Source organism: Roseibium sp. MMSF_3544 (assembly GCF_030732845.1).
Lineage (GTDB): Bacteria > Pseudomonadota > Alphaproteobacteria > Rhizobiales > Stappiaceae > Roseibium.
On record NZ_JASHKA010000038.1, the window covers coordinates 1 to 43,201 of the forward strand.

Sequence of the window (43,201 nt, forward strand, 5' to 3'; positions counted from 1 at the left end):
CCTGCGCTTTCGCTCCTTGCCGCTGGTCAAAACGATCCAAACCAAATTGACTTCATTTATGAGTCCGTACCCTAGAGATCGCCGTCTTTCAGAGCTTCGCGGGCTGCGTCATAGTGATCTTCACGCATGTGACTGCGGACCATGGCGATCGCGGCCATCAGCACGGTTGCGTCGTCACCAAAGCCGACGCCGATCAGGAAATCGGGGATCGTATCGATCGGCAGCACGAAATAGGCAAGCGCGGCAAGCACGGTTGCCCGAACCTTGGTGGGTGTTGCCGGATCGAGCGCACAGTAATACCCAGCGACCACATCCTCCATGAACGGGATCTGCCGGGCAGCCTTTTTCGCCGTCGCCAGCAGCTTCTGGCGTACGGTTTTCGTCTGCTCTTCTTCCGGACCGAGGTATTCGGGTTCGAAACCCAGGTCTTCAAATGAAAAAGAGGAGGTCATCGCTGAGGTCTCCCACGTGTTGCCCAACTTTACATGTGGTGAATTTGCCCACGACTTCAACCATAACGCAAATTGGCGGCAACCGAAGCGGGAAAGGTTACTCGTTTGGAGCCGAACACCAGTTTGGTCGTTGCACCGAGCGACGGCAGGGTTTGAACGTTGTGTTTGGCACCCTAATGACGCATAGGTCCGGCAACAGGTGTCAGAGCTCAGAAAGAGAGTGAAGCCATGTAGCTTTTGGGTGTTCGATCCTGACAGAATGGTCGAGCACTGCTTTTCCTCTAACGCTTTGATTTTGTGCTGTTATTTGATCCGATCGCGAAAACACCAGGCCTGACTTGGGCACTCTAGCCAGGTTCAATTGCGGACCGGTGAGTGACGCCGAGCTGGGTGATCAACAACGCTGCCCCCATCAGCGCGAACCCTTTCAAAAAATGCGCCTGCTGCGAGGCCCAAAGGGTGGGGTCGTTTTGAGTAAGTAATTCATAACCGTGCACAACAAAAGTCACCGGAAGCAGAAAAGCGACCAGAAGCCACCCCCCCAGGCGTGGATGCCAATTGAAAAGGATCATTGCCGCCCCGGCCAATTCCACAGCACCTGAGACATAAATCAGGAAAACCGGGTAGGGGACCATCTCGGGCATCAACGCAACGTAGTAGGGGACGTTGGTAAAATGCGTCACGCCTGACAGGAAGAAGAGCGAGGTAAACAGCAAACGTGCTGCAAGTGTTAAGCCCCAATGGTTCGGTAGACGGTTTTCGGCAAACATGGGAAACGCCTTGATTGAGGATCATGCCAAGGCCGCTCACCTGGAAGGAGCGACTTCGTTTTGAGATGCTGTTGCGACGGCAGTCAGGATGAGGCTCGCCACGGCTTCTGGATGGGATAACATGGCAACATGGCTTGAGGCGACTGACGTTACCTTTGCCTCCATGCGCTTTGCGAAATACCCCTGTAGACGCGGTGGAATGATCTGATCGTCTTCAGCAAGCAGATAATATGTCGGTTGCACCGACCAGGACGCGATGGTGGGGGCTTCGGAGTTGATCTTGTACTGGATCGGGCCTTGGGTCGCGGCGATCAGAGCGGTTTCCTCAGGCGCAAGATCGGGGGCGAAATAGGTTGCAATCCCTTCAGCGCTCAGCCTGACATAGCCACCTGAGTCGGGTGTTGCCTCTGCCTGCCAGGGAGCGGGAGGCTTGCCTTTCAGCAAGTTGGTCATGGCTTCACCGGCATCCAGGGCCAAGCCCGCGACATAAACCAGGGCCTTGACGTTCTCATGTGTCCCGGCCTCGGTGATGACATTGCCGCCATAAGAATGACCGACAAGCACAACCGGGCCGTCCTGCATCTCAACGAGCCGCGTGACGACTGCCGCGTCGCCTTGCAGCGACGATAAAGGAAGCTGCGCAGCACTGACGGAGACACCAGCCTCATGCAGGAGAGGGATCACCTTGTGCCATGCAGAGCCATCGGAGAACGCACCATGGACAAGAACGACGGAGGCCTCCTCCGCTGTGGCGCTCATCGGAAGCGCCAACGCGATAGCGGCCATTCCGGCACGGAACGTGTTTAGAAATCTGGACATCACGGAATATCTCCTCGGCGGTTTAGCGTTGCCAAGGAGGTACAAGACGAGTCAGGGTTTGCCGATGATGCGGACAACGGAAGACTTAGCAGAAACGCCAAATTTCGAGACCGATGCGTTTTCGGAGGTCCTCAACATTGTCCATGTCCGCGGAGAAACAGCCCGGTTGGTCACGTCGCAGTCCCAGCGCAAATTCTCCGTCCCAAGGGGCAAACCTTGCGTTTACATTGTCGAACGGGGGATGCTTGAAATCACCGTCGACGCGGAACCTCCGCTGCTGCTGCACGAAAAACAGATCGCCCTGATGCTGCAGGGTACGGCCCATCAGGCGGTTTTCAGCTCTTCTCGGCGGAATGCGACGCGAACGCAAATGAACCAAGCCGATGCGGACGAGCGAGAAATTGAGGCAATCAATTGCTTCTGGGGCAGCTTTGCCGTCGATGGGGATCTGGCCACGCGAATTCTGCAATCCCTGCCCAAGGTGATTGTTCTCGACAGCCCTGCCGACAATCCCATCGAATGGGTCGACACGGTGTGCCAATTGGTGCTGAGAGAGCTTGGCGCAACCCGTCCTGGTGCAAGCCTTATGGTATCACGCCTGCTGGACCTGTTGTTGGTCATCATCCTGCGTCGCTGGGCGCAATCCGAGGACAGTCTTCCCGGCTGGCTCGCAGCCGCCAAGGACGAGCGAATTGCCCGCACCCTCTCCGCAATTCATGCCGATTCTTCACGCACTTTGACCAATGGCGAACTCGCTGATCTCGCCGGGATGTCCGTATCGAGCTACACCACCCGATTCAAGCAGGTGATGGGTCAATCGCCGGGGTCCTATCTGCGAGCCTGGCGGCTGGATCAAGCAGCCGAAGCTCTCTTGCACTCCAGCACGTCGATCGATGCGATCGCATACCGCGTGGGCTATGCCTCCAAGGAAGCCTTCAGCCGGGCATTCCAGGCGAAGTTCCATACCAGCCCTTCGGCCTGGAGAGCCTCCCGCGCAAGCTGAAAACCGGTCAGGGCACGCACCGTAGCGCCCATGATTTCAACGAGCAGGCATTCTCCTTCTTCTTTTTTTGTCCGGAAGGAGAAAGCCGTCTATTCAGGCCTTTGCGCGCGCACGCGGGATGACCGCGCGGCAACTCACTGGTTGCCGCGGGTTTCGAGCAGTCTGCGGGCAATCACCTGGGCCTGGATTTCCGCTGCGCCTTCAAAGATGTTCAGGATGCGGGCGTCGCACAACACGCGTGACACCGGGTATTCCAGCGCGAAGCCGTTACCGCCATGGATCTGCAGCGCATTGTCGGCTGCGGCCCAGGCAACACGTGCGCCCAGCAGCTTGGCCATGCCGGCTTCCAGATCGCAGCGCTTGCCGGAATCCTTCTGCCAGGACGAGAAGTATGTGAGCTGACGGGCGATCATGAGTTCGGCTGTCATCAGGGCCAGCTTGTCAGAAACGCGCGGGAAACTGATCAAAGGCTTGCCGAATTGAATGCGTTCTTCCGCATATCGCAAGCCAAGGTCAAGCGCGGATTGGGCGACGCCGAGTGCCCGGGCAGCGGTTTGAATCCGCGCGCCTTCGAAGGTCTGCATCAATTGCTTGAAGCCTTCGCCCTCGACCTGGCCCAGGAGGTTCTCGGCCTTGACCTCAAATCCGTCAAAAGCGATTTCGTATTCCTTCATGCCCCGGTAACCGAGCACTTCGATCTCGCCGCCGGTCATGCCGTCCGCGGGGAACGGGTCCTCGTCGGTGCCACGCGGCTTTTCGGCGATGAACATGGACAGGCCCTTGTAACCGGGCTCATCCGGATTGGTGCGCGCCAGCAGCGTCATGATGTCCGCGCGAACCGGGTGCGTGATCCAGGTCTTGTTGCCGGAGATCTTCCAGGTGTCGCCGTCCTTGACCGCCCGCGTCTTGAGCGAGGCGAGGTCTGAGCCGGTGTTCGGTTCGGTGAAGACAGCTGTCGGCAGGATCTCGCCAGACGCGATTTTCGGCAGCCAGTGCTGTTTCTGATCGTCGGTGCCGCCGCACAGGATCAGCTCGGCGGCGATTTCAGACCTGGTACCCAGCGAGCCCACACCGATATAGGCACGGGAGAGCTCCTCGGAGACCACGCACATGGCTTCCTTGCCAAGGCCGAGCCCCCCGTATTCTTCCGGAATGGTCAGGCCGAACACGCCGAGTTCGGACATCTGATTGACGACCTCGAGCGGAATATAGTCGTTTTTCAGGTGCCACTCATGGGCGTCGGGAACAACAGTGTCCTCCGCAAAGCGCCGCATTTCGTTGCGGATCTGCTCCATGGTCTCGTCAAGACCCGGGTCGCCGAACGTCGAATGACCGGCCTGGTCGCGGATAAGCGCTGCGATTTCGCTGCGAATGGCTGGCGTGTTGCCGGTTTCGATGAGGTCGTCGATTTCCGGAATGCGGAAGCCGGCTGCCTCCTCCGTGCTGATGCCAAGATCGGAGAGGCGCACGAATTCGCCCTGGTTCATCGGGATGCCGCCGAAAATCTGCGCGAGAAACTCCGCAAAACCAAGCTGGACAATCCTGTCCTCCAGCGTGCCGTACCGGCCTTCTGCGCTCAAACGCGCCGCATACGCGTCGAGCTGCCGCAGGGATTCGACATAGGTTGCAAGCCAAGCAAGGCCGTGCGCAGCGCGTTGTTCTTGCTCCATAAGGCGCGCCGAAACGCGGCCATCTTCGGTTACCTGCGCCCGCACGCGTTGCGCTGCAAGATCAAGCAGGCGGTCGAGTGTATCGACGGCCGAGGCGGTTCGTTCAGTCAGGCTCTCTGGCGTTTCTGCCGCCGTCAGGGCTGCAGTTGACATAGGCGATCTCCGTTTTCATTTGTTGCGCCGATGCGCTTTTTGTTGAAGCTATGTTGCGTCGCACACACTCATTTGTCGAGCCGGAAATTCTTCTTCTTTCGAAGGGGGCAGTTTTCCCGCGTCCACACTTGACTGTCAGGGGCGGCAAAGGCCAGATCAGGACATGAGTGTGCGGCAGACTTTCGTGGCGATTTTTTCAGTCCTTAAGGACGCGATTGGGCATTTTGCCCGCGATGACGGCTTTGCCATGGCGAGCCATGTCGCGCTGTCCGGACTGCTGGCCATTTTCCCGCTCCTGATCTTCATCGCGTCGCTTGCGGCGTTTTTCGGCATGACGGGTGCCGCCGACACGGCGTCCGATCTGGTGTTCGATGCCTGGCCGGAAGCGGTCGCAGCTCCGGTCGTGCGTGAAATCCACAACGTGCTGACGGTGCGGCGTGGAGATCTTCTGACCTTTGGCGCGATCGCGGCCTTCTGGTTTGCTTCCAATGGCGTTGAAGCACTTCGCACAGCATTGAACAGGGCCTACCGGCAGCAGGAACACCGGTCCATCGTGTTTTTGCGCCTGCAATCCCTCGGGCTTGTGCTTTTGGGCGCCGCCGTGCTGCTGGCGTACACATTCCTCGTGGTGCTTGCGCCCCTGGCCCTGGCGGCGCTGGAGGCTCATGTTCCAAAAGTCGAGTCGTTCCTGCTGTCCATCAACGTTGCACGCTATTCGCTGGCAGGGTCGCTGTTGATTATCGGGCTGTTCGTGACGCACTGGCTGTTGCCGGCCGGAAAGAGACGGTTTCGGGATTTGTGGCCTGGCGTCCTGGCAACTCTTGTCATGTGGATCATCGCGGGCAGCGCGTTTGGGGCCTATCTGGCAAGTTTTGCCAACTACGTCTCCACATATGGCGGTCTCGCCGGCATCATGACCGCATTGATTTTTCTATATATATGCGCGCTGGTGTTCATTCTTGGCGGTGAACTCAACGCGGCCATTTCCCGGCAGCGCAGGTTAAGGGACCGCATGAAGAAGCGCGCTGCGGCAGTGCCGGCGGCCTAGCTTGAGGTTTTCCTCAGAAAGCCACATTTCATGCGGAAATGCTGAGTGGCCGATCAGGAGCGTTGCGCCGACCGCCTGATGATCAGAACCGCACCGATGATCAGCGCCATTCCGGCAATCTGGATGAGCGACAGCGTTTCGTCGAAGAGGAAATAACTTTCGACCGCAGTTGCCACGGGAACCAGGTAAAAGAGGCTCGCGACCTGCGAGACCGCGCCTTCCCGGATGAGCAGCATCAGCAGCAGGATTGCTCCGACCGACAGAACCAGCACCAACCAGCCCATTGCGAAAATCAACTCGCCGGACCACGTGATCTGCCAGCTTTCGGATAGCGTCAGCGGCGCCGTGATCATCAGTGCACCGACATACTGCCAGATGGTCGCGGCCAGAAGATCCGTATCGGGTACAAACCGCTTTTGATAGACCGTTCCCAGGCTGATGGCGGCAACGGCAATGAACGCGGCGAGGATCGTCACCGTGGTTATGCCAGTGCCACTGATGTCAAATTTGGGTCCGAGGACGAGAACCAGTCCGACCGCGCCGACCGCCATACTGAGCCAGTGTTTTCCTGAAACCGTTTCTTTCAGCAGCATGAGTGCGATCAGAGCTGTCAGAACCGGCTGTAACCCGACGATGATGGAGGAAGCGCCTGCCGGCATGCCCTGTTTGATCGCCCAGAAGATGCCGCCCAGGTAAATGCCGTGCACCAGCATCCCGGTGACGAGACAGTGGAAGACCGCCATCGGTGTGACCGGCCAGGACTTTGCCAGGATCAGCGCCAGACCCAGAAGAATGGGAACGACGATCAGGAACCGGACGGTGAGAAACACCATCGGGTCGATATAGGGTGCGCCTAGTTTTGAGCCGATGAACCCGGTCGACCATAACAGGACGAAGATGACCGGTGCGGCTTTGGTCAGGAGATTCAAGGCGGCCTCAGCGAGAAAGACAACCGGCGCGGGACTGCGCCGGTTAAAACTTGGCAAGATACACGGTTGTTAACCGTAAATTGGCATTTTTAGCCAAATTTGAGTCGTCAAATAAAGCATTAAGGGACATACGCCGGTGGCATTCGTATCGCAATCACCTTTTCAGATCCTGTCGAAATTGTCTGTAAAGGTCCGGGTTCTTGCATTGAGCCTGTTTACCGTTGTCGGGTTGCTTGCGATCGGAGGCGTTTTCTTCTGGAGCCAGAACGAGTTGAACTCCGCCTTTTCGCGCATGAGCGAGAGTTCGCTGCTGGCGGAGGAAGTGGCAAATCTGTCCGAAACGGCCGCAAAGCTGCAGGTCATCGAGAAGCAATATCTGAGCGCTCCGTCCTCGGAAAATTATCAGCTTTTCGACACGCTGCTTGAGAGCGCCAAGTCCCAGTTGGCTGTGATCGAAGAAAACCCGTCCGCTGAGACTTACCAGACCGAACTTGCAGATGTCAGGGACACACTTGAAGGCGCGCACGGATCATTCGAGATGCTCGACGCCGTCCAGCAAAAGATCGGGTACGACAGCTCGCAAGGGTATCTGTCTGTTCTCAACGAGAAGACGGCGGCTGTGAAGAATCGCCTGCAGGAGGAAATGAAATTCGGCGGCGGTCCGGATTTCGAAAAGCTTGCGCGCGCTATCCTTGCCGTTCAGCTGGCAGAAAAAGAATACACCTTGAGCAACACGGCAGAAGCCATCGAGGTGTTCGACACGCAGTTTGCAGCCTTCGAGAAGCTTCTGAAAAAAGTCTACATCTCCGATACGATCAAGACGGAGCTGGCGGACAACATGACCGTCTACAAGGCGACGTTTGACGAGTACAAGGTCGCCACAGCGGACAAGGCCGACAGTGTCGTGATCCTGGAAAGCCTGTTTGAACTGGTGCCGCCGCATATTGCGTCGCTCAACGCAGCAGCCGGGAAAATTCAGGCAGAAGCCGCGAACCAGCTGGAAACCGCCAGAACCATCGCTCTGTTTGCGATTGGCGGCACAATCCTGGCGCTTTTGCTGCTGTTGCCCGCGTTGGCCTTTGTTATCGGCCAGTCCATTTCCAGCCCGCTCGGAAGGCTTCAGGCGGCCATGGAAGCGCTCGCCGGTGGTCAGACGGACATTGATCTTCCCGAACTGGCCGGAAACAGCGAACTGGCATCCATGAGCCGGACGGTCCGGGTCTTCCAGGAAAATGCGATCGAGCGGGCAGAGCTCGCGTCCGCCAAGGATCACGAAAACCTTCAGCGTGAGGAACGCGTTACCCGCCTGGACGGACTGATCGCCCGTTTCGAAGGAACTGTTACGGAGGCGCTCGACAGTCTCGATCGGTCAAACGGCGAACTTGGGCAGACCTCGCAATCGATGGAACAGGCCGCAGACGACGTTGCCAATCAGTCCGACGAGGCGGCCGGCGCGGTGCGCAACGCCGCTGAGAACGTCACATCTGCCGCCCATTCGGCAGAAGAACTGGCCGCGTCTATTTCCGAGATTGCCGATCAGGCCAACAAGTCGACCGAGGTGGCCCAGCAGGCCGTCAAGAGCGCGTCTTCGACGGTGGAAACGATGCAGGAACTCTCGGGAGCAGCCGATCGCATCGGAGAGGTCATGGGACTTATCCGGGACATCGCCAATCAGACGAACCTCCTGGCGCTCAATGCCACCATCGAGGCGGCACGGGCCGGAGAAGCCGGAAAGGGCTTCGCGGTCGTAGCAGCCGAAGTGAAACAACTCGCGGATCAGACCTCAAGGGCGACGGAAGACATCGCAATACAGATCGAAGCGATCCAGGGATCATCCGGCCAGGCGGTTCACGCGATCGAAGACGTCAACAAGATCATCACCGACATGGAAGGCCTTGCGTCGGCCGTCGCCGCCGCCGTGCAGCAGCAGGATGTCGCCGTTCAGGCGATCTCTGAAAACGTGTCGAATGCGTCTGTGCGCTCCGAAGAAGGTGTGTCGCGTATGGAAGCTGTCGGATCGGCTGCCGAACTGGCACGGGCCAACGGCACCGAGGTGGAACAGCTTGCTGAATCGCTTAACAGGCAGGGCACCTTGATCCGGCAGGAAGTCGCGGAATTCCTACAAGGTGTCCGGGAAGCCTGATCCTGAAATTCAATGAGACGCTGCGGCGAATTCGTCGCAGCGTTTTCCCCCTTCTGGCGGACCGCCAATCTTCGTGCTAGTGACGCATTACCACGCATGAAGAAGGCGGAACGGAATGCAGGAAGAAATCGTTATCGTCGGCGCCGGGCAAGCCGGTGCCCAGCTTGCTCATTCGCTTCGGCAGGGTGGATTTGAAGGTCCGCTTCGCCTCATCGGCGATGAAGCGCATCCTCCCTACCAGCGTCCGCCGCTTTCGAAAAAATACCTGGCCGGCGAGGTCGGGGCAGAAGGTCTGTGGCTGCGCCCGCCTGCCTTTTTCGAGACCAACAACATCGACCACATTCCAAACACGAAGGCGGTTTCGATCGATCGCGCCGCGCGGCGCATTCACCTGGAAAACGGAGACACTCTCTCTTATGGCAAGCTGGTTCTTGCGACAGGCACCAACGCGCGGACGCTGCCGCTGAATGGGGCAGACAAGAAGGGTGTCGTGACCTTGCGGTCGATTGCCGATGTCGATGCGATCCGCGATGGTCTCAAGGACAGCAACAGCATCGCGATTATCGGTGCGGGCTACATAGGCCTCGAAGTTGCTGCTGTCGCAAAAGCACTGGGCAAATCAGTCAGCGTGATCGAGGCGCAAGACCGTCCGATGAAGCGTGTCGTCAGCGAAGCCGTCTCCAGTTACTTTGCCAAGCTGCACCTGGACAAGGGCATCGATCTGCGCCTTGAGACCGGCATTGAGTCCATTGAGGGTGAGGATAGTGTGACCGGTGTCAGACTCGCCAATGGTGACGTTGTTCCGGCTGAACTGGTTCTCAAAGCGGTCGGTGCAGAACCCAACGATCATCTTGCTGCCGAGTCCGGTCTTGAAGTCGACAATGGCGTGCTTGTGGACGGCTCCGGCCAGACCAGCGACGAACATATCTATGCAGTCGGCGACTGCACGCGCTTTTATTCCAACCGCTATCAGCGGTCCGTGCGCATGGAAAGCGTTCAAAATGCGATCGACCAGGCGAAAGCCGCCGCTCAGGCGCTGCTGGGCGAAGACGTCGACTATGATCCGTTGCCCTGGTTCTGGTCTGATCAGTATGACATCAAACTGCAGATAGCCGGCTTGTCCGAAGGCTATGACGACACCGTTGTTGTCGGCTCGCCCGACGACCACAAGTTCTATGTCGCCTACTTGAAGGACGGCAAACTGATTGCAGTCGACAGCATCAATTTCCCGCGCTCACACATGCTGGCGCGCCGGGTCATCGGAGAAGAATGGCGCGTGGGATTGCTGCCCGAGGCGTGAGTTGGACGGCGATTGTGATCCAGGAAAACCGATTGACACTCCATCGATATTTCCTTCCTTCACGAGTTCAGTTCAATCGTTAAGAGAAACAACACGACCCGTCATTGCCGGACTTGATCCGGCAACCCACGCCGTTCGTTTTCGTCTAGCACGTAACTCCGATGTGGATGAGGTCACGGCATGGGTTCCATGGTCGAGCCATGGGACGACAGGAGCAAGACTGCCAATTGCACTTCTCGTGAGGACACTGGACTAGGGTACGGACTCATAAATGAAGTCAATTTGGTTTGGATCGTTTTGACCAGCGGCAAGGAGCGAAAGCGCAGGAAATGTGGTTCATTTTCAAGCCTTTCGCGACGAAGCAGATGGTCAAAACGGCCAAATCCGAAGGACGGCAAAATGGCTTCACCTCGCAGCGTCAACGCGCTTGACCGGGCATAAAGCCCGCTCTTCACACGCTTCCTCGCGTGATTTCGCCATTTATGCCGCCAGATCGGCTTCATTTATGGGTCCGTACCCTAGAGCGCTGCCAATCCCGTCACAAGGGATCCGATTCCGAGCCTTACCCGCGCTTAATACAGCCGATGAGACAGGTAATTGCCGCTCAGCGTTCCCCGGCATTCTGCAGGATGAGCCGGGTGACTTCGTTCGGGATTTCCAGATGCGGCATGTGCCCGACACGTTCAAAAATGTGGGTTGCCACGATGCCCGGCAGTTTGTGCGCCTGACGGGTTGGCAGGACGCGATCCTGTGTTCCCCAGATCACCTTGATCGGCATGTTCAGGGCCGCGAGTTCGTCGCGAGGCAGCGTCTTTTGCACGCTGCCATCGACGATCTCTTCCACAATCGCTTCCAGCGTTGCAGTCGCGCCGGGTTTGGCTCTGCTTTCGGCGACGCTTCTTGCCAGATATTTCGGAAGCCTGAATTCCCAGCCGAAAAACTGTTCGAGCAGGACTTCCATTCCCTCCGCGTCGGTCGTGGTCGCATACCTGCGCAGCAGGCGGTGATTGATCTCCGGTCCGAACCCGCCCGGCGCGAGAAGTGTCAGGCTGGCGATCCGGTCGGGATCTCTCAGCGCAACCAGCGCGGCAACGGCACCTCCCATGGAATGTCCGACCAGGTTCACTTTCGAAAGGTCCAGCGCGTCAAGTGATTGCGAGACGGCCTTCGCAGCGATGCCGGCGTTGCCGATGCGGGGCCAATCGAGCGCTTCACCGTGTCCGGGAAGGTCAAATGCCAGCGAACGTTTTTTCGCCGACAAGGCAGTTTGCGTGTTTTGCCACGTTTGCCGGTCGCCGCCGAAGCCGTGCAACAGAATAACGGGTGTCTCGTCCGTCCCCGACGTCGTCTGGTCGTTGAAGGGAAGGTGCGTTTGGGCGGCTGGGCGGAGATCGGTCATGGTCTCTTTTGAATTGCGTGACGTTTGAAATGGAGATGGTCGGTTGTCATGCTGAAGGGGTATCGGCCTTGAAACAGTTTAACCGTCGAGAGCAAACAAGGGTTGGGGGTCGGTGAAACCGCTGAGTTCGAAGGAGCCGACCAAACGGGCACGCGAACCGCAATAGCGGGCAACGTCTTCGGTTACAAGCACATCCGATCCGGCTGTTTTGGTCAGGCTTTCCACACGGGCCGCTGCGTGAACCGTCTGCCCGATCACCGAGAAGGTCAACCTGTGGGCAACGCCAATATTGCCGAACATGACCGACCCCACCGAGAGGGCAACACCGGCCTTCATGGGAAGCATGGTTGCGGGGTCGTCATTGATGGCGGCAAGCCGCCGGCGGGTTTCGTCCGCCGCTTCAACGGCCAGTTCCACCGCGCGCTCAAGCCCCAACGTGTCGGTTGGAAAGACGCCCAGAACGGCGTCACCAATGAAGTCGAGAACCTCGCCCTCGTTGTCGAGGATGGACCCGGCAGTCGCCTCAAAAAACGTATTCAGCCAGGTCAGGTAGGCGTCCGGCCCCAATTGTTCGGCTATGGCCGTCGACTGGCGCATGTCGCTGAAATAGATCACCGCGTCTATGGTCTCCCCGTCACCGTGGCGGATCTGACCGTTCAAGACCTTGTTGCCTGCATTCTTTCCGAGGTAAGTCTCGGCGATCGTCCGGCTGATCTGGCTTTCGATGGTGGCACGCGCAGCAAGAGCGAGCCGCTTCTGGATATATTCGATCGCGGAGAGAGCCTCATCGGAAAACCCGGTTGCGTGACAGGTTGCCCAGCTCACGATGATGCCGGTGGTCGGATAATCCTCGTTCGTTGCCGGAAGTTTAAAACCGGTCGGAAGCACGAGATAGTCCGTGTAGCCTGCTTTGCTAAGGCTCGCGAGCAGCGGGAATTCCTGCGGGGCGTTGGCGTTTGTCAGGCGGCGGCGGAACCTTGGTTCCTTATTGACCAGGACCGAGCGCACGGGACTGTTCAGCCATTCCTCGGTTTCCTCGTCCGCGTGGGCGATGAGATCGTGCTGCAGTTCGCTGCCGCTTTCCCAGATGACGACCTCGGCTTCGATCAACGGATGCAGTGTCGTCCAGGCCATCATGGCCCGGTCGACGGGAATGTCGCATTTTCGCAGCCGTTCGCACATTTCAGCGAACATGGTTGCCATATCAGGCGACCCAAGTGCTTGGCCAATCAGCCAATCTTCGATGTCATCGATTTTCGCCATACTGATCATGAGGACAAGTTAGTGTCCTTTTGGTCCGGTTTCCAGACGCGCGGCATGCTCGACAACTCCCGGGCCAAAAAGCTTAGTTCGCCGGCACTTCCGCAACTTCGCCCGGAGGAATTATCAGCCAGTTGACGACCACCTCGGGAATGTCGGCGCTGGAGCGATAACGGAAGGATTTGCTGCCGTCACGGACAGCATCAGGATAGAATACGAGGAGCTCATTGAGCGGGATGTCCCGATCACCGCGCCAGACGATCATCACCCCTTTTTGCTGAACATCTTCCAGGTCGATCCAGGGGCTCAAGGTCTGGCTGTGCAGATAGAACATTGATGGCCGGCCGGGCGCATGAAGCGTGACGTTCGCTGCCGACCACATGTCGCCGGCGACATAGGCTAGGTCGGTTCCGGTCTGCGATTTCCAGATGTCCGCCAACTCGATGGCAACGTCCTTTGCCGGGTAGTGGATGCGCGTCTGCTTCTCTTTCCAGAAAGGCTCCAGGACCGCCTGGCCAAAAATGACAACAAGAAAGATTGCCTGGATCGCGATTGCTCCGACGATCGCGCGCCTCGGAAACGGCCACAGTCCGGGCAACGCGAAAAAACGGACGGCCACAATGCCGGAGAGCACGAACATCGGCGTGCCCCACATGTGTTCAAACTCGTTCCCCGTTATCGCTGAGGCGAGCACGATGACCGCAAGCGGAACAAAGGCAAACCACAGCAGAAAGCGGTCGCCCGGCGCGGCGAGCCTTGTCTGGCTCTGCTGCCGTTCGGCTGAATACCGTTTCAGCCCGGACCAGCCAAGTCCGGCGAGAACGATCAGAAACAGTCCGGCATGATTGCCAACCTGGGCAAAGAAGAAATTCAGCGGATTGAACAGATGATCAAAAAAGGAAACCGCCGGTTTGCTGCGGCTTGCAGCATATTGCAAGGTCAGGAAGTCGGTCTCCAGAAGCCAGAGTATGTGGGGTACGAGCAAGGCGGCGCAGACCAGTGTGCATAGCCACGGACCGGGCGACAAGATCAGGCGCCGGCTATCGGCAAAGACAAGCGTGTAAAGCCCGATCGTTCCGACAAGGAGAAAGACAAAGTACTTGGTGTAAAGCCCGAAAGCGGTGAGAGCGCCAAGCAGTACCCAATCCAGCAGGGTCGGTTTTTGCTGGATCTTCAAAAACAGCAGGATCATGCCGCTCCAGACGGGTATCTGCAATGTATTCGGATTGAATTCCGGCATCGGTAGCGTGAAGTAAAACGTCACGCTGGTGAGCACGATTGACCAAAAGGCCTGCCATTTGCTGAGCGCGAGGCGCCGGGCGATTTTCCAGACGAAGAGATATCCGAAGGCGGCCGACAGGGCGCTCAGCCAGTAGCCGCCGACATAGTAACCTCCTGTGAGCCGGTGGCTCAGTTCCAGCAGCCAGGCTTGCATCGGCGGGTGCTTGGTATAACCGAGTTGCAATTCTCTGCCCCATGCAAAGCCTTCAACCACATCGAGCGGTGGCCCTGGAAATGTCAGCGTGGGCACGAGGCCGTAAAGCAGGCACAGGCCAGCAGCATAGAAAAGGGCGGCGCGTGATGCGGTCATTGGGTCACTTGGAACGTTTGCTCGGAAGGTGTCGGTCACGGGTTCGCGGCACGGTGGGAGAAAGCCCAAAGCCTTGCACCCATGAAGGAGAATGCGGGAACCACCGCAATTGCAAGCCAGAGACCATAGATCTCGGGCCAGGGAGCGAATTGAAGCCAGAGCGCCAGGATGGTTGAATTCAGGGCAAACCCGCTTACGGAAATCACCAGGAAGCGGGCCATGCTTTTGAACATGGTACCTTCACGCCGCAAATGATTGAAGCTCCAGAAATAATGCCCGCTGAAGGAAACGGTGAAGGCGGCCAGGAACCCGCATACGTTCGACGGAACGACAGACAGGATGCCGGCCTCGAACAGCACGGATGCAACAACGGCATGCGTCAACGTTGCAAGGATTCCGATGATCGCAAACTTTCCAACGGCAGCGCTTTCCGTCTTGAGTTTTTCGCGGTTCACTTTAGCCGGCATTGGCGTCCTTGTCGGTTTTTGCGGTCTCTTCCGGCGTGCCCTCGATCACGTCCTGCACGATGTAGACCGGGCGCTGTTTGGCTTCGTTGAACAGGCGCGCAATATATTCGCCAATCATGCCGATGGACAGGAGCTGGGCGCCGGAAAAAAACAAAAGGGCAACCATCAAGGAGGCATAACCCGGCCAGTCGACGCCGTAGAATATCGTGCGGAGTGTCAGAAAGAACGCATAGGCAAATGCTGCGAGGGATATGAGCGCACCACCGTAAAACCAGACGCGCAGCGGCAGAGTTGTAAATCCGGTCAACCCGTCCAGCGCGAAGTTCCAGAGTTTCCAGTAGTTGAATTTTCCCCTGCCGGCCATGCGGGCCGGGCGTTCATAAGGGATCGCCATTGCAGGAAAGCCAACCCAGGCAAACAGGCCCTTCATGAAACGGCTTCTTTCCGGAAGCTTGAGCAACGCGTCGATGACTGCGCGATCGATCAGGCGGAAATCACCGGCATTGGCCGGCATGTCGATATTGGCGAGCCTGTTGAACAGCTTGTAAAACATGTTGGCGGTCGAACGCTTCATCAGCGTGTCCGACGACCTGTTGACCCTCAACCCGTAGATGACGTCATATCCGGCCTTCCAGCCGTCGAGCATCTGAAGTATGAGATCCGGCGGATCCTGAAGGTCGGCGTCGATGATGACGGCGATATCGCCCCGCGCCGCTTCCAGCCCGGCGGAGAGCGCCGCTTCCTTACCGAAATTCCGGGACAATCCAAGCAGCCGGCCGGGCAGGCCGGACTTCAGTTTTTCCGCCAGAATGTCGGCGGTCGCGTCCCGGCTGCCGTCATCAATGAACACATATTCGTAAACCAGCCCCGTCTGCTCGAGGACAGGCCGGGTTGCTTCCACAAAATGGCCGATGACTTCTTCTTCATTGAAGACGGGCACGATGACGCTCAAGACCGGAGCATCAGGTCTCGTGCTTTCCCGCCGGGAGACATAAATCTTGGAATCAGCGGCCTTGTTCATGAAATTGTCTGGTTCGATTTGCGCCTATGGAAGTTGGCGCAAACTGCCGTAATTTCATGAAAAAGGCTAGGGTACGGACACTTAAATGAAGCCGATTTGGCGGCATAAATGGCGAAATCACGCGAGGAAGCGTGTGAAGAGCGGGCTTTATGCCCGGTCAAGCGCGTTGACGCTGCGAGGTGAAGCCATTTTGCCGTCCTTCGGATTTGGCCGTTTTGGCCATCTGCTTCGTCGCGAAAGGCTTGAAAATGAACCACATTTCCTGCGCTTTCGCTCCTTGCCGCTGGTCAAAACGATCCAAACCAAATTGACTTCATTTATGTGTCCGTACCCTAGGGTCAGGTCCCATCAATTTCGTTGAATTGGCACTGCAAACGGCGAAGAGCTGCGAGGAAAGCGCGACAGGCGGGCTTGCTGCCCGGTTGAGTGCTTTGGCGCATCATTGCAGTCGTGGCCTGGGCCGAGCCTGAGCTCGGCTTGGAGAGATCGAAACGCGTTGTCGATCTGGCATCGCTATTCTGCCGGCTGTTTCACCGCTTCAAGCGCTTCGTTTTCTTTCTGTTTGGTCTTGCCGATGATTTCCTTTTGCCGTTTCGCCTTTGCGACGGCCTCCTTGGCGGAGTCGTTCAGCTTGAAAATCTCGAGATTTTCGTCCTCGGCTTCGGTAACCGGCTGAATGGCAAAGTCGCTGTAGCTGGCCTTGTTGGGGTCCTTCTGGATCCGCTTGCGCATTCTGTGGATCTTCCAGCCGTAGTGGCCGAAGCGCAGGTATTTTACGAGGCTGTCGACTGCGAAAAGAGGATAGTGAAGCACCGCAGGCAAACGGCGGAAGCCGGGCCGGCGCTGGCGCGGATCCTTGTAACGGAAATAGCCGCATTGCTGCGGGTGGACACCTTCGAAACGCATCGCGCCGTATATCTGAAGGCAGAGCCGCCAGACCCTGACGGGCTTGATGCCGTAGGCAGCATTTCGACGCATGAGCGTTTCGACGTGCTCGTCCGTGTAATACCAGTCCCAGATATCGTGATAGGTCTGCTGCCAGACCTCAGGGCTCATTATCGGGTGCTCACACGTGGTGTGCTCCAGATCGTACCGATTGAGATCCGGATCGAGCCAGGTTCCCGCTTCGTAGAGTTTCTGGTGATCTTCAGATCCGGGCAGCGGCGTCAGCATGGTGAATTCAAGCATGTCGACGGGAAGCTCGCGCTGGATGATTTCAATGTCCCGCTTGATGCTTTCAGGCGTGTCGTTCGGAAGACCCATGATGAAACCTGCATAAGTCATGATGCCGGCCTCTTTCCAGAGCTGGAACATCTTCCGGTACTCGGTGATCCGGTTCTGGCCCTTCTTCATGTGGGCGAGGTTTTCCGGATTGATGCTTTCCAGTCCGATAAAGACGTGGGTGCAGCCGGCTCGAGCGGCTTTGTCGACAAAGTTCGGAAGCCGGTGGGCGAGCGTATCGATCTGGATCAGGAAATGAATGCGGATCCCGTCCTTTTCCTTCAGTTCGATGATCCGGTCGAATATCGGTTCCCAGTTCTTGTTGCGGGCGAAATTATCATCCGTGATGAAGAACGACGTGATGCCCTGCTCGTGATTGGCTCTGATCAGTTTTTCGATATCGTCCGCGTCCCGCCAGCGTGACTTGCGGCCTTGCACGTTGATGATCGTGCAGAAGGAACACTGGAACGGACAGCCGCGCCCCGCATCAAAGGAGGACAGACTGCCGTCATATTTCCGCACGATCGATTCCGGAAGCAAAGGCGGCACTTGTTGCTGCAGACCGGGCAGGTCGTGCATCACGTTGTAAACAGGCTTCAAGGCGTCTTCTGCGGCTTCTTTCAGCAGACTTTCAAAGTGCTCTTCGGCTTCGCCGGCAAAAAGGACCACACCCAGGTCAATAGCTTCCTGAAGATCGGCTGGAATCTCCTTGAGCATCGACAGACAGCCGGAAACATGGAAACCGCCCATCAGGACGGTCACGTTTTCCCGCCGAAGCTGGCGGGCAATGTCGAGGGTCCTCGGGAACTGGTTGGACTGGACACCGACAAGGCAGACAATACCGCCGCCGTCTTTGGTTTTGCTGACGATCTGCCGGAGCGGGACGCGCATGGTCATTTCATCGTAGGCGTTGACCGAGATATCCGTATCTGGCCCGAGCACTTTCCGTGAGGCGCAGTCCTGTGCAATCGCATAAAGGCATGCCATGGAATTGGACGGGATCCAGGCCTTCCACCACTGCAGGACATACCCGTCGTCGTCGTAGTGGGACGGCTTGATGATCTCGATATGAAATGTACCCATTCTGCACGGCCCTCGCTATCGCGTTTGGCGTTGCAGCTCTCCGGAGCCTGGCACTTTGAGATTTTGTTTTTTGCCCTTGCCGGGAAGCTCAACCCATCTCGTTCCGTCGGTGACGCAAGGTAATCCAAGGCTCCGGTCAACACAAGGAATCGTGCGAGATTTCGCTCGTTTGTGGACGACCCGGCGTCCGTACGAATAAACCCGGCGCCTGCGACAGGCACCGGGTTCAATGGATTTCATAGGTTTTTGGGTATGACCTAGTTGAGCGCGCCGTGGCAGTGCTTGTATTTCTTGCCAGATCCGCAAGGACAAAGCTCGTTCCGGCCAACCTTGCCCCACGTGGACGGATCGTCGGGATCACGTTCACCGGGCGGCACGGCTTTGAGCGGCGCCTGGGCCACTGCCATCTCGTCTTCGCCAGTCGTCGGATTGATGTGATGCGCGTGCATTTCGGGCTCGGCCGGCATTTGTGGCGGCTGTTCCGTCACGAGTTCGACACGCAGCAGCTGGGCCGTCGTCATCTGGCGAAGCTGGGCGAGCATGGACTCAAACAGGGTAAAGGCTTCCGTCTTGTACTCCTGAAGCGGATCGCGCTGCGCATAACCGCGGAAACCGACAACCGATCTCAAATGGTCGAGATTGGAAAGGTGTTCGCGCCAAAGATTGTCCAGTGTCTGCAGCAAGATTGCCTTTTCCACCTGGCGCATAATGTCCGGCGTGTATTTGGCGACTTTCTGTGCCATCGCCTCATCGGCCGTCCGGCGCAGGCGCTCCTTGACCTCTTCCTCGGCAATGCCTTCTTCGGCAGCCCATTCCTTCACCGGAAGATCCTGGTTCAGGTATTTCTGAACCTCTTCCTGAAGGCCTTCCGTGTCCCATTGTTCCGGGTAGGCCTTTTCAGGAATGTGCGCGGCGACAAGGTCGTCGATGACGTCGTGCCGCATGTCCGTCACAGCATCCTGGATTGCTTCACTGTCCATGAGTTCGATGCGCTGATCGAAGACCACTTTGCGCTGGTCGTTCATGACATCGTCGAACTTGAGGAGGTTCTTACGAATGTCGAAGTTCCGGGCTTCGACCTTCTGCTGGGCTTTCTCCAGAGCCTTGTTGATCCAGGGATGGATGATAGCCTCGCCTTCTTCCAGGCCGAGTTTTTGCAACATGGAATCCATGCGCTCAGATCCGAAGATGCGCATCAGATCGTCCTGAAGGGACAGGAAGAATTTTGAGTGGCCGGGGTCGCCCTGGCGGCCGGAGCGGCCACGAAGCTGGTTGTCGATACGGCGGCTTTCGTGACGCTCCGTGCCAATCACGTAAAGACCGCCTGCGGACAATGCCTTTTCCTTGAGCTGCTCGACCTCTGCATGGATCTTTGCTTCCTTCGCAGAGCGTTCTGCACCCTCGGGCATGTCGCCGAGTTCCATGGAAATCTGCATGTCGGCGTTGCCGCCGAGCTGAATGTCGGTGCCGCGGCCGGCCATGTTGGTCGCAATCGTCACCGCGCCCGGCAATCCGGCTTGCGCGACGATAAAAGCTTCCTGCTCGTGATAGCGCGCATTCAGAACGGCGAAGATCTTGGACTTGCCGTCATTTTTCTTCTGTGCCTCGGCAAAGGCCGCAGGATCGCTGAGATCGATCTGCTTGTATCCGTGCTTCTTCAGCAGCTCGGCCAGGAATTCAGATTTTTCGATCGATGTCGTGCCGACGAGGATCGGCTGGCCGCGCTCTTTGCAGTCGTCGATCAGCTTGGCGATCGCCGTGAATTTTTCCTCAACGGTCCGGTAGACCTCATCGTCGTCGTCGATCCGCTTCACAGCGACGTTGGTCGGAATTTCGACCACTTCAAGTTTGTAGATGTCCGCGAACTCGTCTGCTTCCGTCGCTGCCGTACCGGTCATGCCGGCGAGCTTGTCATACATGCGGAAGTAGTTCTGGAACGTGATCGAGGCGAGCGTCTGGTTCTCCGGCTGAATGCGGACTTTCTCACGCGCTTCCAGAGCCTGGTGCAGCCCTTCGGAGAAACGCCGGCCGGGCATCATGCGGCCCGTGAACTCATCGATGATAACCACTTCGCCGTTGCGCACGATGTAGTCCTTGTCGCGCTGGAACAGCTTGTGGGCCTTGAGGGCCTGTTGCAGGTGGTGGACGATGGAAACGTTTTCCACGTCGTAGAGCGAGTCCCCCTTGAGCAGATCCGCTTCGCTCAAAAGGCCTTCGAGTTTTTCGTTACCTGCTTCGGTGAAGGATGCAGACCGCTGCTTCTCGTCGAGTTCGTAGTCGTCTTCGGTCAACTGGGGAATGAACGCGTCAACGGTGTTGTAGAATTCCGAACGGTCTTCCAGCGGACCGGAGATGATGAGCGGTGTCCGGGCTTCATCGACCAGGATCGAGTCGACCTCGTCGACGATCGCGAAAGCATGGTCGCGCTGCACCATGGACGCCTTGTCGTGCTTCATGTTGTCGCGCAGATAGTCGAACCCGAACTCGTTGTTGGTGCCGTAGGTGACGTCGGCCTCGTAGGCGGCACGGCGCTCCTCGTCCGAAAGACCATGGACAATACAGCCCACGGTGAGACCGAGAAACTTGTAGACCTCGCCCATCCATTCGCTGTCGCGTTGCGCCAGATAGTCGTTCACCGTGACGACGTGGACGCCCTTGCCGGTAAGGGCATTGAGATAAACGGGTGCCGTTGCGACGAGGGTCTTGCCTTCACCAGTCCGCATTTCCGCGATCTGACCGGAGTTCAGAACCATGCCGCCAATCAGCTGAACATCATAATGGCGCTGTCCGAGTGCGCGTTTGGCGGCCTCGCGCACGGTCGCAAAAGCGGGAGCAAGCAGGTCTTCAATGCTCGCGCCGTTCTTGATTTGCTCACGGAATTCATCGGTCCGGGCTCTCAGGGCTTCGTCCGAAAGTCCCTGAAGTTCCGGTTCGAGGGCATTGATCTGCTCAACCTTCGCCCTGAATGTCTTAATCTTCCGGTCGTTCGATGACCCGAAAAGCTTACGTGCTATAGCGCCAAGGCCAGCCATGTGGCGGTCCTTCCCTGCAGGCGGCGCTCTCTGGCAATCGGGCGCCCGCCCATGAAATCGTCTCAATTGCTGTCCACGTTGCCGCCAAGCGCAACGCGCTGGCCGGTGAACGCGGCCGTAAAGATGCTATCCCAGCCCCGGTACGGACCCGTCATGCAGGGACGCCCGACAGATAAGAGGGGCCTCTATGCTTGTCAACGCTGCTGGAATAGGCAAAGTACCCGCGCCCTCAAGAATGAGGGGACGAAAATACTGATCCTCTATGTAAAGGACTACACATGTTCCGAATTTCGATGCGCAGGCCGGTTCAGGCTGTTGCCGTTTCCCTACTGGCCATGACGCTCGGATCCGCTTCCCTCAGCGCCCAAGAACCCGGAGATGTTGTGGCGAAAGTTGGTGATGCGGAAATCACGGAAGCCGATATCGCGTTTGCAGCTCAAGACCTTGGCCAGCAACTCCAGCGTTTCCCACCGGCTCAGTGGCGCCAGATCTTGCTTGATGTCGTCGTTGATATGGAGCTTCTCGCCCAGGCGGCACGGCAGGACGGGTTGGACCAGGATCCGGACTTCAAGAAACAGCTTGCCTTCCTGGAACTGCAGGCGCTCCGCAATGCGTACATTGCGCAGAAGATCGACGGGGCCATCTCGGACGAGGATATGCAGGCGGCCTATGACAAGGAATACGCCGATTACGAAGGCCCTGAAGAAGTCAATGCTCGTCACATTCTGGTGAGCGACAAGGCCGAAGCCGAAGCGCTGATCAAGGAACTGGACGGCGGGGCCGACTTTGTCGAGCTTGCAAAGGAAAAATCGACCGGGCCTTCCGGGCCGAACGGCGGTGATCTCGGCTATTTCGGCCAGGGCCAGATGGTCAAGCCATTTGAAGATGCGGTCTTTGCTCTCGAGCCGGGCGACTACACCAAGGAACCGGTCGAAACCCAGTTCGGTTGGCATGTCATCAAGCTGGAAGACAAGCGTCGCCAGGAAAAGCCTGCATTCGAGCAGGTCGTTGGCGAACTGCGCCAGCAGCTCATCCGTGAGAAATATGAAGCCAAGATGGCGGAACTCAAGGATGCGATCGCCGTTGAGGTGCTGGACGACACGCTGAAATTGCCGGGCGAAGAAGAAGAAGCCGAGCAGGCCCAGTAAAGTTCTCCGAACAAAAACAAGACCCGGAAGGTTCTCCTGCCGGGTTTTTTGCCGCCTGTTTCAGAGGGCCCTTGAAAAAACTTGCGCTTGAATGAAGCGCTCTCTAAGGACAGCGGAAAAGCTCAAACAACCGGGAGCGCTGCCATGTCGACAACCGTTTCACCCCTGGCTCCGAAATCTTACCCCGACATGCCAAGCATCGACGGTGTGCAGTTCGCAACAGCCGCCGCCGGTATCAAATACGCGGGCCGGACCGACGTGTTGCTGGCAACCCTTTGTGAAGGTACAGCCGTTGCCGGGGTCTTCACCAAATCGAAGTGCTCATCTGCGCCGGTGGACTGGTGCAAGGCTCATCTGGAAGGTGGCGCCGCGCGCGCCCTGCTGGTGAATTCGGGCAACGCGAACGCCTTCACCGGAAAAAAGGGCAAGGCCGCCGTGGAGCTGTCAGCCGACATCGTGTCCCGGTCGCTCGATTGCGCGGTCAACGAAGTTTATCTCGCGTCAACCGGCGTTATCGGCGAACCGCTTCCTGCGGAAAATTTCGCAAGCGTGGTCGAAGAACTGAAATCCGCGCAGGACAGCGATGGCTGGCTGCAGGCGGCAAAGGCGATCATGACCACGGATACGTATCCGAAGCTCTCTACACGCACCATTGATCTCGACGGTGAAGCCGTTTCCATCAATGGAATTGCCAAGGGCGCCGGCATGATTGCGCCCGACATGGCGACGATGCTGTCCTTCATCTTCACGGACGCACCGGTTTCGCAGGACCTCTTGCAGACGCTCCTGAGTGGTGAGACGGGCGGAAGCTTCAACGCGATCACGGTCGACAGCGATACGTCGACGTCGGACACGGTAATGCTGTTTGCAACCGGTCGCGCGGCGCAAAGGGGCGTTTCTGCGGTCACGTCAGAGGATGACCCCAGGTTCGAAACACTCCGCGCAGCGCTCAAAGAAGTGATGCAGGATCTGGCGCACCAGATCGTGCGGGACGGAGAAGGAGCACGCAAGTTTGTCGAAATCTGCGTTGAAGGCGCTGAAAGCGATCAATCGGCGAGAACCATCGCGCTTTCGATTGCCAACTCGCCGCTCGTAAAAACGGCCGTCGCAGGTGAAGATGCGAACTGGGGCCGGGTGGTGATGGCGGTCGGCAAGGCCGGGGAACCGGCTGACCGGGACCGGCTGGCAATCTGGTTTGGCGATGTGCGCGTTGCCGTTGAGGGCGAACGCGACCCGGATTACAGCGAAGAAGCGGCGTCTGCTGTTATGAAAGAGGAATCGATCGTTGTTCGCGTGGATCTTGGTCTCGGAGAAGGCCGCTCGACGGTCTGGACCTGCGATCTGACCAAGGAGTACGTGGCGATCAACGGCGACTACCGGAGTTGACCTGAATTCGTATTTCTCACAGCGCTTTCCCGATAATACCTAATGGACCCTTTCAGGGACCTCCGGAACCGGATCCTATTTTATGACCAAAATCGTACTAGTTGCTGCCTGTGCGCTTGTGGATGTCGACGGACGAATCCTGCTCGCCCAACGCCCGGAGGGGAAATCAATGGCGGGATTGTGGGAGTTTCCGGGCGGCAAAGTCGAAGACGGCGAACGCCCTGAGGAAACACTGATCCGGGAACTTGGTGAAGAGCTCGGCATAGAGGTTAACGAAGCGTGTTTGGCACCCCTGACTTTTGCGAGCCACACTTATGAAGATTTTCATTTGCTGATGCCACTTTACATTTGCCGCAGATGGGACGGGTTTCCCCAAGGTAAGGAAAACCAGGCCCTCAAGTGGGTACGCGCGGTCAGACTGAGAGATTATCCGATGCCGGCAGCAGACGAGCCTCTCATTCCTCATCTGATAGACGCGGTTTAAGGCAGCAAGGCAAGTGCCCTAACCGGGCGGGAGTGTTCGAGGTGAACAAGGGTTTCAAAGCAGGAATAAGGCCAGGGAGTCTGGTGTCGCGATTTGTTGAGGATCGGAACGGTGCAACCGCGATTGAATACGGTCTGATTGCAGGTCTTCTGGGTATCGTCATCATTGTGAGCCTGGGTGCTCTTGGAACAACCATCCGTGATGACGTGTTCGGCATGATTGCAACAACCCTGAACGACGCGGCTGACAGCTGACGTCGCAGACGACTGCGCCGACACACGGTTCCGGGTACGATCGTCTGGGCGCTACAACTTGCCTTCTTCAACTCCGAGCGCGTCCGCCAGCCTGGTTTTGGCCGAACCGGGGCGAAGCGGTTTCTGTTGGCTTTCATGTGGCGCCCAGCCAGACAGGGTTACAAAGGCGAAACTCGCCCTGATCCGTCCATCGTCATCCGAATGGTCTTCAGCGTAAATTTCTGCCGCTCTTAGCAAAGTCGCACGCGACAAGGGAATTCTGGCCGTCTCTCTCAGGACCGATGTAGCCCCCATGCTGCGTAGATCGCGCAGCAGGGCGAACATGTTGTCGTAGCGCACGGTTATTGTATCGAGATCCGTGACAGGCAAGGCGAAGCCGGCCCGTTGCAGCAACGCTCCCAAATCGCGCGTATCGGCAAATGGCAGCACCCGGGCGGCCGCCCCCCCGGTTGCCTCAAGCTCAGCGCGGGTCAGGCTGTCGCGCAATTCTGTGAGCGTGCCAGCACCCGGCAGGGTCGCCAGAAACAAGCCGTCAGGTGCGAGCGCTCGGCGGATCTGCACAAAGCATCCCGGAAGATCATTGACGGTATGAAGGTTAAGCGCCGAAACAATCAGGTCGACCGATTGATCCTTGAGCGGCAGCAGGGCGTCGTCACAGACAAAATCCGGCGCTGAGAGGTGAGGATCGCTGGTAAACAGATCAGCCCGCAAAACTCTCTCGGCTTTTCCGGTATTCGATATAGCGCTGGAGATCAGGCCGGTATGGCCGCCGAGATCGACCGCCGTATGGAACGTCCGGTTTACCAGCCGCAACCTGTCTTCAAGATCGGTCGCAACTTCGGCCAGCAAGAAATCGGCGCCGGGCTTTGCAGCCTTGAGCGCTCGAATGCGCCTGTTTTTAAACAAGGTGCGGTCAAACAGATCCGGTTGCGCGTTCACTTGAAATCCTGGCCATCAAAGTCGCTTCGGCTCACATAGGTCATCTGCCATGAGAGGTCAAAACCTCACGCCCTGCAAATAAGGGCTTTGACTCTGAAAAAAACAATTATAGGTTGTTGTCCGGTGGTGTTGCTGCGACGCGGGGCAAGCAGTTGAATTTGAAGCGTTACAAGCTCACAGATGCGCCTGGGTCGGCAGGTCGGGCCGTTCTTGACTTCCTGTTGCCGAAGCGCTGCCTTTGCTGCGACACGCTCGTCAGTTCCGGAGACGGACTGTGTCCGACTTGCTGGCACAGCATGCCCTTCATAGAAAAGCCGGTCTGCTACCGGTTGGGGACCCCATTTGCCTATGATGTCGGGGAAGAGGCCTGGAGCCCGCGGGCTATCGCTGCACCACCTGAGTTCGAACGTCTCAGATCCGTGGCTCTTTACGAAGGGGCGGCCCAAAATCTCGTACTTGCGCTGAAGTTCGCTGGCAGGCGGGAGTTGGCCGGGCCGATGGGGCGTTGGATGACAGGGGCGGGCCGCGAGTTTCTGAGCAAAGACAGCCTGATCGTGCCAGTTCCGCTTCACTGGCTCCGGCTCCTGTCGAGACGGTTCAACCAGTCCGCCGTCCTGGCACAGGTGATCGCAAGAGAATGCGGCGGTGTTTATGAACCGGAGCTTTTGAAGCGCCGTAAGCGCACGCGGCAGCAGGTCGGCCTATCAGCGCGCGAGCGCCAGAAAAACGTCCGCTCTGCCTTCAGCGTGGACAAGAACCGCGCCGAATTGCTGAACGGGCGTCACATTGTTTTGATCGATGACGTGATGACAACAGGCTCCACGGTCACAGCTTGCACGAAAACGCTCAAGGCGGCAGGCGCAGCGTCGGTCGATGTGCTCACTTTCGCATTGGCAGATCCGTCTCATGATAGCGGCGCCAACACGGCAATGCCCTGAAAATACTGCTTTCTCCCTTGTGTTTCCCGGAGCCGGGCGCATATAACCCGCGACTTTGATGAATGCTGCAACTATCCCGCGGTGGAGCGGGAGGGGTGAAAGGACAAGACATGGCGCAGGTGGAAATCTACACACGGCAGTTGTGCGGTTTTTGCACGGCCGCAAAGCGGTTGCTCGACAAAAAGGGTGTCGCCTACACGGAATATGACGCGACATTCGACGGTAACCTGCGCAAGCAGATGATTCAAAAGGCGAACGGACGCTCTACGTTCCCGCAGGTCTTCATTGGTGAGACTCATGTCGGCGGTTGCGACGATCTGCATGACCTTGAACGCGCAGGCAAACTGGACGCCCTGCTTGCTTCCTGATTTAGTAAGTGGCTGAAACATCTCTTCCGTCGGAGCGCAAGGCGATCGAATGGCCACCTTTACCGCAGCATGCATTCAGCTTCGAAGCGGCAAGAACCTCTCTGAGAATGCTGACCAGGCGGAGCATCTGATAAGAGCCGCCGCCAGGGAAGGCGCTCGATATGTTCAGTCTCCAGAGATGTCGAATGTTCTGGTGCGCAGACGCGAGGAGCTGCTTGAAAGGATATCGGTCCCTGAAAAAGACGTGTTCCTGCAGATGGCCTGCAAGCTCGCGTCGGAACTCGATCTTATTCTGCATATCGGGTCGCTGGCGGTTCTGGCGGAAAACGGCAAGGTTGCCAATCGCGGCTTTCTGATCGGACCAAACGGCAGGATCATGATCTCCTATGACAAGATCCATATGTTCGATGTCGACTTGCCGGACGGTGAAAGCTGGCGGGAGTCGGCAACATATGAGCCTGGAGACGAGGCCGTCGTTGTCGATCTTCCCATTGCAAAGCTGGGCATGGCGATATGCTATGATATCCGCTTTCCGGCAATCTTCCGGTCGCAGTCCCGCGCGGGGGCGGAGGTCCTGACCGCGCCGGCAGCGTTCACCCGCCAGACTGGCAAGGCTCACTGGCATGTGTTACAGCGCGCCAGGGCGATCGAAAACGGCGCTTACGTTGTGTCGGCGGCGCAGGGCGGGACGCATGAGGATGGGCGCGAGACCTACGGACACAGCCTCGTCGTTGACCCCTGGGGGAGTGTTGTTGCCGAGCTGAACAATGATGAACCGGGATTTGTGCTGGCGGAGATCGACACACGAAACGTCGCCAAGGCCCGTGCGCGTATTCCTGCGATTGCCAATGAGCGGGAGTTTGTCTGCCGCGTCAGCGAAGGTTTGAGGGAGGAACCGGCTTGATCAAATACACGCTTGTTTGCGACGCCAAACATGGTTTTGAAGGCTGGTTCCGGAACTCCGAAGACTATGATTCCCAGCGTGCGCGCAAGTTGATTGCCTGCCCGGTATGCGGATCGGTGCGTGTTGAAAAAGGTCTCATGGCCCCCGCCGTTTCAACATCCCGCAAAAAAGAAACACGTGTTCCACCGCCTGAGTGGACAGGTGCCGTCGAGCCTGCGCAACCCGGCGCTGCGCCTGCCACCACGGCCAGCCCCACCGACACATCCTTGCAGCCGAAGGCGCTCCTGCCCGGTGACGTGCGGCAAAAGGAAATTCTGGAAGCATTGCGCCAGATGCGCTCTCGCATCCTTGAGAGCTCGGAAAATGTCGGCACGGAGTTCGCCTCGGAAGCCAGAAAAATTCACTATGGCGAGGCGGAAGAACGCAGCATCTATGGTGAAACCACGCCCAAGGATGCGGCAGATCTTCTGGATGAAGGCATTTCTGTTGTGCCGTTGCCCGAACTTCCCGACGACAAGAACTGACTGGCGCACTCTATCCGTTTCAGATCGTTGGTGCGCCAGCCGGGGGTGTCCGATGCAGGCGTTACCGCTCAGCTCTTTTTGGCAGCTGACGCAGTCGAACGCGTTTTCTTGGCAGCGGGCTTTGTTTCCTCAATGCTTTCCTCAGCAGCCTTGCTCAGCTCGCTGACACTTTCCATTGCCGTTTCGTTGAGTTCTTCAACGGCAGCTGCGTTTTCTGAAAAGCTGTCCCGGAAAAGTGCAGCCTGCTTCTCGAAATGCTCCTGATATTCGGTGGCCATTTGTGAGTAGAAGGCTTGAAGCGTTGCCATCGTCTGTTCGGGTGCCACGCACTGGCTCAGCGACTTGGCGCATTCAAAGTCTTCGTGCAGGCGATGGCTGACGAATTCCATGTGATCGTCGAACGCCTTTTCAGCGTGGGACCACATGGTCGTGCCCATTTTCTGAAGGCTGGCGACCGTCTTGGCCTCGATCTTGTCCTCGCGTTCGGCGAAGGCCCAGTTGGTAAATGCCGGCATAGGCCAGTCCACCTTCATTGCAGTGAAATCGAACGCACCTGTGTTGCGTTTGGTCGGCATGAGAGATCCTCCGTCTGTCTGTCTTTCATGCATGGCCGGCGTCACGTCGCGTTGTGCCGGCCGTTGTGCGGTCCGCACGAGGTTACCCTCGAGGGATCCCGGCGCACCGGGAATGCCATGTCTGGAACGTCCTGCGATCAACTGACCGTGGAACCCTCATTCCAAACACCAATGCTCGATCAATTTCCGGGCAGTCAATCGGTTCCGATGGCATGTCCGCTGATCTAACGTGACGCAACTCTAGGCCCGCTGCAATGCGGATCTTTGACAGGGATCAATAATTGCCTGCGACTTTTTCCGCAGTTGAGCGTTTCTGCGGGCCGGAATTACGACCGATTGAGGAAATCTCTCAGTTTTGCGGTCACTTTTTCCGGTTCTTCCAGAGTGGACAAATGGCCGCAGTTCTCGATCATTTCCAAGGTGCTGCCCGAAATCTGTCTGTGCATCTCTACGGAAAGTTCAGGTGGTATCAGGCGATCGCCATCCCCGGAAAGGACCAAAGTCGGGCATTCGATTTCAGCCAGATAGGGCCGCGAGTCGATCCTGCTGCCATTTGCGGTCTGCTGACGAATGAAAGCCTCCGGGCCCGTCGCCAACGCCATTTCGTCGACGACCGCCTTCAGTTGGGCATTACCTTCGTTTCTTTCATGCACGAAACCGGGGAAAAAGAGTTCCGGGATCTTTGCGAAGTCCTTTTGCCGGGCGAGCTTGATGAGAACATTCCGGCGCTTTTTCTGCTCTTCCGTGTCCGCTCTCGCAGACGTGTTCAACAATGCGAGCTTGCCGACCCTCTCCGGTGCCTTCCTGACAACTTCCATGGCGATGTATCCGCCCATGGAAAGCCCGACGATGGAAAAGCGCTCTGGCGCACTCTTAAGGAGGCGGTCGGCAATTTTGTCGATGCCGTCGTCAGAGCGGTTGTCTGCCACCAGGATCGGCCGGTCTGCGAAGGCAACGATCTGAGGTGCGTAAAGGGCCTCGGTGCACAACAGCCCGGGAACCAGAACGATCGGGTCGCCCATCAGGAAGCGGCCGGTCTTTCCGCAAGCAGCATGTAGTTCACGTCCATATCTCTCGATCTGGACCAGGTGTCCGTAACGGGATTGTAGCTGACACCCGAGCGGTCCGCGATAGTGAGGCCTGCCGTGGTCAGCGGACCCTCAATCTCCGAGGGTTTGACCAGCTTTTCGTATGAGTGCGTGCCCTTCGGCAGCCAGCGCAGCACATACTCGGCACCGACAATCGCCAGCGCGTAAGCTTTGAGTGTGCGGTTGATGGTCGCAACGAACATCAATCCGCCGGGACGGACCATGGAACTGGTGGCTTCAAGGAAAAGCGGAACGTCGGCCACGTGCTCGACAACTTCCATATTGAGCACAACATCGAACGTTTCGCCCGCCGCCGCGAGGTCTTCTGCTGTCTCGGCCCGGTAGTCGATCTTGAGGCCGGAGCTTTCCATGTGAAGATTTGCGATACGGATGTTGGTTTCTGACGGATCGGCACCGACGACGTCGGCTCCCAGACGCGCCATCGGTTCACTCAGGAGCCCGCCGCCGCAGCCGATATCCAAAAACCTCAAGCCCTTGAAAGCATCGCTCGCTTTCGGATCCCGTCCGAACTGCCGGCACACTTCCTGTTTGATGTAGGCCAGGCGCACCGGGTTGAACTTGTGAAGCGGCTTGAATTTGCCGGTCGGGTCCCACCACTGATCGGCCATGGCCGAAAACCGGTCGACTTCCTCCTGATCGATCGTGCCGATGTTCTGTTGTGCTTTGCCTGCCATTCGACAATCCTTTCATTGCGCGCGCCACTGGGCTTTCCGGGCTGACGCCAGTTGTTTAGCTGTCGTTGAGGGTCTTTGACCATTTGTCAAGTGAGCGCAGGTCACACGGAGTTGCAGCAAGGCATCGCAGCCTGTATGCATGTCCGCCGATCCATCCGGAGCGTCCGGCGCTTCATGACACGACAAACAGAATACGAGTGGTATGTCCCGACTGGTTTTAAAATTTGGGGGAACTTCGGTTGCCGATCTCGATCGCATCCGCAACGTCGCCCGCCATGTCAAACGGGAAGTGGACGCCGGCCATCAGGTCGCCGTGGTGGTTTCGGCCATGGCCGGCCAGACCAACAAGCTGGTCGATTTCTGCCGCGAGGCGGCGCCGCTTCACGATGCCCGCGAATATGACGCCGTTGTTGCGTCCGGTGAGCAGGTCACATCAGGCCTGCTTGCGATCGTCCTTCAGGACATGGGCGTAAATGCGCGGTCCTGGCAAGGCTGGCAGGTTCCCATCAAGACCGACGAGAACCACGGAGCGGCACGCATTCGGGAGATCGACGGAAGCTTTCTGGTCGAACGGCTCGAACAGGGCCAGGTTGCGGTTATGGCCGGTTTCCAAGGCATTTCGCCCGACAACCGGATCGCGACCCTTGGCCGGGGCGGGTCCGATACGAGTGCGGTTGCGGTCGCTGCTGCCATCAAGGCTGACCGATGCGACATTTATACCGACGTTGATGGGGTCTACACGACGGACCCGCGCATCGTCCCGAAAGCGCAGCGCCTGGAGCGCGTGTCGTTCGAAGAAATGCTGGAAATGGCGTCGCTTGGAGCCAAGGTGCTTCAGGTCCGCTCGGTCGAAATGGCGATGGTGCATAATGTCAGAACATTCGTGCGATCCAGTTTCGACGACCCCGATGCCCCGCAGGCCGGAGAAAACGGCCTTCCGATTGGTACTTTAATTTGCGACGAGGACGAACTCGTGGAACAGCAGGTAGTCACCGGCATTGCATATGCCAAGGACGAAGCACAGATCTCAATCCGTGATGTGGCCGACAAGCCGGGGGTTGCCCAATCCGTATTCGGTCCGCTTGCCGACGCCCACATCAATGTGGACATGATCGTTCAGAACATTTCGCCCGACGGCAAGACAACCGATATCACCTTCACCGTTCCGGAAAGCGAGTTCGAACGCGCCAGAACGGTGCTTGAAGACAATCGCGAGGAAATTGGTTTCCAGAACCTGGAAGGCGCGACGGATGTCGTGAAAGTGTCTGTTATCGGGATCGGAATGCGCTCTCATGCCGGTGTCGCGGCGCAGTGTTTCAGCGGTCTTGCTTCCAAGGGCATCAATATCAGGGCGATCACAACCTCCGAAATCAAAATCTCGGTCCTTATCGATTCTGCCTATGCGGAACTTGCAGTGCGGACTCTGCATTCGCTATACGGGTTGGACGGATAGTTTGTCCGACAGCGGATCTCCCATGTATAAAACGGAGATTCGCCTTAAGCGGAATGAGACGGGGGCGCAATGCGCAGCAACCTAGCCGGACCGCGCCTTTTGCTCCGCAGGCTCCGCGAAGTCATGGCGGAGCCGATCACGGCGCAAGAGCGACTCGACAAGATCGTTGTGCTGATCGCCTCGAATGTCGTCGCTGAAGTGTGTTCGGTTTATATCCTGCGCGCTGACGGAGTTCTTGAGCTCTATGCGACCGAAGGTCTGAACCGTGAGGCGGTCCACAACGCTTCGCTGCGTGTCGGCCAGGGCCTTGTTGGCCTGATCGCTGCCGAGGCCCGGCCGCTGAACCTGCCGAATGCCAGCGCTCACCCGGGCTTTGCCTATCTCCCGGAAACCGGAGAAGAGGCGTTCAACTCGTTTCTCGGGGTGCCGATCCTGAGGGCAGGGCGCACGCTAGGCGTGCTTGTCGTTCAAAACCAGTCACATCGCACCTATCTCGAAGACGAAGTCGAGGCGCTCCAGACAACGGCCATGGTGATCGCCGAGATGGTGGCGGCGGGAGAACTGGAAGCAATTGCGCAGGAGGCGACCGGCCTGGACCTGTCCCGGCCAATCACCGCTGCCGGCGTCGGGCTGGCCGAAGGCGTGGGCCTGGGGCACGTCGTGCTTCATGAGCCGCGCGTTGTCGTCACCAATCTCATCGCTGAAGACACTGACCAGGAAACAGCACGCCTTGAAGGCGCCATCAACCGGCTGCGGCTGTCTATCGACGATCTGCTGGCCAGCGGCGAGATTGCCGCGACAGGCGAACACCGTGAGGTTCTGGAAGCCTATCGCATGTTTGCCTATGACCGCGGCTGGATCCGCAAGATTGAGGACGCGATCAAGAACGGGCTGACGGCAGAGGCCGCCGTCGAGAAAGTTCAAAGCGACACGCGCGCACGCATGCTGCGCCAGACAGACCCTTATCTGCGTGAACGTCTGCATGATCTGGACGACCTGGCGCATCGACTGATCCGGGAACTCATGGGCCGTGAGCACGGGCCGGGAATGGATGAACTGCCGCAGGATGCCATCATCATCGGCAGGAACATGGGGGCCGCAGAGCTTCTCGATTACGGACGCGACCGGATCCGCGGGTTGGTTCTGGAAGAAGGCGGACCGACAAGCCACGTTACCATCGTTGCCCGGGCGCTCGGCATTCCAACGGTCGGTCTCGTTGACGACATTGTGAGCCTGGCCGACGGCGGCGATGCGATCATCGTGGACGGCGACACCGGCGAGGTCCACCTGCGCCCGGCAGCCGATCTTGAAAACGCCTATGCGGAAAAGGTTAGGTTCCGGGCACGCCGGCAGGCGCAGTACCGGCGATTGCGCAACAAACCATCGGTTACGAAGGACGGTGTCGAGTTCTCGCTGCAGATGAACGCGGGCCTTTTGATCGATCTGCCGCATCTGGAAGAATCGGGTGCGGCAGGCGTTGGTCTTTTCAGGACCGAACTCCAATTCATGGTGGCCTCGTCCTTCCCGCGCATGCGTGAGCAGCAGGCGCAATACAGCCAGATCCTCGATGCGGCGGACGGCAAGCCGGTGACATTCCGGTCGCTCGATATCGGTGGCGACAAGGTGCTGCCTTATCTGCGCTCCATCCAGGAAGAAAATCCTGCCATGGGCTGGCGGGCGCTTAGGCTCGGTCTCGACAGGCCCGGTCTTTTGCGCACGCAGATCCGGGCGCTGCTTCATGCAGCCGCCGGGCGCGATCTCAAGCTCATGTTCCCCATGGTGGCCGCGGTCGACGAGTTCCTGAACGCCCGGGCACTTGTCGACAAGGAGATCAAGCACCTGCGCCGTCACGGTCATGCGGTGCCGGAAAATGTCCGGCTGGGTGTCATGATCGAAGTGCCGTCACTGCTGTTCCAGCTGGACGAATTGATGACCTATGTCGACTTCGTCTCCGTCGGCTCGAACGACCTGTTTCAGTTCTTCTGTGCCGTGGATCGGGGCAACACCCGGGTCGCGGAGCGTTTCGACACGTTGAGCGTTGGCTTCCTGAGAGCCTTGAAATCCATCGTCGACGCTGCAAATAAGGCTCATGTGCCTGTGACCTTGTGCGGTGAACTGGCCGGGCGGCCCCTGGAAGCGATGGCGTTGGTCGGTCTCGGCTATCGGGATCTGTCCATGTCGCCGGCCTCTCTTGGTCCGGTGAAAGCCATGTTGCGGACACTCGATGCGGGGCGCCTGTCGGCAAGACTGCTGCCCAGGCTGGATCCTGGCCATGACGACAACAATATCCGGGATGTGCTGAAGCGCTTTGCTGCTGAAACCGATGTTGCCTTGTAGCTGCAACCGGTAAAACCTGGCCATTTATGCCCCCGACCAGACCTGGGAGAACTTGCGCGTATGCTGGCGCGTCAAAAACTGGATAACCTGCTCGACCGCTTTGCCGAGATCGAACACCTCATGTCGGCCGGTCCCGAGCCCGCCGCCTATGTGAAGCTTTCGCGCGAATATGCCGGTCTTGAGCCGCTCGTCACCAAGATTCGCGCCCTTATCAAGGCCGAACAGGACCTGGAAGGCGCGCAAGCTCTGCTTTCGGACCCGGAAACCGACGCGGAAATGCGGGAGCTTGCGGAGTTGGAGCGCGACGAGTTGAGCGAGAGCGTCGAACAGCTTTCGCAGGACGTGCGGATCGGCCTTCTGCCCAAGGACGAAGCCGATGCCAACGATGCGATCCTGGAAGTGAGAGCCGGCACGGGCGGTGACGAGGCTGCCCTTTTCGCAGGGGACCTGTTTCGTATGTACCAGCGCTATGCGGAGCTGCAGGGCTGGAAAGTGGAAGTGCTGTCGGCACATGAGGGAGAAGTCGGTGGCTTCAAGGAAGTCATTGCATCTGTTTCCGGTGAAAACGTGTTTGCCCGGCTCAAGTTCGAATCGGGCGTACATCGTGTGCAGCGTGTTCCGGCAACGGAGTCCGGGGGGCGGATCCATACGTCTGCTGCAACGGTTGCGGTCCTGCCGCAAGCGGAGGATGTCGACATCGATGTCCAGGAAAGCGATCTTCGCATCGATACATTCCGCGCGTCCGGCGCCGGCGGCCAGCACGTGAACACCACCGATTCCGCGGTTCGGATCACACACGTTCCAACGGGCATTGTCGTTGCCGTTCAGGACGAGCGCTCACAGCACAAGAACAAGGCCAGGGCCATGCAATTGTTGCGGGCCCGGATCTATGACGAAGAACGCGAACGGGCTGCGAGTGAGCGCACGGAAGCGCGGCGTCTGCAGGTCGGATCGGGAGACCGGTCCGAGCGGATACGCACCTACAACTTTCCCCAGGGACGCGTGACCGACCACCGGATCGGATTGACGCTCTACAAGCTTGAACAGATCATCGCCGGTGATGGTCTCGGCGAGGTCATTGAAGCGCTGATCGTGGATCACCAGGCCAATCTGCTTGCTTCGGAAGACGCCTGACGATGCAGGCCGGGCAGATCTACCGGACTGTGCGGGACCGGTTCCGGGCCGCCGGACTGTCGTCAGCCGACATGGATGCCAGACTGCTGGTCGGGTCCGTTCTGAAAATGAGCCTGTCCGATCTTGTTCTCAACGACAGCCTGTTGATTGCCGGAGAGGTCATTCAGGAGATCCAGGACAAGGCAAGTCTTCGTCTAGATGGTATGCCTGTCGGACGGATCCTTGGCGAGCGGGAGTTCTACGGCCGTCGCTTCCGGTTGAACGAGGCGACCCTTGAACCGCGGCCCGATACGGAGATTCTCGTCGATGCAGTGCTTGAACGATCGTCCGCAGACCGACCGCTCCTGATCTGCGATGTCGGCACCGGATCTGGCGCAATCGCGGTCAGCCTTTTGGCCGAACACGAACAGTGCAGTGTGATCGCGATCGACCTTGCAGAGGACGCACTTGCCTGTACATGCGCGAACGCAAGACAGCACGGCGTGGGAGACAGGTTGTTTCCGCTTTGCGCGAACTATCTCACCACGCTTGCCACCGGCGATGAAGTCAGTCTTGACTGGATCGTCAGCAACCCGCCTTACATTCGCACCGAAGTGCTTTCAAAGCTTGAACCGGAAGTGATCCAGCACGACCCGATGCTTGCTCTTGACGGTGGTGAAAGCGGTCTTGAGGCCTTTGTCAGTATTGTTACGGATGCGGCGATTCTGCTGGCTTCAGGCGGGCGAATCGCTCTCGAAATCGGTTATGATCAGGCTGAGGATGTTGAAAAACAGTTGCGTCTTCATGGCTTTGGAGCGATTGAAATCATTAAGGATCTTGCCGGTAACGACCGTGTCGTTGTGGCGCGGAAGCAATAATTTGACTGTTTTGATCCAATCGCGAAAAAGCACTTGGAAATCGCAACGGAAACGGTTAGGTTCGACTTGCCGAGACCGGAGATGTTATCAGCGTTTAGCGGGGCATACGCATCCGGCAGCGTGGGAACGAGCGCACTTTCAGCGTGAAGGACGTCGCTGCAGATCGGGGTTTCCGTTGTTTCGGACTGTCGAAGAGAAAGACGAGAGCGCTGGCCATTGGCCTTTTAAGCGCTGCGTGTGTTTTCAATGACAGCCGCTAACCAACAGTGTTGGTTTCGGTGAGTATTTCGTATCGGTTTTAGGCAATTCCGATGTTGGGTCAGCGGTCAGCTGACCGCCGTTCCGCAAGAGAAAACGGCAGGATGAGACCAGGAAATCAAAGCAACAAGCGCATGCGAGGTCGGGGCCGCAAGGGTCCCAATCCGTTAACCCGGACTTACGAATCAAACGGTCCAGATGTGAAAATCCGCGGTACTGCGATGCATATTGCGGAGAAGTATCAGCAGCTTGCACGAGATGCTCAGGCATCCGGCGACCGAGTGATGTTCGAGAACTACAACCAGCATGCGGAGCATTATCTTCGCATCGTTGCCGCCGCGCAGCCGCAACAGCAGCCATCGGCACAACCGCATGGCCGCAACGAGGCGGAAGAGACTGCCGATGCAGCCGCCGCCAACGGTGCGGCACCGGTCAACGGCAGCGAGCGGCCGGCACCCGATCGCTCGGTGCCGGATGCAGAGGTTGTCGATGCCAACAGCCCGCAGCCCTTCATCGAAGACATGCCGGTGATCGATCAGGAAGGTCAGGTCAACGGGTCTGCACAGCAAGCCGATGGGGATGAGACCGGCGGGGAGGAAAAACCCCGGCGTCGGTCGCGGACACCCAGAACACGTGCTCCCCGGCGTGCCACTTCGGAGGCTTCGACCACCGATTCAGGCGAAGCTGTTCCGGAGGCGGATGCTACGCCTGCAGATGGCAGTGGCGACGAAGAGGCCAAGCCTCGCCGAAGGTCCACCAGGACCCGCCGGGCAAAGACATCCGAGGACACCCCGGCAGAGGCAGCAGCAGCTACCGAATAAGCGTTTCCGGAGCGTTGGAACTTAGAAAAAACGGCGTCCTGACGGGCGCCGTTTTTTTCGTTGTCGGTTTTCGGCGACAGGGCCTTTTGTGATGAAAATGCAACACTATATTAGGAGGGCAGTTTTCAAAAGACTGTACGGATGCCCGCATGAGGGGTCCGTATCCAACGACGTTCCCCACGCTTCGGGTGGTGCGAACGGGTAGGAGGTACCTAATGAACTTTGAAAAATACACTGAGCGCGCCCGCGGCTTTATTCAGTCCGCTCAGACCTTTGCGCTTGGGCGGGGGCACCAGCAATTTGCGCCCGAACATGTTCTGAAAGTGCTGCTGGACGATCCGGAAGGCATGGCCAGCGGCCTCATCGACCGGGCCGGCGGTCAGGCCAAGGCGCTGAAAGGCGATCTTGAGGGCGTACTCGACAAGATGCCGAAAGTGTCCGGCGGTTCCGGTCAGCTTTACATGGCCCAGGGAACAGCACGTCTGTTCGAACAGGCAGAAAAGATCGCGGAAAAGGCCGGAGACAGTTTCGTCACGGTCGAGCGGTTGTTGCTCGCCCTGGCTATGGATGGCGAGAGTGAAGCCGGCAAGCTGCTGAAGCGCCATGGTGTCACGCCGACCGGGCTCAACGAGGCGATCAATCAGCTTCGGCAGGGCCGTACGGCGGACAGTGCGACCGCTGAAAATCAGTATGAGGCCCTCAAAAAATATGCGCGCGACCTGACCGAAGTTGCGCGTGACGGCAAGCTTGACCCTGTCATCGGGCGCGACGAGGAAATTCGGCGCACCATCCAGGTGCTGTCCCGCAGAACCAAGAACAATCCGGTTCTGATTGGTGAGCCGGGCGTCGGCAAGACCGCGATCGCGGAAGGCCTGGCGCTCAGGATCGTCAACGGCGACGTGCCTGAGTCCTTGAAGGACAAGCAGCTGCTTGCACTTGATATGGGCGCGTTGATTGCGGGAGCGAAATACCGAGGCGAGTTTGAAGAGCGGCTCAAGTCGGTTTTGTCCGAAGTCGAGGCCGCTGCCGGCGGGATCATCCTGTTCATCGACGAAATGCACACGCTGGTCGGTGCAGGCAAGGCAGACGGGGCAATGGATGCCTCCAACCTTCTGAAACCCGCACTTGCGCGCGGCGAGCTGCACTGTGTCGGGGCGACGACCCTCGACGAATACCGCAAGCATGTGGAAAAGGACGCGGCGCTTGCCCGGCGGTTCCAGCCGGTGTTCGTCACCGAGCCGACTGTCGAGGACACGGTATCGATCCTGCGCGGCATCAAGGAAAAATACGAGCTGCACCACGGTGTGCGCATCACGGACTCTGCGATTGTTTCGGCGGCTAATCTTTCCAACCGCTACATCACGGACCGGTTTCTGCCGGACAAGGCCATCGATCTCGTCGATGAGGCCGCAAGCCGGTTGCGCATGCAGGTCGATTCCAAACCGGAAGAGCTGGATGAGCTCGACCGGCGCATCATTCAGCTCAAGATCGAGCGCGAAGCGCTGAAGGTCGAGAGCGATGAAGCGTCCCGCGACCGGCTTGGCAAGCTTGAACAGGAACTGACCAATCTGGAAGAGCAGTCCCAGGCGTTGACCAACCGATGGCTCGGCGAAAAGGAAAAGCTCAATCTTGAACAGAAGATCAAGGAGCAGCTGGAACAGGCGCGGATCGATCTGGAAATCGCACAGCGGCAGGGCGATCTCGCCAAAGCGGGTGAGCTGGCCTATGGCGTCATTCCGGACCTGGAACGCAATCTGACGGAGGCGGAAACGTCGGAAGACAAGGACGCCATGGTCGACGAGGCCGTAACACCGTCGCACATTGCCCAGGTCGTCTCGAAATGGACCGGCATTCCGGTTGACAAGATGCTCGAGGGCGAGCGGGAAAAGTTGTTGCGCATGGAAGATGTTCTTGCCGAGCGCGTCATCGGCCAGGCGGAAGCCATCCATGCCGTCTCGACCGCCGTGCGGCGGTCAAGAGCCGGACTTCAGGATCCCAATCGTCCCATCGGCTCGTTCATGTTCCTGGGTCCGACCGGCGTCGGCAAGACGGAGCTGACCAAAGCGCTGGCGAGTTTCCTGTTTGATGACGACAGCGCAATGGTTCGGATCGATATGTCCGAATACATGGAGAAGCATTCCGTTGCCCGGTTGATTGGCGCACCTCCCGGCTATGTCGGCTACGAGGAGGGCGGAGCCCTGACGGAAGCCGTCCGGCGCCGGCCCTACCAGGTCATCCTGTTTGACGAGATCGAAAAGGCGCACGGCGATGTCTTCAACGTGTTGCTTCAGGTCCTCGACGACGGTCGGTTGACCGACGGCCAGGGGCGTACGGTTGATTTCCGGAATACGCTGATCATCATGACGTCCAATCTCGGGGCGGAATATCTGGTCAACCAGCCGGAAGGGCAGGACAGTGACGCGGTGCGCGACGAAGTGATGGCGGCGGTGCGCGGGCATTTCCGTCCGGAGTTTCTGAACCGGCTCGACGAGATCGTCCTGTTCCATCGTCTGCAACGCTCGCAGATGGGCGATATCGTCAAGATCCAGCTCCAACGGCTGCGGACGCTGTTGGTCGACAGGAAGATCACGCTGAACCTGGACGACAGCGCGCTTGGCTGGCTTGCGCAGAAGGGCTACGACCCGGCTTACGGAGCCCGGCCGCTGAAGCGTGTCATTCAGAAGGATGTTCAGGATCCGCTTGCCGAAAAACTGCTGGCCGGCGACATTCTGGACGGACAGACCGTCAATGTCTCGGCCGGTGGCGACCGTCTGATCTTTCAGGTGGCCGGATCGGAAAGCGCTGCAGCCTAAGCTGCACGATCAGAGGATCAAAACAAAAAGCCCGCGGGAAAACGTCCCGCGGGCTTTTCTTTTTTGAAGAGATGTCAATTCAGTGCGGCGACACGGGACGGTTTGCGCGCGCGTTCCAGTAGTGTTTCCACCCGGTAGCGCTCGGTCTCGAAGTTTGTCCGTATCTCGCCTTCAAGCGTGCGCCCTTTCGGCAGCTTGATCCGCATCGGATCGACATAGCGGCCATTGACGAGGACCTCATAATGAAGGTGCGGTCCAGTCGACAGACCGGTTGATCCGACATAACCGATTACCTGGCCCTGGCTAACACGCGTTCCTTCACGAATGCCTTTGCCAAAGCTGGTCATGTGGCTGTAGGTGGTCACGTAGCCGTTGGTATGCCGCAATTCGACACGGCGACCATAGCCGGAAGCCCAGCCGGCCTTTATCACCTTGCCGTTGCCGGCCGCAATAATCGGCGTGCCCCGCGGTGCGGACCAGTCCACGCCGCGATGCATCCTGGTGTATTTGAGGATCGGGTGGCGCCGCATGCCGAATCCGGACCGGAACCTGCCGCCATTCACCGGTTTGCGCACCAGGAACTTTTTCGCGCTTTGACCGGACTCGTCATAAAAGTCCGTCACGCCGTCATCCGGTGTCCGGTAACGGTAGAACTCGCGCTTGGTATTGCCCGTGTTCAGCGCGGCATAAAGGATCTTCGGCGCCGTGTTCTCGTCGCCTTGCGTGAAAAACAGTTCCAGAGCGTCGCCCGGCTGAACGCGGGAATTGAAGTCGACATCAAAGGAGAACATGCGCACCAGATCATAGATGATCTCTTCGGGCATCTCCTGTTCCAGCGCGGTCTGGTAGAGGCTGTCATAGATGGCCGGCGTCGGTCCGCCATAAGATACGCGGTCCGCCTCGGCGAAGGCGTCTGCGAGGAAGGTGCTCGGTTCTTCCGCCCGCACATAATCACCATTGTCTGATCTTGCGACCGTCGCCTGGTGTTCGGTGTTGGTGTAGAGCGAAACCCGTTCGGGACGCATGCGTTCCAGGTTCTCCGGGGACGGCGCATAAGCGATGCGCAGGCGCTGTCCGTCCTGCAGTTCAGATATACCGAAGAGGCTGGCGAAAGCTGTCGTTATGCTCGCAGCCTCCGCTTCGTTTGCATCGTAGTCGCGGAGCAGATCAGGCAGAACCTGGTCATTCGTGATCGGCACGATGCTCTCTTCCATGCCGGCATAACGGATGTCCTCGTCTTTCTTGGAAACGAAGGAGACGTTTTCCGGCGTGATACGCACCGCGTATCGTTCAAGATCCGGCTGAAGCGCGAGATTGAAATCAAACCGTCCCGGGTCGACGAGCTTCTTGGCTGCCGTTTCTACTGAATTGAGAGCAAGGTTCCGTGCGATTTCACGTACGCGCAGTTCCACCTCGGTTTCAGACGGCGTCTCGTCAATGTCGATTTCAGGGCTGGAGACCGGGAAAGGCGCGAGACTGATGCTGACTTCGCTTTCCAGCTTTGCGCCGTAAATGGAATCTGTAACGACTGCCGTGCCGGTTTCATTGACATCAGCAGCTGGTGCGTCGTCCTGGTTGTCCGCGAACATGTTGAGCGGATTGAATTTCGGAATCTGGTCGGCGAGTTCCGGATCTTTCCGGGTCGCAAGCGACGCGCTGACAAAGACGTGGGGTTGAACACGGATATGATCCTTGTCTCCGATCCGGGAGACGACGTTCACATCGATCACGTGTTTGCTGGAGTATTCCGCTGCCGTCTTCAGGACCCGGTCGCCCTTGCTGCTGCCGCCGCTGCCGGTTGATGCGTCTGTGAAAAAGGCATCGGTTGAAGCCGCAGCTTCAACGCTGTACTGGCCATCGAGGGCCGCCATCAGGGCGCCGCCCATGAGAACAAGCGACGTCACGCCCGTGAGGACGCTGCCTGCAAGCCAGCGCAATGACACCTGGCGTCGGTCGGACATTCCGCTGCGGCCTTCGTAGCCGCGCAGGGGCGGTTCCTCGCCCAATTCGATGCGGAGGGCCTGTGCACTATGGAAAGGGCCAAAATGCATTACTACCTGTCCGGTCCCCTAAATTTCTGTAGCGGATCATTACCCATTACACACAGGTGGGAGGCGACCTGCCCGGCCATCTTAACTTCCCTGACCCTGCTTCATGCAGTGTTTGGCCTAAAACGTCAAATGTTTATGCGCCCCAGTCCCGACACGACATGCCCGAGAGACCGTGCCTAAATCGAGATTTTGACGGTTCTGTGATCAGCAGGTGTCCTTTGCACATTTCTGATGCGAAAGGATAAGATGCGATCGTCCGGCGGTGTCTTTTGGCGCATCTTATGATCTGAGCTGCTGTTTAGGGGCGAATATGCCTTCGGGCGCAGTGCGGCGTGTGCTTTTTGTGTGCAGCGCCCTAAATCGCATGGTGCAGCGCGTCAACTTTCGTGCGAATTTTGCCTTGAAATTCGGACCCCTGCGAGGGCTTTAAATCGAGGCAGATTTCGGAGTGCATCCGGGGCCTGTCTTTGTCTGGAAAGGGCGAATTTCCTTTCTTTAACAATCTGATTTCATTGCCTTTATTTTGCCGGTTCTTATTCTGTGAATCTTTTTTGACAAAGTCTGTTGACTCAGGTTGGGGCCATGCGTATAACCGCCTCCATCGACGGCGGCGCCGCCACTGTGCGCATCTCGCTGTTGACCTTACCGGACATCACAGTCGCAAAGACCTGGCAACGGGTTTGAGACTAGGCGTCTTTGGTTGAGCCGCAATGGCCGCATTCGTTCGATACGAATGGTTCTTTGACAATTTGGATATGAAGGAAGGGAAGCGTAGGCGGCGTTGGCCTTGCGATCCTCGGCTTAATTGCTGGG

Annotated in this window: 36 protein-coding genes; 18 read left to right on the forward strand and 18 right to left on the reverse strand. The window is 58.1% G+C overall.

Going from position 1 to position 43,201, the window contains the following annotated elements; all coding sequences use genetic code 11:
* Nucleotides 1–71: 71 nt before the first annotated feature.
* The 3 genes from RBB47_RS29325 to RBB47_RS29335 form a co-directional block, all read right to left on the reverse strand.
* Nucleotides 72–452, reverse strand: coding sequence for a YkvA family protein (locus tag RBB47_RS29325; protein ID WP_305989481.1), 381 nt, complete (start codon nt 450–452; stop codon nt 72–74).
* Nucleotides 453–799: 347 nt separating this feature from the next.
* Entirely contained in the window at nt 800–1,222 is a 423-nt protein-coding gene (locus tag RBB47_RS29330) for a DoxX family protein (RefSeq protein WP_305989482.1), read from the reverse strand.
* A gap of 36 nt (nt 1,223–1,258) precedes the next feature.
* Nucleotides 1,259–2,041 carry an alpha/beta fold hydrolase gene (locus RBB47_RS29335; RefSeq protein WP_305989483.1) on the reverse strand — a complete coding sequence of 261 codons (783 nt, stop codon included), beginning with the start codon at nt 2,039–2,041 and terminating at the stop codon, nt 1,259–1,261.
* A gap of 64 nt (nt 2,042–2,105) precedes the next feature.
* Between RBB47_RS29335 and RBB47_RS29340 the strand changes: the two genes are divergently transcribed.
* A complete protein-coding gene (locus RBB47_RS29340; protein ID WP_305989484.1) occupies nt 2,106–3,044 on the forward strand; it encodes an AraC family transcriptional regulator in 939 nt (312 codons plus the stop codon).
* 134 nt (nt 3,045–3,178) lie between these two features.
* Here RBB47_RS29340 and RBB47_RS29345 read toward each other — a convergent pair whose 3' ends face one another.
* Entirely contained in the window at nt 3,179–4,867 is a 1,689-nt protein-coding gene (locus RBB47_RS29345; RefSeq protein ID WP_305989485.1) for an acyl-CoA dehydrogenase family protein, read from the reverse strand.
* 163 nt (nt 4,868–5,030) lie between these two features.
* On the opposite strand from RBB47_RS29345, the gene RBB47_RS29350 reads away from it, so the two are divergent.
* On the forward strand, nt 5,031–5,915 hold the full coding sequence (locus RBB47_RS29350) for a YihY/virulence factor BrkB family protein (RefSeq protein WP_305989486.1): 885 nt from the start codon (nt 5,031–5,033) through the stop codon (nt 5,913–5,915).
* A gap of 53 nt (nt 5,916–5,968) precedes the next feature.
* On the opposite strand, the gene RBB47_RS29355 is transcribed toward RBB47_RS29350, so the two are convergent.
* Entirely contained in the window at nt 5,969–6,844 is an 876-nt protein-coding gene (locus tag RBB47_RS29355; protein ID WP_305989487.1) for a DMT family transporter, read from the reverse strand.
* Between the two features lie 136 nt (nt 6,845–6,980).
* Here RBB47_RS29355 and RBB47_RS29360 point away from each other — a divergent pair, with 136 nt between their 5' ends.
* A complete protein-coding gene (locus RBB47_RS29360; protein ID WP_305989488.1) occupies nt 6,981–8,987 on the forward strand; it encodes a methyl-accepting chemotaxis protein in 2,007 nt (668 codons plus the stop codon).
* Nucleotides 8,988–9,102: 115 nt separating this feature from the next.
* Nucleotides 9,103–10,287: an NAD(P)/FAD-dependent oxidoreductase gene (locus RBB47_RS29365; protein WP_305989489.1), complete on the forward strand. Its 1,185-nt coding sequence runs from the start codon at nt 9,103–9,105 to the stop codon at nt 10,285–10,287.
* 173 nt (nt 10,288–10,460) lie between these two features.
* Here RBB47_RS29365 and RBB47_RS29370 read toward each other — a convergent pair whose 3' ends face one another.
* The 8 genes from RBB47_RS29370 to secA all read right to left on the reverse strand — a co-directional run bounded on the left by RBB47_RS29370 (nt 10,461) and on the right by secA (nt 21,361).
* Nucleotides 10,461–10,790, reverse strand: a complete 330-nt coding sequence (locus RBB47_RS29370; RefSeq protein WP_305989490.1) for a hypothetical protein — start codon at nt 10,788–10,790, stop codon at nt 10,461–10,463.
* A 101-nt stretch (nt 10,791–10,891) separates the two neighbouring features.
* On the reverse strand, nt 10,892–11,686 hold the full coding sequence (locus tag RBB47_RS29375; RefSeq protein WP_305989491.1) for an alpha/beta fold hydrolase: 795 nt from the start codon (nt 11,684–11,686) through the stop codon (nt 10,892–10,894).
* A gap of 78 nt (nt 11,687–11,764) precedes the next feature.
* A complete protein-coding gene (locus tag RBB47_RS29380; protein WP_305989492.1) occupies nt 11,765–12,949 on the reverse strand; it encodes an adenylate/guanylate cyclase domain-containing protein in 1,185 nt (394 codons plus the stop codon).
* A gap of 82 nt (nt 12,950–13,031) precedes the next feature.
* Nucleotides 13,032–14,537, reverse strand: a complete 1,506-nt coding sequence (locus tag RBB47_RS29385) for a glycosyltransferase family 39 protein (RefSeq protein WP_305989493.1) — start codon at nt 14,535–14,537, stop codon at nt 13,032–13,034.
* A gap of 35 nt (nt 14,538–14,572) precedes the next feature.
* Nucleotides 14,573–15,004, reverse strand: a complete 432-nt coding sequence (locus tag RBB47_RS29390; RefSeq protein WP_305989494.1) for a GtrA family protein — start codon at nt 15,002–15,004, stop codon at nt 14,573–14,575.
* Nucleotides 14,994–16,025, reverse strand: a complete 1,032-nt coding sequence (locus RBB47_RS29395) for a glycosyltransferase family 2 protein (RefSeq protein ID WP_305989495.1) — start codon at nt 16,023–16,025, stop codon at nt 14,994–14,996. The genes RBB47_RS29390 and RBB47_RS29395 overlap by 11 nt, the downstream gene beginning before the upstream one ends.
* 513 nt (nt 16,026–16,538) lie before the next feature.
* Nucleotides 16,539–18,329, reverse strand: a complete 1,791-nt coding sequence (locus RBB47_RS29400; RefSeq protein ID WP_305989496.1) for a radical SAM protein — start codon at nt 18,327–18,329, stop codon at nt 16,539–16,541.
* Between the two features lie 257 nt (nt 18,330–18,586).
* Nucleotides 18,587–21,361: a preprotein translocase subunit SecA gene (gene secA, locus RBB47_RS29405; protein WP_305989497.1), complete on the reverse strand. Its 2,775-nt coding sequence runs from the start codon at nt 21,359–21,361 to the stop codon at nt 18,587–18,589.
* A gap of 278 nt (nt 21,362–21,639) precedes the next feature.
* On the opposite strand from secA, the gene RBB47_RS29410 reads away from it, so the two are divergent.
* From RBB47_RS29410 to RBB47_RS29425, 4 genes are all read left to right on the forward strand, one after another.
* Nucleotides 21,640–22,509 (forward strand): peptidylprolyl isomerase, encoded by an 870-nt coding sequence (locus RBB47_RS29410; RefSeq protein ID WP_305989498.1) that lies wholly within the window; start codon nt 21,640–21,642, stop codon nt 22,507–22,509.
* A 144-nt stretch (nt 22,510–22,653) separates the two neighbouring features.
* A complete protein-coding gene (argJ, locus tag RBB47_RS29415; RefSeq protein WP_305989499.1) occupies nt 22,654–23,895 on the forward strand; it encodes a bifunctional glutamate N-acetyltransferase/amino-acid acetyltransferase ArgJ in 1,242 nt (413 codons plus the stop codon).
* Between the two features lie 82 nt (nt 23,896–23,977).
* Nucleotides 23,978–24,379 carry a (deoxy)nucleoside triphosphate pyrophosphohydrolase gene (locus tag RBB47_RS29420; protein WP_305989500.1) on the forward strand — a complete coding sequence of 134 codons (402 nt, stop codon included), beginning with the start codon at nt 23,978–23,980 and terminating at the stop codon, nt 24,377–24,379.
* An 83-nt stretch (nt 24,380–24,462) separates the two neighbouring features.
* The gene (locus RBB47_RS29425; protein WP_305989501.1) at nt 24,463–24,633 is read left to right on the forward strand and encodes a Flp family type IVb pilin; all 171 of its coding nucleotides are present in this window, start codon (nt 24,463–24,465) and stop codon (nt 24,631–24,633) included.
* Between the two features lie 51 nt (nt 24,634–24,684).
* Here RBB47_RS29425 and RBB47_RS29430 read toward each other — a convergent pair whose 3' ends face one another.
* Nucleotides 24,685–25,572: a class I SAM-dependent methyltransferase gene (locus tag RBB47_RS29430; protein WP_305989502.1), complete on the reverse strand. Its 888-nt coding sequence runs from the start codon at nt 25,570–25,572 to the stop codon at nt 24,685–24,687.
* A 158-nt stretch (nt 25,573–25,730) separates the two neighbouring features.
* On the opposite strand from RBB47_RS29430, the gene RBB47_RS29435 reads away from it, so the two are divergent.
* The 4 genes from RBB47_RS29435 (at nt 25,731) to RBB47_RS29450 (ending at nt 28,306) form a co-directional block, all read left to right on the forward strand.
* Nucleotides 25,731–26,510, forward strand: a complete 780-nt coding sequence (locus tag RBB47_RS29435) for a ComF family protein (protein ID WP_305989503.1) — start codon at nt 25,731–25,733, stop codon at nt 26,508–26,510.
* Nucleotides 26,511–26,620: 110 nt separating this feature from the next.
* Complete coding sequence (grxC, locus tag RBB47_RS29440; RefSeq protein ID WP_305989504.1) at nt 26,621–26,878, forward strand: glutaredoxin 3; 258 nt, start codon at nt 26,621–26,623, stop codon at nt 26,876–26,878.
* A 49-nt stretch (nt 26,879–26,927) separates the two neighbouring features.
* Nucleotides 26,928–27,782: a carbon-nitrogen hydrolase family protein gene (locus RBB47_RS29445; protein WP_305989505.1), complete on the forward strand. Its 855-nt coding sequence runs from the start codon at nt 26,928–26,930 to the stop codon at nt 27,780–27,782.
* Complete coding sequence (locus tag RBB47_RS29450; RefSeq protein WP_305989506.1) at nt 27,779–28,306, forward strand: DUF1178 family protein; 528 nt, start codon at nt 27,779–27,781, stop codon at nt 28,304–28,306. Before RBB47_RS29445 ends, RBB47_RS29450 begins: the two co-directional genes overlap by 4 nt.
* Before the next feature lie 68 nt (nt 28,307–28,374).
* Here the strand turns inward: RBB47_RS29450 and RBB47_RS29455 are convergent, their stop codons facing one another.
* From RBB47_RS29455 to ubiG, 3 genes are all read right to left on the reverse strand, one after another.
* Nucleotides 28,375–28,881: a hypothetical protein gene (locus tag RBB47_RS29455; protein ID WP_305989507.1), complete on the reverse strand. Its 507-nt coding sequence runs from the start codon at nt 28,879–28,881 to the stop codon at nt 28,375–28,377.
* 326 nt (nt 28,882–29,207) lie between these two features.
* The gene (locus RBB47_RS29460) at nt 29,208–29,903 is read right to left on the reverse strand and encodes an alpha/beta fold hydrolase (RefSeq protein ID WP_305989508.1); all 696 of its coding nucleotides are present in this window, start codon (nt 29,901–29,903) and stop codon (nt 29,208–29,210) included.
* Nucleotides 29,903–30,664 (reverse strand): bifunctional 2-polyprenyl-6-hydroxyphenol methylase/3-demethylubiquinol 3-O-methyltransferase UbiG, encoded by a 762-nt coding sequence (gene ubiG / locus RBB47_RS29465; protein ID WP_305989509.1) that lies wholly within the window; start codon nt 30,662–30,664, stop codon nt 29,903–29,905. Before ubiG ends, RBB47_RS29460 begins: the two co-directional genes overlap by 1 nt.
* A 202-nt stretch (nt 30,665–30,866) precedes the next feature.
* Between ubiG and RBB47_RS29470 the strand changes: the two genes are divergently transcribed.
* From RBB47_RS29470 to clpB, 6 genes are all read left to right on the forward strand, one after another.
* Complete coding sequence (locus tag RBB47_RS29470) at nt 30,867–32,117, forward strand: aspartate kinase (protein ID WP_305989510.1); 1,251 nt, start codon at nt 30,867–30,869, stop codon at nt 32,115–32,117.
* Nucleotides 32,118–32,186: 69 nt separating this feature from the next.
* On the forward strand, nt 32,187–34,454 hold the full coding sequence (gene ptsP, locus RBB47_RS29475; protein ID WP_305989511.1) for a phosphoenolpyruvate--protein phosphotransferase: 2,268 nt from the start codon (nt 32,187–32,189) through the stop codon (nt 34,452–34,454).
* A gap of 60 nt (nt 34,455–34,514) precedes the next feature.
* Nucleotides 34,515–35,588: a peptide chain release factor 1 gene (gene prfA, locus RBB47_RS29480; RefSeq protein WP_305989512.1), complete on the forward strand. Its 1,074-nt coding sequence runs from the start codon at nt 34,515–34,517 to the stop codon at nt 35,586–35,588.
* A gap of 2 nt (nt 35,589–35,590) precedes the next feature.
* Nucleotides 35,591–36,445 (forward strand): peptide chain release factor N(5)-glutamine methyltransferase, encoded by an 855-nt coding sequence (prmC, locus tag RBB47_RS29485; RefSeq protein ID WP_305989513.1) that lies wholly within the window; start codon nt 35,591–35,593, stop codon nt 36,443–36,445.
* A gap of 392 nt (nt 36,446–36,837) precedes the next feature.
* On the forward strand, nt 36,838–37,524 hold the full coding sequence (locus tag RBB47_RS29490; protein ID WP_305989516.1) for a DUF4167 domain-containing protein: 687 nt from the start codon (nt 36,838–36,840) through the stop codon (nt 37,522–37,524).
* Nucleotides 37,525–37,739: 215 nt separating this feature from the next.
* Complete coding sequence (gene clpB / locus RBB47_RS29495) at nt 37,740–40,337, forward strand: ATP-dependent chaperone ClpB (RefSeq protein ID WP_305989514.1); 2,598 nt, start codon at nt 37,740–37,742, stop codon at nt 40,335–40,337.
* Between the two features lie 74 nt (nt 40,338–40,411).
* On the opposite strand, the gene RBB47_RS29500 is transcribed toward clpB, so the two are convergent.
* Nucleotides 40,412–42,388, reverse strand: a complete 1,977-nt coding sequence (locus RBB47_RS29500; protein ID WP_305989515.1) for a M23 family metallopeptidase — start codon at nt 42,386–42,388, stop codon at nt 40,412–40,414.
* Nucleotides 42,389–43,201 lie beyond the last annotated feature (813 nt).

Bases quoted from the DNA above. Each gene is read 5' to 3' on its own strand.
- RBB47_RS29325 (WP_305989481.1), bottom strand. From the start codon at position 452: ATGACCTCCTCTTTTTCATTTGAAGACCTGGGTTTCGAACCCGAATAC.
- RBB47_RS29330 (WP_305989482.1), bottom strand. From the start codon at position 1,222: ATGTTTGCCGAAAACCGTCTACCGAACCATTGGGGCTTAACACTTGCA.
- RBB47_RS29335 (WP_305989483.1), bottom strand. From the start codon at position 2,041: ATGTCCAGATTTCTAAACACGTTCCGTGCCGGAATGGCCGCTATCGCG.
- RBB47_RS29340 (WP_305989484.1), top strand. From the start codon at position 2,106: ATGATGCGGACAACGGAAGACTTAGCAGAAACGCCAAATTTCGAGACC.
- RBB47_RS29345 (WP_305989485.1), bottom strand. From the start codon at position 4,867: ATGTCAACTGCAGCCCTGACGGCGGCAGAAACGCCAGAGAGCCTGACT.
- RBB47_RS29350 (WP_305989486.1), top strand. From the start codon at position 5,031: ATGAGTGTGCGGCAGACTTTCGTGGCGATTTTTTCAGTCCTTAAGGAC.
- RBB47_RS29365 (WP_305989489.1), top strand. From the start codon at position 9,103: ATGCAGGAAGAAATCGTTATCGTCGGCGCCGGGCAAGCCGGTGCCCAG.
- RBB47_RS29370 (WP_305989490.1), bottom strand. From the start codon at position 10,790: ATGAAGCCGATCTGGCGGCATAAATGGCGAAATCACGCGAGGAAGCGT.
- RBB47_RS29375 (WP_305989491.1), bottom strand. From the start codon at position 11,686: ATGACCGATCTCCGCCCAGCCGCCCAAACGCACCTTCCCTTCAACGAC.
- RBB47_RS29380 (WP_305989492.1), bottom strand. From the start codon at position 12,949: ATGGCGAAAATCGATGACATCGAAGATTGGCTGATTGGCCAAGCACTT.
- RBB47_RS29385 (WP_305989493.1), bottom strand. From the start codon at position 14,537: ATGACCGCATCACGCGCCGCCCTTTTCTATGCTGCTGGCCTGTGCCTG.
- RBB47_RS29390 (WP_305989494.1), bottom strand. From the start codon at position 15,004: ATGCCGGCTAAAGTGAACCGCGAAAAACTCAAGACGGAAAGCGCTGCC.
- RBB47_RS29395 (WP_305989495.1), bottom strand. From the start codon at position 16,025: ATGAACAAGGCCGCTGATTCCAAGATTTATGTCTCCCGGCGGGAAAGC.
- RBB47_RS29400 (WP_305989496.1), bottom strand. From the start codon at position 18,329: ATGGGTACATTTCATATCGAGATCATCAAGCCGTCCCACTACGACGAC.
- secA (WP_305989497.1), bottom strand. From the start codon at position 21,361: ATGGCTGGCCTTGGCGCTATAGCACGTAAGCTTTTCGGGTCATCGAAC.
- RBB47_RS29410 (WP_305989498.1), top strand. From the start codon at position 21,640: ATGTTCCGAATTTCGATGCGCAGGCCGGTTCAGGCTGTTGCCGTTTCC.
- argJ (WP_305989499.1), top strand. From the start codon at position 22,654: ATGTCGACAACCGTTTCACCCCTGGCTCCGAAATCTTACCCCGACATG.
- RBB47_RS29420 (WP_305989500.1), top strand. From the start codon at position 23,978: ATGACCAAAATCGTACTAGTTGCTGCCTGTGCGCTTGTGGATGTCGAC.
- grxC (WP_305989504.1), top strand. From the start codon at position 26,621: ATGGCGCAGGTGGAAATCTACACACGGCAGTTGTGCGGTTTTTGCACG.
- RBB47_RS29445 (WP_305989505.1), top strand. From the start codon at position 26,928: ATGGCCACCTTTACCGCAGCATGCATTCAGCTTCGAAGCGGCAAGAAC.
- RBB47_RS29455 (WP_305989507.1), bottom strand. From the start codon at position 28,881: ATGCCGACCAAACGCAACACAGGTGCGTTCGATTTCACTGCAATGAAG.
- RBB47_RS29460 (WP_305989508.1), bottom strand. From the start codon at position 29,903: ATGGGCGACCCGATCGTTCTGGTTCCCGGGCTGTTGTGCACCGAGGCC.
- ubiG (WP_305989509.1), bottom strand. From the start codon at position 30,664: ATGGCAGGCAAAGCACAACAGAACATCGGCACGATCGATCAGGAGGAA.
- RBB47_RS29470 (WP_305989510.1), top strand. From the start codon at position 30,867: ATGTCCCGACTGGTTTTAAAATTTGGGGGAACTTCGGTTGCCGATCTC.
- ptsP (WP_305989511.1), top strand. From the start codon at position 32,187: ATGCGCAGCAACCTAGCCGGACCGCGCCTTTTGCTCCGCAGGCTCCGC.
- prfA (WP_305989512.1), top strand. From the start codon at position 34,515: ATGCTGGCGCGTCAAAAACTGGATAACCTGCTCGACCGCTTTGCCGAG.
- prmC (WP_305989513.1), top strand. From the start codon at position 35,591: ATGCAGGCCGGGCAGATCTACCGGACTGTGCGGGACCGGTTCCGGGCC.
- RBB47_RS29490 (WP_305989516.1), top strand. From the start codon at position 36,838: ATGCGAGGTCGGGGCCGCAAGGGTCCCAATCCGTTAACCCGGACTTAC.
- clpB (WP_305989514.1), top strand. From the start codon at position 37,740: ATGAACTTTGAAAAATACACTGAGCGCGCCCGCGGCTTTATTCAGTCC.
- RBB47_RS29500 (WP_305989515.1), bottom strand. From the start codon at position 42,388: ATGCATTTTGGCCCTTTCCATAGTGCACAGGCCCTCCGCATCGAATTG.